Source organism: Bacillus sp. XF8 (assembly GCF_017498755.1).
GTDB lineage: Bacteria > Bacillota > Bacilli > Bacillales > Bacillaceae_G > Bacillus_A > Bacillus_A bingmayongensis.
Genome location: NZ_JAGDQK010000018.1, coordinates 1 through 57,671 on the forward strand (window position 1 = coordinate 1; position 57,671 = coordinate 57,671).

Sequence of the window (57,671 nt, forward strand, 5' to 3'; positions counted from 1 at the left end):
GGATCTGGTTTACTTTGTATTGTCTTCACATAGTTTTCTGTTTCTTGTAATTTGCTACCATCAGCAAATGCTTTTTGTGAACTTGATTTTGCTTGTAAGCCAAGATCATATACTTGGTGAGCATATAAACCTAAGTTTTTCACAAGCATAACGCGGTCAAATGAACGTGTTAATAGTTCTGGACGCTCAGTTTCTGCAAGCCCTAAGTTTGCGAAGAAAATAGCAACCGTTGATACGAAGTATAAAGAACGCATCGGACGTGATACGCGCTCCGTTTTTGCAAAGTTTTTCTTTTTCTTTAATAGAACCGAAAAGATAACAATATCAGCAAATGCAACGATGATTTTGTAATTAAATAGTTCTTTTACACTGGACCCTAACTGTCCAAAGTTGGATGTTTGCCCAAGTACGGGTAAAGTAACGAAGTCATTGTAGAATCCGTAGAACATTACGTTACCAACAAGAACGATTGTTAAAACAAAATCAATTCCAAGTGCTATATAATTACGTTTCTTTCCTTTTGCGAATAATGCAAGACCCACAAGCAGTAATGATGCTGCTAATGGACTAATAAATAAGATAAATTCTTGCATGAAAGATTCAAGTTTCAAATCAAAGCTCGTACGCGTTATGATGTAAGTTTTTAGCCATAAGGCCAAAGCAACGAACAAAGTAAAACGCACATTTTGAAATTGTGATTTTAAAGATTCCTTCATCCATTTCCACCCTTTCTCTATCAGGCTTGGTCGATTTTGGAGCGAAAAATGCTAAAATAAAAAATACATAGTTTTCTAGGCCATGAGTAGAGTTTCCTATATCACCCATATACGACTTTAACTATGCATACCCATTTGGTTTCCTGCCGTTTCTTTTGTTGATCCATAAGCATAACGTCATTTCTGTATTATACAACAAAATTCAATTCTTAGAAACACTATAACGTTTTACAGTTTTTGTATTTTTTATTGTTGCTGCCAGAGAAAACTTTAACATTGGTTTATATGCTCGTCAACTAGAAAATATAACAAAGATAAAAGAGAATGTTAAGAGAAATCCGATATTTTATATTGAGAAATATTGATAGAAAATATATAAATCCTTTCTTTTTAGAGAGGAGAGAGCGTCCGCTCAAGCATAGAAGCTGCCCCATGCCGAGTTTAAAACAAAGAGAGAAAATGAGAGCAGGTCTTCTTTTGTTTTCATAGCCGTGATTTATATATGAAAAATCTTATTTTAATTAGAGTAAATAGCGGAAAAGGTGTCGAACACTTGTTCTTTTTGCTGTTGTCTGTTACAATAAGTTTTTATTGATAGGTTATGTGTATATTTCATGAACGTTTAATTGACTAATGGAGCTAGTTCCTTCTTTTTGAAGCACATCTACTTTTTGCGTATAATTAAGAAAAACAAAACATGGGGGCTCTTTATATGGAACGAAAATTTTCAGTCGAAGCGTTTTGGAATAAAGTGAAACATGTAGCGAAACAAGCAGGACAATCGGTTATTTATGCGAGTTTATTGCTGTTTTACGTTATGCAAAGACCGGATGTTCCAAAGCGAGTAAAGGCAACCATTATTGGAGTGCTTGCCTACTTTATTGCTCCAATTGATGCGATTCCAGATTTTATAGCAGGGATTGGCTATACGGATGATTTAGGTGCATTAACAGCTGCACTTTTGCAAGCATCCATGTATGTAAATGAAGATGTAAAAGAAAAAGCACAGATGAAATTAGCCGATTGGTTTGGTTCGGATATAGACACATCGTTTATCGATCAAAGATTAGATCAATAGGTGAGAACTGTCAGAAATGGCAGGGCAAACATAAGCGAGGAAGTGTACTATGCCATCAGGAAAAACACATACGAAAATAAACTTACTTTCTCTCCCGATTGTTTTGTTTATGCTTGTTTCGTATGGACTAACAAATTTTGATTTTTTACTCACTTTTGCGATAGGATTTTTAATCGGCACGTTTTTCTTAACACCAGATTTGGATATTCATAGTAACGCCTATAATAAATGGGGATTACTTCGTATTTTTTGGTATCCGTATCAATGTGTGATGCCGCATCGTTCTTTTTTAACGCATACGATTGTAATCGGTGATCTTATTCGTATACTGTATATGCTTCTTGTCTTTTCTCCATTCCTATACATATTAAATAAAACGGTACTAGACGGAAGATTACTTGAGATTGCAAAGGAACATGATGTTGCTTTAACGACATTTGTAATTGGAGTTATCGCTGCGAGTGCACTCCACATTATAGCGGATCGATTAAATACGCGCCGAAAAAAGCTTATGAGACGAAAGAAAAGAAGCCGAAGAAGAAGGTAGGGCACTTGCAAATTGCGAGTGCTTTTTCTTTTTTTGTATTGTGCTGAACGAGGCATGAGACTTTTAATCAAACGTTTGTTTAAAGTGAAATACGCCAGGGTGACAGCCTTTTCTTTTATTAATCAAACGTTTGTTTAAAATAATGAGGGAAGAATGAAACCGCCTTTTTTCCTATTATAAATTTATCCCGCTATTTGCGGGCAGTAAGACCCCCACTGATTAAAGTTTCACTTTATAAAAAGTGAACGATTTGCCTAAAAAATTAGAAAATTCACCGAAAAATATCTTTTTAAAATAAAAATGATATGGTAAAGTATTAATACAAATGTTTGAAAACGTTTTCTTAAAACGTTTTTTATTTTAGGCTTAAAGGTATGATGACCGGATAGCCTATTGATAGGATTATAGGAATTTTAAAACAGGGGATTACAGAAAGGGAGAGGACAATGGGCACATGGACACAAGTTTACGATCCGTTCGGTAACATTTGGATTTCCGCAGCGGTAGCACTTATTCCAATTATCTTTTTTTTCTTGGCTTTAGCAGTCTTTCGTATGAAGGGGTATGTAGCAGGATTTATTACAGTTGTATTAACAATTTTAGTTGCGCTATTTGCGTATAAAATGCCGTTTACAATGGCGATGGCAGCAACCGGATATGGTTTTGCATATGGGTTATGGCCAATTGCGTGGATTATTGTGATGTCGGTATTTTTATATAAAATTTCTGTCAAAACAGGACAGTTTGATGTGATTCGTGCATCGGTATTATCGATTACGAATGATCATCGTTTACTCGTTATTTTAATTGGTTTTTCATTTGGTGCATTTTTGGAAGGGGCAGCTGGATTTGGTGCACCGGTAGCAATTACGGCAGCGCTTCTTGCTGGTCTTGGTTTAAATCCGTTATATGCAGCTGGACTTTGCTTAATTGCAAATACAGCGCCGGTAGCGTTCGGAGCAATGGGGATTCCGATTACAGTTGCGGGACAAGTAACAGGTATTGATCCACATAAAATTGGACAAATGGCTGGACACCAATTGCCGTTCTTATCATTATTTGTTCCATTCTTTATCGTATTTTTAATGGATGGCTTCAAAGGTATAAAACAAACATGGCCTGCATTACTTGTAGCAGGTAGTTCATTTGCAATTACGCAATTTATTACAGCGACGTTTTTAGGACCAGAACTTCCGGATATTACATCAGCGCTTGTCAGCTTAATATGTTTAGCATTATTCCTAAAAGTATGGCAGCCGAAAGAAATCTATCAATCTAATCAAGCGAATGCTGAAGTGGCAACAACGACAGCTTCATCCATGCCGAAATTAACAGCTGGAAAAGTTGTAAAGGCTTGGTCACCATTTATTATTTTGACAGTGATGGTTGTTATTTGGAGTCAAGGTTTCTTCAAAACGTTATTTGCTCCAGGCGGGGCGTTAGAAAGTCTTGTATTTAAGTTTCAAATTCCGGGTTTGCATAATTTAGTGATGAAGGCAGAACCGATTGTAAATAAACCAACACCTTATGACGCAGTATTAAAGTTTGACGTTTTATCCGCAACAGGAACAGCGATTTTAATTGCATGTATTATTTCTATTATTGTCTTAAAAATGAGTGCAAAACAAGCAGCAGAAACATTTGCAGAAACGTTACAAGAATTAAAAATGCCAATTCTATCTATCGGTTTCGTATTAGGATTTGCATTTATCGCAAACTATTCTGGTTTATCGTCAACACTCGCGCTAGCATTAGCAGGAACAGGTGAATTATTCCCGTTCTTCTCACCATTTCTTGGTTGGATTGGCGTATTCCTAACAGGATCAGATACATCGGCAAATGCACTATTCTCTAATTTGCAAGCTATTACAGCACAGCAAGTTGGTGTAAAAGAAGTATTGCTTGTTGCGGCAAATACAACAGGTGGTGTAACGGGTAAAATGATTTCTCCGCAATCGATTGCTATCGCATGTGCAGCAGTAGGACTCGCTGGAAAAGAATCTGACTTATTCCGCTTTACAGTGAAACATAGTCTATTCTTTGTAATCATTGTTGGTATTATGACATATGTACAAGCTTATTATTTAACGTGGATGATACCGTAATGGGTTTTATGAAATGAAAATACTCAAAAATATTATTATGTAAATGGATGAAATACCAATTGTGGGATAGAAAACAAGAAAACTTAGTTAATTTGAGGGCACTGAAAAAGTTCATTTAAAGAGAAAAAGAAGATGGCCATCTACTGTATATAGATGGTTATCTTCTTTTTGTATATTGATAAAATTTTCATTGCTTACTCAAAATAGGGACTTTTTCGGTAGTCTCATTAATTTAGTTCTCTTTTGTAATAAGGATATCGTCAACATTTCAGGAATGTTGACGATATCCCATTGCCATCAAGCTAATATTTTGAAGGCGAGCTCTCATAATGATTATGAATAGCTAGAGCAGCATCATCTTCTAATGCTAACGATTCTTCAAGATAACTTTTCACTTTTTTTCCGGTTCTTTTAATTGCTCCTTTCCCTCTGGAAAGTAATAATAAATAGAGCCGCGTAGCGCGTTGCTCTCCTTCGTAATCTGACTTAAACTTGTCGCATGATATCCTTGCTTACGAAATAATTTAGAAGCTGCGTTTAACAACTTCTCTTTGGTATTTGTTTGCTCCATTAAAGATTCTCCTTTTAAATTTATCAATGGTTATGTTGAAGTTAAAGGGACGCTGTCTCATGCCATTAGGATAAGATAAATGGATATCTCCATAACTTCTTTTCTATGAATTTTAGAGAGGGAGTATTGTTTTTTTCGTTACGGGGTATTTTATTTTCCTTGGCTTGATGGGTATTTGTCAGGGTTCCCTATAGGTATTTTTTATTCTTTTTTGAAATTTAATTTTAAAGTAAATAAAAATATATTGAAATTATATTTTACAAATGCTATTCTATACCTGTAATAAAGAAAACGCTTTCGAAAGATGCTTTTAGTAAATAATTTCAATAAAAAGGATGATATATATGTTAGAAAATTTAACGACAGAAACTCGTAATGAAAAAACGATGAACTTAGATGAGATGTCAATAATAGAATTTCTTAAAGTAATGAACGAAGAGGATGCCAAAGTAGCAGACAGTGTGAAGCAAGAACTTCCACAAATTGCAAAAGCGGTAGAAGCAATTGTAGAAGCAAAAAGAAAAGGAGGGCGCTTAATCTATATTGGTGCTGGAACAAGTGGTCGCATTGGTTTGCTAGATGCAGTTGAATGTCCACCAACTTTTGGGACAGAACCTGAAGAAGTAGTTGGATTAATTGCTGGCGGCGAGAAAGCTTTTATCAAAGCGGTAGAAGGTGCAGAAGACAGTAAAGAATTAGGAATTCAAGATTTAAAGGACATTCATCTAACAAATACAGACGTTGTAGTTGGAATTGCTGCGAGTGGACGTACTCCATATGTGATTGGCGGTTTAGCATATGCGAATTCTATTGGAGCACAAACAGTAGCAGTAAGTTGTAATAAAGGTTCCGCAATTGGAAAAGAGGCAAATATTGCGATTGAAGTTAATAATGGACCTGAGGTATTAACTGGGTCTACTCGACTGAAATCTGGTACTTCTCAAAAATTAGTTTGTAATATGCTTTCAACAGCATCTATGGTCGGACTAGGAAAAGTATATGGCAATTTAATGGTGGATGTACAATTAACAAACGAAAAGCTTGTAGAACGTGCAAAACGTATTGTAATGGAAGCTACATCTTGTGACTACGAAACAGCTGAATCATATTTAGCAAAGGCTGATAATAAGCCGAAAATTGCAATTGTAATGATCTTAGCAGGTTTTTCAAAAGAAGAAGCTGTGCAACGATTAGAAGAGACTCAAGGTTTTATTCGTCAAGCAATTAAATAAAGTGAAAAAGTTGTTAGTAACCTTGCCTAACTCCGAAGCTTAACTAATGGAATTGCTAAGGAGTTAGGGTCTGGATTTAGATAATAAAAGGAGGAAAGATCATGAGTAAATACCAAAACATGGCAACTGAAATTTTAGATGCTATTGGAGGTAGTGGGAACGTTGCCTCATATACAAATTGTATGACACGTCTTCGTGTGACACCTATCAATCGTAGCGCAATTAATGAAGAAGCATTGAAGAAAATTAACGGAGTTCTTGGCACGGTTGATGATGAAACATATCAAATCATTCTCGGACCAGGCGTTGTTACAAAAGTAGCAGAACAATTTGGTATTGTGCTAGAAGAAGAAAAAGGAAAAGGTAGTACTTCAGGGGCTCCTTCTGCAGAAGAATTAAAAGCAAAAGGCGCAGATATGAAAGCAGAATTAAAGAAAAAGAATAACACACCTTTTAAAAACTTCTTAAGAAAAGTTGGTAGCATCTTTATTCCTCTTATTCCAGCATTCGTTGGAGCAGGGTTAATTGCAGGTATTGCATCAATTTTGTCAAATAATATTACTGCTGGAAACTTAGATGGAGATACTTGGAATCAATATGTAACGATACTAAATGTTATTAAAAACGCAATTTTTGCATATCTAGTAATTTATGTAGGTATTAATGCAGCGAAAGAATTTGAGGCAACTCCAGCTCTTGGTGGGGTAATCGGTGGAACGACGCTATTGACAGGAATGTCACCAGACAATCCAATTCATAATATCTTTACTGGTGAACCTTTATCAGCAGGGCAAGGTGGAGTAATTGGAGTATTATTAGCTGTATGGATTTTAGCATTAGTGGAAAAGCAATTACGTAAAGTGATTCCTGATGCAATTGATATCATTGTGACACCTACCATTGCATTATTAGTAGTAGGTCTTGTAACAATTTTCTTAATTATGCCTTTTGCAGGTTTTATTTCAGATAACTTAATCGGTTCGATTAACTGGGTATTAGCCCGTGGCGGTGCATTTTCAGGATTTGTTCTTGGTGCAGCATTCTTACCACTTGTTATGTTAGGATTGCATCAAGTATTAACACCAATTCATATTGAGATGATTAATTCAACAGGTGCAACACAATTACTTCCAATTCTTGCAATGGCAGGAGCAGGACAAGTTGGAGCAGCAATCGCAATATGGATTCGTTGCCGCAAAAATAAATCTCTAACAAATATGATTAAAGGTGCACTGCCAGTTGGTATTCTTGGAATCGGTGAACCATTAATTTACGGTGTAACATTACCGTTAGGAAAACCATTTATCACAGCATGTATTGGCGGTGGTATTGGAGGAGCAGTTATTGGGTTGCTTGGCCATGTCGGTGCGATTGCTATTGGACCATCAGGTATGGCATTAATTCCGCTAATTGCTGATGGATTATGGCTTAACTATATCATTGGCTTACTAGCAGGATATGCCGCTGGATTTATTCTCACATATTTCTTCGGTATACCAAAAGAAGCAATGATGGAACAAGAGTAATAAAGTGAAACTTTAAATGGAAGTTTCACTTTATAGAACGACGAAACGTTAACTCATTTTAGGAGAGATACTCATGTTAGGATATTCAATTTACTTTTCACAACTAGATATGTCCTTTGTTCAAAAGATGGATCAAAGAGGAGTAAAGACAATTTTCACTTCCTTCCATATCCCTGAAGAACAAATGACTCATCAAATAATCCAAGATTTTTTGGAAGATTCAAAGGAAAACAATAGAGATGTTGTTATTGATATTTCACCTAATACTCTTCAAGTCATTGGTGTTAATGATTACCTTGAAATGAAAGACCTTGGAGTAAAGACAGTTCGTATTGACTTTGGAATTAGCGATGAGGAAATTGTGGAACTGCAAAAGCATTTTCGGATTGTATTAAATGCTAGTACTCTCGATGAACAAAAAATTTGCGAATTACAGGGCAAAGGATTAAATCTGGGGCATGTAGTAGCCATGCATAACTTTTATCCAAGGGAGTATACAGGAATATCAATGGAGTTCTTTTCTAATAAAAACCGCATATTCCAAAAATACGGCATTCAGGTTTGGGCGTTTATTCCAGGAGATAAAGTGTTACGAGGTCCAATTTTTGCAGGTTTACCAACTGTTGAAAAACATCGAAATCAATCCCCTTATGTAAGTTATGTGGAATTATCACAGGGTATTGATGGGATTTTTATTGGTGATCCTCAAATAGATGATGATACATTGGATTTGATAAATAGATTTGAAAAAGAAGGAATTATTACTTTACCTACAAGTGAATTGTCTCCGTACATTCCAAAAGACATTATCTATAACAATCGTCCTGATGAATCAGAAGCTGTTATAAGAATTGAACAAGGAAGAGAGTTATTTTCTAAGAAAGAAGAATTGTACACTACTACAAAACCTGGCAAAAGATTGATTGGAACGATTACCGTAGATAATGCTGAATACTTACGATATATTGGTGAAACTCAAATCATGAAACAACAGTTGCCAGAGGATCCACGAGTAAATAGTGTTGGAAAAATACACGATGAATATCTAAGCCTTTTAGATTATGTGAAAGCAGGAACTAAAATTAAGTTTCAATAACGAAGGGAATGATACCTATGTACTAGGGAAAAACGACTAGTCATAGGTATTTTTATCCCGCATTAACGGGCAGTAAGACCCTCACCTCAAAATTCAGCGAAAGCAAAGAAGTTAGGTGGGGGATGAAGAAAACCCCCCACTGATTAAAGTTTCACTTTATCAGGAAGCAAAACGCTGGAGTTAAATAGAAAAAGTATAAATGGAAAGAAGCTGAAATAATTGGCGGTAAATAGTATCCGAACACAAATAGAATTAGTCTTAGGTGAGTTACCTGACTCAGAGAGAAAGATAGCAGAATATATTCTTTCTCATACAAAAGAAGTAACACAGATGACAATACATCAATTAGCAAAAGAAGCAGAAGCAAGTAGTGCGGCCGTTGTTCGCTTTTGTCGATCATTAGGAGTAACTGGTTTTCCAGATTTGAAAGCACGTCTATATGCTGAAGTAGAGCATATACAACATGTAGGATATTTTGATATTGAACCTAATGAAAAAGTGCAGTCCATTATTGATAAAACGTTATCTAATACAGTACAAACGCTTCATGATACAGTGGGTCAATTAGAAACGAAATCTATTGAAGAAGCAGTTAATTTCCTAAGAGATACAGACGTTATTTATATTTATGGAGTGGGGGCATCTTTTCTTATTGCAGAGGATGTAGCGCAGAAATGGATCCGTTTAGGTAAAAAGGCTTATGCAATTTCAGATCGTCATTTGTTAGCGGTAGCGATGGCTACTCAATCAGAAAATGCCTTATTTTGGGGAATCTCGTATAGTGGAGAAACGAGAGACGTAATAGAGCTAATGAAAACAGCAAAAGAGCTTAAGTTAAAGACAATTAGCCTTTCTCGTTTAGGAAACAGTAAGATTTCTGAGCTAGCAGATGTATCTTTATTTACAGCGCGTGCACCTGAAGCCAAAATTCGTAGTGCAGCTACAAGCTCTCGATTTGCTCAACTATTAGTAGTCGATGTCGTTTTCTTTGTATACTCGTCTTCTCAATATGAGTTCACAGTAAAGCAATTAGAAAAGACAAAACATGCTATACAGAATCTGCGTGAATAAAGCTTTTCTGTTATAAAGTTGAAAAAATAAGTAGTTATGTGATCATTGGAGTAGCAAGTGATAGGCAGGGAGGAATCTTTAAGAATACCTTTGCATTTTTCTGATTATCGTGTATGATGAGAAAGTATTGGAAATTAAATCAGTGATAAACTAGGGGTGCCCAAGAGAAGCTTGGGCTGAGAGAGAAGTGCGAGAACTTCTTAACCCTCTGGACCTGATCTGGCTCGTACCAGCGTAGGGAAGTTAACGGCTTTACATAACTATGTCTTTATGAGCCAGGTCCTTGTTTTACTATGGACCTGGCTCTTTTTATTTTGGCATGCGCTGGCCACTAGTTCTCGTCCTTGTCACACGTAAGTAAGGCGGAAGCGGCTTGATCAGAATGGAAGAAGCGAAGCCATCGACCATTCTAGCCACTGAAGCTGGATTCAGAGTCAAGATAATCAAAGTTGCTTGGAAGATGGTTGGAGATTTCAAGCAAGGAAGGTTTCTTGAAACGATAAAGGGGAGGAAACACAAATTATGAAGCAATCTGTTTCAGCTGAGCAAATTGAATTGAAGTCGAGTTTACCTGGGAGTAAGAAAGTCTATGTTGATGGCCCGCGTGAAGGAATGAAAGTACCGATGCGTGAGATCGAACAAAGTGATACAAACGGTGTGCCAAACCCACCGATTCGCGTGTATGATACGAGCGGACCTTATACAGATCCAGAATACAAAGTGGAACTTGAACAAGGAATTCCAACGCCTCGTCATGGCTGGATTGTTGAGCGCGGAGATGTGGAAGAGTATGAAGGGCGTGAAATCAAACCGGAAGATGATGGTGTGAAGGCTGCATCCGAGCATACACCTGTGTTCCCACAAATGGATCGTAAGCCACTTCGCGCAAAAAAAGGGGCAAATGTAACGCAAATGCACTATGCTCGTAACGGCATCATTACATCTGAAATGGAATATGTTGCGATTCGTGAAGGCGTAGAGCCAGAGTTTGTTCGTAAAGAGATTGCAGAAGGACGCGCTATTTTACCAGCAAACATAAACCACCCAGAAGCAGAACCAATGATTATCGGCCGCAATTTCCATGTGAAAGTAAATGCGAATATTGGGAACTCTGCGGTATCTTCTTCCATTGCAGAAGAAGTAGAGAAGATGACATGGGCAACGCGCTGGGGCGCAGATACAATTATGGATCTATCAACAGGAAAAAATATTCATACAACTCGTGAATGGATTATCCGTAATGCTCCGGTACCAGTTGGAACAGTGCCGATTTATCAAGCGCTAGAAAAAGTAAATGGTATTGCTGAAGACTTAACTTGGGAAGTATATCGTGACACGTTAATTGAACAAGCGGAGCAAGGTGTGGATTACTTTACAATTCATGCAGGTGTACTACTTCGTTACATTCCAATTACAGCAAAGCGTACAACAGGAATTGTTTCACGCGGTGGTTCGATTATGGCGCAGTGGTGTTTATATCATCATAAAGAAAACTTCCTATACACACACTTTGAAGAAATTTGTGAAATTATGAAACAATATGATGTTTCCTTCTCTTTAGGAGATGGATTACGTCCAGGTTCGATTGCGGATGCAAATGATGAAGCGCAATTCTCTGAGCTGGAAACGCTTGGTGAGTTAACGAAAATTGCTTGGAAGCATGATGTGCAAGTAATGATTGAAGGACCAGGGCATGTACCAATGCATTTAATTAAAGAAAATATGGATAAAGAACTTGATATTTGCCAAGGTGCACCGTTCTATACACTCGGACCGTTAACAACGGATATTGCACCAGGTTATGATCATATTACATCGGCGATTGGCGCAGCGATGATCGGCTGGTTTGGTACAGCGATGCTTTGCTATGTAACACCGAAAGAGCATTTAGGATTGCCAAACAAAGATGACGTTCGTGAAGGGGTTATTACGTATAAAATTGCAGCGCATGCAGCGGACCTTGCGAAAGGACATAAAACAGCCCAGCAACGTGATGATGCACTTTCAAAAGCTCGTTTTGAATTCCGCTGGCGCGATCAATTTAACTTATCTTTAGATCCTGAACGCGCAATGGATTTCCACGATGAAACGTTGCCAGCAGAAGGTGCAAAAACAGCCCATTTCTGCTCAATGTGTGGCCCGAAATTCTGTAGTATGAGAATTTCACATGATATTCGTGAATATGCAAAAGAGAATGATTTAGAAACAACAGAAGCAATTGAGCAAGGTATGAAAGAGAAGGCAGAAGAATTTAAAGAAGCTGGTAGTCATTTATATCAATAATACGGGATGTACCATTCCGAACACCTTTTTACTTGATTGATCACATGTACTTAACTTAAATATAGAAGCCCCCTTTGCTAAGACGGTAGCAGAGGGGGCTATTATTATTTTTCCTTTAGGAACGTTCGATCCTTTAAGAATAAATTCCAGAAGAAGATAAAGCCTGGAAGTAAGATCGCAATGCCGATTGCATAGAGAATGAGTAAGGCATAGAATGTTTCCTTCGTTGTAAAGCTTGTGAATACAGTAACGTCTGGATAAATGATATACGGTAAATGCGCGACGCCGTAAGCGTAGCTTGCAAATGCATATTGCGCAACAACCGCTAAAACGGCGATCCGTGGCCAACCGAGCGTACTATGCTTTTTATTTGTCCACCAAAGAGAAGAATATCCAATTACAAATAAAATAATAGATACTGTGAACCATGGGAATTGTTTAATTAACCCTTGCATGAGCCAATGTGTTTCGGGTTCCATGACAACAAGGGCGATGATGGCTGTAACAAGTGTTGCCGGACCGAGTACGATGGCATTGCGTCTATAAAGGCGATACGTATCCTCTGAGCCTTGTTCTCTTGCAAAGTCAGCTAGAAAAAGAGAGGACAGGAATAGCTCAGAAGTTAATCCGAATAGCATATAGCAATAAATTACAGGGCTTGATAAAAGTTTTCCGTATAATAGGACTTCTTTACCTCCAGAAGTCGTAATATAAGCACCTTCTGTCACGGGTAAAACCGTAATTAATAAGGCAGGAATTAAGAGCCCCGTAATACCAGAAATGAAACGCAAGGTATGTTCATATTTTGGTACAGAATAAGCGAACACCATAAATGTACTACGAATAGCGACGAGAACTAAAATTAATGTCACCGGTACGAACATGACTGTTGCAAGGGTAAAAGTCGCTTTCGGAAAGAAGCCAAGAAATGCAACAACAACAAAAACGAGGAAAGTATTTGTGACCTCCCAAGTTGGTGATAAGTATCGATTGGCAAGCTTTGCAGCAAGTGTTGGGTGTTTGGCATATACCATGCCCCAAAATCCAGCTCCGAAATCAATGGAGCCTAAAATGCTGTATACGAAGATAAGGGCCCATAAAATGATAATCGCAATACTCGCCTCATGCACGAGAATCTCCTCCTTGCTGCCTTAAATCATTTTTTAGCGGATGTCTTCTAAAGAAAGTCCGTAGTACGAAAATCGTTAAAGCGCCAAGCCCGATATATAAAATGATGAATAAAATAAATAAGGGCCCGACGAAATCAGCGCGCGTAGCAGCATCCATTGTGCGCTGCATCCCATAAATCGTCCAAGGCTGACGGCCACTACAACTGAAAATCCATCCGAATTCAATGCCGAGCATCATAATCGGCCCGCATGCAGCAGTGGCCCATAGAAGCCATTTTGGCAACTCTGCTCCTTTTTTTCTATAAATAAAGTACCAATATAAAAGAGCAATTGCTGCGACGGCAAAAGTGAATACAGCTGTACCAACCATTAAATTAAAGAACGTATGGGTATAAAATGGCGGCCACGTTTCTTGTGGAAATTCATTTAACCCTTTTACGACAGTGTTAGGGTTCAATCCAACTAGCAAACTTAACATATTAGGAATTTCAAGCCCGTATTGTAGTTCATGAGTTGCCGGATCGACAAATCCGCCAATTGCAAGAGGAGCATGTGATGTTGTATCAAATAATGCTTCTGCTGCGGCTAATTTTTCCGGAGAATGTTCATGTAAGGCAATTGCCGATTCATGCCCAGAAAGCCACATGATTGCGCCGGTAATAAATGTAACGACAAGGCCTAAAAATAGCCCTTTTTTATGATAAGCAATTTCACGTGCACCCAGATTTCGCTTTAATAATTTAAATCCGGCGATGGAAGCAATGACTGCCGCTCCCGTTGCATAAGCAGTAATGACAACGTGAAAAGAACTTGTGAAAAAGCTAGGATTAAAGAATGCTTTCCACGGGTCAACGTTAAAAACAGAGCCATCAGGATTCATAGAAAAGCCTGCTGGTGTATTCATCCATGTGTTTGCTGAGGTAATTAATACGGCGGATGCAGTAGCACCAAGCATGACAAAAAAAAGTGAGATTAATCTCATAAATGGTGGTAATTTATCTGCTGCATATACGTAAATGGACATAAATAAAGCCTCTAAGAAGAAGGCGAAAATCTCAATCTGGAACGGAACAGAAATCACTTGACCGACAATTTTGGCGAACCCGGGCCAAAGAAGTGAAATTTGTACACCGACGATTGTTCCAGTTGGAATTGCTACACCAAGAAGAATGGCGAAAGCCTTTGTCCACCTTTTTGCCATAACAGCGTAATCTGAATCCTTCTTCCAGTGATATAATACTTCGCTTATAAAAATCATTAAAGATAGTCCGATTCCAAGGGTTGCAAAAATAATGTGGAATGCTAGTGATGACCCAAAGAAAGCCCGTGACAATGTAACAGTATCCATAATTCTACTCCTCTTCATTTTTGCCATTATTTTCTGATTGAACTGGAAAATCTATTCAAAAAAATGTAAAAAAATACATATGTATTTTAAAAAGTTAATATGATATTATAATTTTGAAATCTTCAGAAAAATAAGAGAGTTAAAGAGAAAAATATTTCATTTGTGTTTTAGAACAAAATCTTTTATAATGCTTATGCGAACGTTAGTTCTGTTTGGGGGTTCATTTGTAGAAGGACAAGCTGGAAGGTCATGTGAAACGGAGGGGATGTTTGTATGTATCCTGAAGTCATTAGAAAAATGGCGTTTTCGAAAGAGCATAAAGATTTGTTATTAAAGTTATACAATAAAGAAATTACACGGCGTGAATATGATCACCTTGTGCAATCACTGTATCGCAGGGCGAAAGAGGCTAATTAACGTGTGTAAAGGATAGAAAGTGAGGGGCAATCTAAAGGATTGTCATTTTAATGTTTCCGTATGTTCTACTAAGGTTACGGTTAGCCTTATTATAGAGGTGAAAAAATGTGCGGAAACGTTTGTATATATGGATTGCGTTAACTTTATTTGTGATTTTAGGTGGAATTGTTTTTTGGACTGCACTACAAGGGAATCGGACAGAATATTTTATTTTGAGACATATGCTCAATGATAATGGTACGCTCGCAACATATCGAATAGCTGATCCAAATGTAGGAACGAGCGAGGCAGCCGGTCGTGAAGCATTATCAGAATCAGCAGGGTTATGGCTACAATATACGCTTGATATGGACAATCAATCATTATTTGATGAACAAGTAAAGGTAATCCAAAATTATTTTATACATCCTGTCCATATTGTTTTATGGAAGATTTCTGAAACAGGAGAAAGACAGTCTGCCACGAATGCCCTCATTGATGATCTTCGTATTATCGAACAGCTATATCGTGCCTATGAAATGTATAAAGAAGAGCGCTATAGAGATCTTGCTGATCAAGTGAGTGATGCTGTGCTTCGTTATAATAAGAAAGGGAAACAGTATGTTGATTATTATGACGCAGATAAGGGTATGCAAAATAACATATTAACGACATCTTACATAAATCCAAGTGCATTCTCTTATATGAAAAAGTACGGAAAAATCTCAGAAACGCAGTATCAGGAAGTGATTCAATTTTTAGCGGATTATCCAAGGCGTGGCTGGGCATTCCCGAAAGAATATAAAGAGGATGGTACATTTGCATTTGAAAACCAGGTGAATTTGATTGATCAATCGTATGTTGCCTATCATCGCAGTTTAGGCGGAATTTCCTCTAAAGCATATTTAGATTTTATTAAAAAGGCATTTCGTAAAGATGGGAAGCTATACGGTCGCTATGATTTAGAAACAGGAAAACCAGTAGTAGATTTTGAATCCCCAGCAGCGTATGGGCTGACAATTCTATATGTGTTACAAACGGGAGATATAAAGTTTGCTAAGGAATTGTACGAGCGTATGAGTGAATTCCGGAATGACAACGTATTCAGCAGATTTTATGGCGGATATGTAACTGGAAAAGAGGGCAACACGCATATTTTTGATAATGTGTTGCCGCTGTTAGCTGAGACGAAATTGAAAATGGATAAGGAATAGAAATGCCATTCTAGAAAGGGTATAAGCTTCTTCTTATTTTTTACCTCTTAATAACGGTAAGGTAGGTATGAGTGCTGGCCATTTTAATATTGGAGTAGGAGAAGGTCCTGTAATCCATGTATGGAATGGAAGAACACTACATATAACCATTGTGATGATAGAGAATGTTGCCGTCATAAGAAAAAGGAATAGACTATATAGAATTGTATTGGTTTGTACTGTAAATAGAGATAGTAATTTCGTGCTTAGCTGTAAGAAGAAAAAGTGTGCTAAATAAGCTCCGTATGTGTAGTTTCCAATAAAACGCAATGTTTTATATAATGTTCCTCGCCGCTGAACAATCATGATAGATAATACGTAAAGTATGAGTATTTCACATACAATGTATAAAAACATGGAGGGCTTTAAGTATGTAGATACAGTGAGATGAATTGAATCTACACCATAGAAGCTAAACATTTCATAATTAATGAATAAGAAGAAAATAAAAAACAAAATTGTCACAAGCGGTATGTGCTTCATGACAAATAAACGCCAAGCTCGCAGTGCTACCGCTGCAATTCCGCCCATAACAAAGTAGAATGAATAGAAGAAGAAGGAACGGTCTGTATAATGTAAGATGGTTGAACGAGTTAACACTTCGCCGTTAAAAATATAATGGGAAGAGAACCACATTAAGAGAAAATATAGGATGGCAAAAGCAACCATGAATCTATATATGTCTTGCTGATTATGTGTTCGTTTTTGAAACCAATAAAATAAAGTACATAGTAAGGGGAATAGCAAATGAATTTGAAACATCATGATGACATACCAAAGATGAGGCGCCGCTGTTCCAAGTAATAAGCTCTTTATTCCGCTTTGCATCGTAACGAATTGGGTTGTTGTAAATAAGTAAATGATAGACCAGAATAAGTAAGGTGCAAGTAGATGTGCAGTTTTTTCGTATATGTATTCTTTATATACCATTTGTTTTGTATACTGCCGAATTAAATGAAATCCAACGATAAAGATGAATGCTGGTGCTGAAAATTTTGCGAGGTTGAATAGCATTCCAATAATGAGAGATTGTTCTAATGCGATATTTCCTTGATTCATTGTATATAGTAAAGAACTTTGTAAAACAACAGCAAGAAACGCGATGCTTTGCAAAACCTTAAATTCTGGGGCATTTTGTGTCATGATTTCCATCTCCTTTTCCATACATGATTATAGTACGAAGAAGAGGGAAGGGCTGTGGAAAATTTGTGAAAGTTATAACAAATTTGTGATTAAAGAAAAAAAGAGCGTTAGTTTTATGAAAAACAACGCTCTTTTTTCTTATGCAAATTTATTCTTAACCCAGTCTTTCCCTTCAACAAGACGAGCTGTCATTACGGCACAAACATTATCACCTGTTACGTTTAACATCGTTGCTGGTGGGTCGATGATTGTACTAATAGCTGCGATAATTGGCAACGCTTCTGGTGGGAAGCCGTATAGAGAAACGATTAACATTTCACCAATCATACCACCGCCTGGAATAGCACCCATTACTGTTCCTACTAATAGGGAAACAACAAGAGCGATTGCTAATGTTTTTGGACTTGAGAATTCCATATTGAAAATCCCGAATAAGAAAGCAATTTTAATTACGCCACCTAAAACAGATCCGTCTTTATGAAGTGTAGAACCAAGAAGAACAACTGTTTCACGAATGTCAGAAGAAATACCCATTTTTTTAGTTGCTTCTAAGTTTGCTGGAATACTCGCGGCACTACTACAAGTTGCAAGTGATGTAACTGTAGGAGAGACCATGTTTCTCCAAAAAATTTGTACACCTTGTTTGCGCCCTGCAAGGTAAGCATAAAATGTAAAGGCAACAAAGAAGTATAAGATAGAAGCCGGATAGTATACCATTGCAGCTCGGAAATACGTTCCAAGAAGCTGTGGACCGAATTCTCCAACTAAAGCTGCGAAGTAGGCAGCTAGTCCAATTGGAGCATAGTACATAATGAATGATACAACTTTCATTGAGATCTCTGCGCCAGATTGTAAGAAGCTAGCGAATGGCTTTCCTTTTTCTCCAACTGCTGAAGTTGCTACCCCCATTAAAATAGAGAAGAAAATAAGCGCTAGCATATTTTCACGAGATAATAACTTCGAAAATTCTGATACGGTGAAAATGCCCACGATTTGATCAGCCACGCTAATATTTTCAACTTTATCAGGCTTTGTTAGTTCTAATACAACACCTTGCGCTGGTGGGAATACTTTCACAACAATAATCATAAAAATTGCAGCAATAATACTTGTAAATAAGAAAGTCCCAGCCATGCTAGACATAATTTTTCCGAAACGTTTTAATCCATCCATATTGGCAATAGATGAAGCAATGCTAAAGAACACAAGAGGCACAACAATCGTAAACATTAAGTTTAAGAAAATGTCACCAAGCGGTTTTAAAGCAACTGCATCGGTACCCATGAAATAACCAATGAAACCACCAATTAGGATGGAAGATAATAAAATAAGTGGAAAGCGATAAGCTTTCATATATATACCCTCCAATCTATTTATCCCGCATTAACGGGCAGTAAGACCCCCACCTCAAAGTTCAGCGAAAGCAAAGAAGTTAGGTGGGGGATCAACGGCCCGTAAAAGCCCGATTCGTAAAGGCTAATAATCAGAAGGGGATGAAGAAAACCCCCTCTGATTAAAGTCTCACTTTATAAAAAATCATACTGAATCATTATAACCAGTTGTGAGGCTGTTTACTAGGAGAATACACATAGATGGAATAGCGTGAAAACAGAGAAATTTTTGTTTTTATGCTCGTCATATGAAAAATAATCTAGACATATATATTGGTAATCTAGTAGCGGATTTGAAGAGCAACGTTGATATGATTCCAGCATGATTAAAAATAAGGGGGGGAGTTTGATGAACATTTTACTTTGCTGTGCAGCAGGAATGTCTACCAGTTTACTTGTAACGAAAATGGAGAAAGCAGCACAAGCAAAAGGGTTAGAAGTAAAAATCTGGGCTGTATCGGGTTCGGAAATACGGAATCATATTGATGAAGCGGATGTGCTCTTGCTTGGACCACAAGTGCGTTATTTATTACCGAAGATGAAGGAAATGTGTGGAGAAAAAGGGATACCTGTTGATATTATTCACTCTGTACATTATGGCCTTTGTAACGGAGAGGCCGTATTGGAAGCAGCATTGTCAATGAAAGCATGAGGAGAGTGGAGTAGATGGTCCGATTTTTAGAGAAATATGTGATGCCAATAGCGGGGAGAATTGCACAGCAGCGGCATTTACAAGCAATTCGTGATGGCATTATTTTAACGATGCCTTTCTTAATTATTGGTTCATTTTTCCTTATTATTAGTGCTTTGCCAATACCTGGCTACAATGATTTTATGGAAGGTTTATTTGGAGGGAATTGGCAGAAGGCGTTAGGGTATCCAGTTAGCGCAACATTTAATATAATGTCTTTAATAGCCACTTTTGGAATCGCTTACAGACTAGGGGAGCAATATAAAGTGGATGCATTAGCAGCAGGGGCATTGTCACTTGTATCATTCTTACTTGCAACTCCATTTCAAGTGACGCATATCATACCTAGTACGAAAGAGAGTGTACTTGTAGATGGAGTTATACCTGCTGCACTGATGGGAAGTCAAGGATTATTCGTGGCGATGATTATAGCACTTATATCTACTGAAATTTACAGGTTTATTATCCAAAGAAAGTTGATTATTAAAATGCCAGAAACGGTCCCACCAGCTGTAACACGTTCATTTGCAGCACTTGTTCCAGGATTTATTGTTGTGACGGTTATTTGGATTCTACGTTTAATTTTGGAAAACACTTCTTTCGGTAGTATTCATAATATTGTAGGGCAGCTCTTGCAAGCTCCGCTTAGTGTACTTGGCGCCAGCCTTTTTGGCGCGGTGGCAGCGGTTATTGTTGTCCATGTGCTTTGGGCATGTGGAATTCACGGTGCTGCAATTGTAGGCGGTGTTATGAGCCCGGTTTGGTTATCATTAATGGATCAAAACCGCATTGCTTTTCAGGCGGGGCAAGACGTCCCAAACACAATAACAGCACAATTCTTTGATTTGTGGATCTACACAGGTGGATCTGGTGCAACGCTTGCACTTGTTGTAGCGATGTTATTATTTGCACGGAGTCAGCAATTAAAAAGTTTAGGGCGGTTATCAATTGCACCAGGCATTTTTAATATTAATGAGATGGTCACGTTTGGGATGCCAATTGTGTTAAATCCGCTTCTTCTTATTCCATTTATACTTGCTCCAGTTGTTTTAACAGTTGTATCGTATTTCGCAATGGAATGGGGGCTTGTTGCTCGGCCAAGTGGAGCGGCTGTACCATGGACTACACCGATTCTTTTCAGTGGGTATTTAGGATCAGGAGGTAAAATTTCAGGTGTTGTATTGCAGTTAATTAACTTTGTGCTTGCTTTTCTTATTTATTTTCCATTCTTGAAAATGTGGGATAAACAAAAGGTAGCCGAAGAAAAGGGGGAGTAGAAAGTTAAAATGGATACGTTAGAGACGCAGGCTTTTCATTTGATTTTACATGGAGGAAATGCGAGAAGCAGTGCGATGGAAGCAATTGATTGTGCGAAGCGTGGGGAATTTACAGAAGCGGAGACGAAATTGCAAGAAGCCTTGCAAGAGCTGCAAGAGGCACATCGTTTGCAAACAGATTTAATACAAAGAGAAGCTGGTGGGGAAAAAACAGAAATTAGGCTTCTAATGGTTCATGCACAAGATCATTTAATGAACGCCATAACAGTGAAGGAATTAGCGAGTGAATTTGTAGAGTTATATAGGAAAATGTTAGCGAAAGAATGAAGCCTTGCTTATGCAAGGTTTTTTTATGTACGAAAAAGTGTCAGTCATGATGGAGGCGATACCATTTATGTACAAATCTATTTTATTTTTCCAAATATATGTAACAATAAAAGTGTAAGGGAGGTGGAAAGTAGTGAAAATTCACCTTGAATTAGATCCATCACAAGATGAAATAGAGATTATTGTAAAGACAAAAGAAGTAACAGATGAAATTCACCATCTTTTAAAAAGGATAGAAGGTGGGAGTGTAAAACAAATTGTTGGAATTTTGGATCAGCAATATTATTTGTTAGAGCCAAAGGAAATTTATTGGTTTTATGCAGAGAATCGAAAAGTAATGGCTCAAACATCGAAAGGAAGTCTTGAAGTGAAATCCCGTTTGTATGAACTAGAAACAAAATTACAGGGTGATCGATTTGTACGGTTTTCAAAGTCTACATTAGCGAACCTACAGCATGTAACAAGCTTTGAAATGTCTTTTAGCGGCAGTATGTGTGCCCATTTTTCAAATGGAATGAAAGAGTATGTTTCAAGAAAGTATGTACCGCTTATTAAAGAAGCTCTGAATATGGGAGGAGGCTAGAATGATGGTTACTTTGTTTGATAGAGTATGTGCTAAGGTTATTGCAGGAATGGCGATGGCGATGGTTTATAGCTTATTGTTTTTAGGAATTGGTTATGCAAATGGAATGGATGTATTAGAGACAAAGACATTGCTTGCACACCTTGTAACAGCAAATATTGTGGGGATGATTTTCTCATTTGCTTCCTTTGTGTTTGAGAGAGAAGAATGGAGCATTTTAACACAAACAATCGTTCACTTTATCATTTTACTAGGAACATTCTTACCGATTGCAATCTGGATTGGCTGGGTTCCAAATCGCCCTGTTCCGATTCTTATTTGCATGGGTAGCTTTATCGTTATTTACTTCATTATATGGTTTGCGATGACAATATATTGGAAGAAGAAAATTGAGGGACTGAATAATGGGTTGAAATGAATATTATAAAAGGCTGTTATTAGCGTTGCGGTTTGAAGTGAGTACTTTAGTCAAAAGCTACGGAGATCATGTTGTTTTGGATGAAATTCATTTTTCTATAAAAAGTTCAATCTAGTTCATAGTAAAAGCATAGCCATCCGTAGCGGCCTATTTTGCTGATGCGGATGGCTATGTTTTTGTTCTTCTACATATTCCAAAATATCGCCAGGCGGACACTCTAGGTTTTTACAGATTGCTTCTAATGTAGAAAAGCGAATGGTTTTATAATAAATTTTATTGTTTTTTAATAAAAAGTAAAATTTCTTTATAAAAATATTTTATTTTCTTGTTTCAAATACAACTAGACAACTAAACACTAATCTATTTTCATACAGATATGTGTTACAAGCGTGTTGTTTTATAACACACTATCTATATTTTGGGTAACACACAATTTGAAAGCGGCAACACACAATAAAAACACTTGAAAAAATGTTAATTTTAAAGGGATTTAAAAAGTTGGCACGGCAATTGCATTAATAAAAGGCGTAAAGAAAAATAAATAACAAAAATCGTTTACATGCATAGGGGGACTTATTAATGAATATTTTACTTTGTTGTTCAGCAGGAATGTCTACAAGTTTACTAGTTACAAAAATGGAAGCAGCTGCAAAAGCTCGGGGACTAGAAGGAAAGATTTGGGCTGTGTCTGGGGATGCAGTGAAAAACAACATAGATGAGGCAGACGTATTATTACTAGGACCACAAGTTCGTTATATGCTGTCTTCAATGAAAGCGCTTGCTGACGAGAAGAACGTTGGTATCGATGTTATTAATCCAATGCATTACGGCATGATGAATGGAGAGGCAGTTTTGGATCACGCATTAACACTTAAAAAATAATTAGGGGGGAAAGAGAATGCAAAAGTTTATTGCATTTATGGAGAAATATATTGTTCCAGTCGCTGGTAAAATCGGGTCACAACGTCATTTAGCTGCGATCCGTGATGGCTTTATTGCAGTTATGCCGCTTATTTTAGTTGGTGCCTTTGCATCACTGATTAATGGTTTTCCATCTGAAGCTTTCCAAAACTTCATGAAAGGTACATTCGGAGAAGTTTGGAAAGACGTCGGCGGTGGAATGTGGACAGGTTCTTTCGCAATTTTAGCATTAATCATCGCATTTACAACAAGTTATAATTTAGCAAAATCTTACGGTGTTGATGGATTGTCAGCAGGTATTATTTCATTTGGTGCGTTAATTATTCTTACACCAACAACACCGAAAGAGGGCGGATTGAACTTAGCTTGGACAGGAGCACAAGGCTTATTCGTAGCAATCATTGTGGCACTTCTTGTTACTGAAGCATTCCGTTTCTTTGTACAAAGAGAAATTACTTTCAAAATGCCAGACGGAGTACCACCAGCAGTTTTAAGATCATTTGCGGCATTAGTTCCAGCATTTGTTATTTTAACAGTAGTTGCAGGTATTCAATTAGCAGTGAAATTAGCAGGTACAAGCGTTCATGAATTTATCTTTAATACAATTCAATTACCACTACAAGGTTTAGCAGGTACATTACCAAGTGCGATTGTAATTGTCATTCTTGTTCATGTCCTTTGGTTCTTTGGTTTACACGGTCCAAACATTGTTGGTGGGATTATTGAGCCATTATACTTACCAGCATTAGAAAAAAATATCAAGATGTTCCAAGATGGTGTGTCTTCATTTGATGTGCCAAACATTATTACAAAACCATTCTTTGATACTTTCGTATATCTTGGTGGTTCTGGTGCAACATTAGCATTCTTAGTCGTTGTATTAATTGTAGCAAGAAGTGCTCAATTGCGCGGGGTATCCCGATTATCAATTGGACCTGGTGCATTTAACATTAACGAACCAGTAATCTTTGGTACACCGATTATTTTAAACCCAATTTTATTCGTTCCGTTTATTGTGGCACCAGTTGTACTAGTAATTACTTCTTATACAGCTATATCTCTTGGATTTGTGCCAAAAACAGTTGCGATGATTCCATGGGCAACACCACCAATCATTAGTGGTTACCTTGTAACAGGAGGACACATTTCTGGTGCAATTCTGCAGTTATTAAACTTTGTAATTGCAATGGTAATTTACTATCCATTCGTTGTGTTATGTGACCGTTCTATCGTTAAAACTGAAAAAGCAGCAGCACAAGGAAATAATCAATCTGTACCTATGTAATATATGATTGTTCTCACAGGTGAAACGAGCCCGTGAGAACAATCACTTTTATATCCTGTTCAGACAGATGGCATACATCTAGAAGAACACCAAAATGAGATTACTAAAACAATAGTTTAATAGACACGTTCAAACTGAAGGGGTATTTCAATCGGTTGAACTATATAGAGAGGGCGGTAAATTATGATGACTACAGTAGAACAAATCCCATTCCAATTAATTTTACACAGCGGTAACGCAAGAAGCTATGCGATGGAAGCACTGCAATATGCAAAACAGGGGAAATTAGGGGAAGCAGATGAAGCGATGGCAAAAGCGAAAGAAGCAATCAATGAAGCACATCATTTCCAAACAGAGCTCATACAATCAGAAGCAAGGGGAGAAAAAACAGAAATTAGTGTTCTTTTAATTCATGCACAAGATCATTTAATGAATTCAATGACTGTAAAAGAATTAGCAGCGGAATTTATTGATCTTTATAAAAAGCTTGATGCGAAAGGGGAATAAAGTATGAGCGGAATTAAAATTGCTACAATCGGCGGTGGATCTAGTTATACACCAGAGTTAATTGAAGGATTTATTAAACGTTATGATGAACTTCCAGTTCGTGAAATTTGGTTAGTAGATATTGAAGCGGGAAAAGAAAAGTTAGAAATCGTTGGTAACTTAGCAAAACGCATGGTGAAAAAAGCTGGTTTACCAATTGATATTCACCTAACACTTGATCGCCGCGCAGCATTAAAAGATGCTGACTTTGTAACAACACAGCTTCGCGTAGGTTTATTAGAGGCACGTGCAAAAGATGAAGCAATTCCATTAAAATATGATGTGATCGGTCAGGAAACGAATGGTCCTGGTGGTTTATTCAAGGCGCTGAGAACGATTCCTGTTATTTTGGATATTTGTAAAGATATGGAGGAACTTTGCCCGAACGCTTGGCTCATTAACTTTGCGAACCCTGCTGGTATGGTAACAGAGGCTGTGCTTCGTTATACAAGTATTCAAAAAGTAGTCGGATTATGTAATGTTCCGATTGGTATTCGTATGGGACTTGCAAAATTGCTTGAAGTAGATGCAAGCCGCGTACACGTTGACTTTGCTGGTTTAAATCACATGGTTTATGGATTAGATGTATATTTAGATGGAGTTAGTGTAATGGATCGTGTGCTAGATCTTGTAACAGATCCTGAAAAGCAAATTACGATGGAAAACATTGCAGCATTGAATTGGGAACCAGATTTCATTCGCGGGCTTCGTGCCATTCCATGTCCATATCATCGTTACTACTATAAAACACGTGAAATGTTAGAAGAAGAAAAACAAGCTTCTATTGAAAAAGGTACACGTGCAGAAGTTGTGAAAAAATTAGAAGAAGACTTATTTGAATTATATAAAGATCCGAATTTAAATATTAAGCCACCGCAATTAGAAAAACGAGGCGGAGCTTATTACAGTGATGCAGCATGTAGTTTAATTACATCTATTTATAATAACAAAGGTGATATTCAGCCTGTTAATACAAGAAATAACGGTACAATTGCAAGCTTGCCGCATGATTCAGCTGTTGAAGTAAATTGTGTAATTACAAAAGAAGGTCCAAAGCCGATTGTGGTGGGTGACTTACCAGTTCCTGTTCGCGGTTTAGTTCAGCAAATTAAATCATTCGAGCGCACATCAATTGAAGCTGCTGTTACAGGTGATTATCATAAAGCGCTGCTTGCTATGACAATTAATCCACTTGTACCATCAGATAAAGTAGCAAAACAAATTTTAGATGAAATGTTGGAAGCTCATAAAGAATATCTTCCGCAGTTCTTTAAAAAAGTAGAGAAATAAAAGCGGCGCTTATAAAGCCCGCTTTTTTTCATTCAACAGGAGGGGAAATCATGATTCGATTAATCGTAAATGCAGATGACTTTGGTCTTACAGAAGGTACGAACTACGGAATTATTGAAGGACATGTAAAGGGGATTGTGAATTCTACGACAATGATGATGAACATGCCAGGGACAGAGCATGCTGTCCTTTTAGCGAAAGAATATAAGTCATTAGGAGTAGGGGTGCATCTCGTTTTAACTGCGGGAAAACCGCTTCTTACAGATGTTCCGTCTCTTGTAAGTAAAGATGGTTTCTTTCATAAGCAAAGTACTGTAAGAGAAGGAAATATAAATCCTACAGATGTTGAAAGAGAGTGGACTGCTCAAATTGAAAAGTTTTTATCTTCTGGATTAACACCAACGCATTTAGATAGTCATCATCATGTGCATAGCTTGCCAATTTTACACGATGTCCTTGAAAGATTAGCAGAAAAATATAATGTGCCAATTCGTCGCTGCGAGCAAGAGAGGGCAGTGCGTCCGTTTTCTGATGTGTTTTATAGTGACTTCTATAGCGATGGTGTGCAGGAGGATTACTTTGTTAAATTAAAAGAGCGTGTGCAGGACGGAAAAACAGTAGAGGTTATGGCGCACCCTGCTTACATTGATCCAGAGCTTGTGAAGCGTTCTTCCTATGTAATGGACCGCGTGAAGGAACTGCGAATTTTAACGGAAAGTGATTTGCCAGAAGGTATGGAGCTTGTGAAATTTTAAAAAGCATAAAACCTTTCTCTTTAGGTGGGAGAGAGCATTCGATCATGCATAGAAGCGGTCAGATCCTTTTCCTGCCCCATACCAAGTGAAAACAGAAGGATAAAACGAGTGTAAGTCACTTTTTGTTTTTTATAGATGCGACTTATACGCTTGAAAATCAAAATGAATTTATATAGTAAAAAACGGTTTATCAAGGGGGTTCACCACCTACTGTATACAGGCGATGAACTCCTTTTTATTTTCTGCATATAGATAAAATACACGTTATTTTTTCAAAGTAATCACTTTTTCAGTGCCCTCTGTTAAGTGCGTCTTTTTGTATGGCTAGATAATGGAAAGGATATAACCACTTAAAGCACCAAGGAATCCTCCACGCGATAAACCGATATCAATTCCAACTTGGTTGCTTGCAGGACCGGGAAGAAATTGACAGAGTACTACTAAATCCCCATAGCTTCGCTCATCCATCCATTTTCGTTTTTGTAAATATTTGCGAAGAGGAATAAGCCCTCTATAACAGTCGCTTCTGAAAGAGTCATAATTAATGGTGTCCCAGCAATAAATTAGTTAAAGAGATACCAGCTATTCAAATTGAAATTTATATAAGGAGAATGTTGCTAGTATGACAAAACATTTCGTTGCTAAGCTAAAAGGAGGTAATGAATTACCTCCTGTAAAAACAAAGGCTTATGGGGTAGCAGAACTTATTTTTAATAGAGATTTTACAAAACTACATTATAGGATCATAGTGAAAAATATTGAGAAAGTAACATCTTGCCAAATTCATTTAGGGAAAGGGAATCAGAGCGGGCCAGTGGTTTTGTTTTTATATGGACCTGTGAAGCATGGAATTAGCGTGAATGAAGGGACGGTAACGGGTGTGGTGTCTGCTGAAGATTTAGAAGGACCGTTGCAAGGAAAGATGTTTGAGGATCTTGTGCAGGCAATTGACGAAGTGAATGCATATGTAAATGTTCATACAAGGTCATATACAAGGGGAGAAATTCGTGGGGAGGTAAAGGAGTATAGTCGATCGATGAGTCGGTAAATAAACATGCCCGTGAATATTAACATTCACGGGCATGTTTATTTTACTCTTTTTTTTCTGGTTGATTCTTTATGAAGAAGTCCATTACATAAAAAACTTCATCACCTGGAATCTGCACGTCAAACGTGTTTTCAATTGGTTGCAATGATTTTTTTACTTTCATGTACATCCAATATTCATCTTGTCTACGTGCTTCTTTGTCAGGATAAGGGAGGAGCTTTTCTCCCTTTTGAAGCCGGTCAATCATACAGCTCATATGCAAAATAACTCCCATTAAACTATCAGGGTTTAACTGTAAGGAGATAAGCTCTTGGATTGTATTAAGCGCGTACCGTATTGTTTTAATCATGAGTGCTCCATCATTGCGCTGCATTTGTTGCCCGAGAATATCAGCCATTTTTGCATATGTTTCTTCATACGTAATTAATTCTTGGATTGGCTGAATGGCTTTATAGTTTACAATGTCTTGGAAATGATACGTTAAACATGGTACTTGTACATCAAAGTTTGTGACAATACAAATCATATTGCGTTCTTTCTTTATGTTTTCAATCATTTTTGTTAAATCTTTTTCATGAACGATACTAATTGGAATAATTTCTATTAAATCTTTATCGAATCGCAAATAGTTTTCAAGCATTTTTTGAATAGCTAGCGCGCTTCCTTCTCCTGTTAAACAAGCTGTTAAAATGACTGATTTCATTGGAGCGAGCGGCTTTTTCTTTTCTTCTTGTACGTTCAGGTAAAACGGTGTTAAGTTTTTCACCGTTTCATATAACGCATCTAATGAGTACCCGAGCTGAGCTTTTCTTGCTGCTTCTAGTACGTGCGGCGTACTTGTCATAGAGAGAACGCGTACAGGAATATGAAATTCTGTCTCTAGTATATCCCCGATATAAGCAAGTGAACCCATATCAACGAGTAAGAGAAGACCATTTATATGTCCTAGCGTTTTCATGTACATTTTTACTCGTTCTAAGAAATCTTTCGGTGATTCATGAAGCGGCATATCAATTCCTGTTACTTCATCAATACCGAGCAATTCATTGGCGACATTTGCCATTTCTGTTGCGATACCATTGCCGTGAGCTAAAATTAATACTTTTACTTCTGTTTGGGAAGCAGGAATGGGATCAACGACGAAAAACATCGTTAAAAATCCAGCTTCATCAATTGGCATTGTGATTTGCAGTTCTTCTTCCAAAAGTTGAATACACTGCATAGCAACCGAGAAGGCTTCTTTATATTTCGTGCGAATTTGGTTCAACTGTGGGTGATGAATTTGTTTCCCACTTTGTAGTCGTTGTAAAGTTGTCTGTACATGTAAACTTAAAGCGAGAAAAACTTTTTCATCGAATGTCTTAGCTAAATGTTTTTCGGCTAGTTCAGCGATTTTTTCGCACACGGAAACAATATTACGATCGACAATTTTAAAGACATTTTCATGATTTGTCTTTTTTGACATTTGATTAAAATAATGAACGAAAAAGCTTTGGATATCATTGTCTATTAATAACTCTAATTCTTCTTCTTCAATCCCGCGTGCTTGTAGTTCTTCATATTTATGATCAATGTAATCATAAATGGAAGAACGTGTATCTTCTGTTTTATGTCTACTCCATCCTTCGTCACTCGTAAATACAAATGTTTCGTTTGGCACTTGATACAGATGGCGGCTTTTTCTTTCGATAAATAAGCCTTCCTTCATGTACCATGGCAAATCAGTGCTAGAAACGCGGACATAGTCTCTTTTCTTTGTTACGAAGTCAGAATAGGCTTTCGCACAGGCAATTTGTACATCTGTTTTTAATTGTCCAATGTTATTTGGACATTGATAAAAGACGAATGCGCGCATTGTATTCGGACTGACATGAATGTCTTTTCGCAGACGAATCGCTTCATTTGTAAAAAAGAGTTGCAGCAAGGCGAAGCGTTCCTGATGCGTTCTCTCACGAAGTGGTGGAAGCGTTACGGTCATCGGAATTCGTCTTGTAAATGTTTTGAGTAAAAAAGAGTTTGGTTCTTCTGTTGTTGCAGTAATAATTAATACTTGTGCTCGGCGCTCGTTCTCTGTCTCTCCAAGGCGACGATATACACCGCGATCAATAAATGTGAATAGCATTTCTTGACCTTCTGGAGGAAGGCGGTGCACTTCATCCAGAAAGAGAATTCCTTCATGGGCTTTTTCGATTAATCCTTTTTGGTCACTCGCACCAGTGTAAGCACCCTTTTTGATCCCGAAAAGTTGTCCAAGCAGAAGCTGTGGATTATTTGCGTAATCTGCGCAGTTAAAAACGATAAACGGTGCATCTTTTGGGAGTTGATTGACTTCAATCGCGTATTCGTGCATTAAAGAGGCAAACATAGATTTCCCGACACCTGTTTCTCCAAGTAGTAATGTATGCATACCATTTGGAGGATAGAGTACAGCAGCCTTTGCTTTTTCAATCGCAATTTTGAGGCTTGTGTTTTCTCTCGCAAAGACATCGAGTGAAGTGCTATTTTGTGAATGCGTTTCCATAGGAGGATTAGCTCCTAAATAGAAACGGACAGGTCGTGTTCCTGTTTTAGATAAACGACCATCTTTCACAAGTTTATTTAAATCGCTGCTTACATTTGCACGATCTAGCTGTAGAAGTGTAGCGAGTTCAGATGCTGTTACACCTTCTGAGTAATTTCCCTTTTGCATTGCATTATAAATGAGGTCCATTCGTTTCATTTTTCTTCACCTCGAAACTTCATCACTATTTAAAATTTTACACAAAAATGGGAAGTGTGGGAAGAGAAAAAGAATAAACAGCCCCAGTATTATACTAAAGCTGTTACAATCTTGTGTCCTTCCAGAAGTTTACTTCTAAATGGGAGGAAGGATTATAAGGAAGAAGTGTGTATCCTTTTTCCTTCAGGTAGTCAATTACCTTTGGAAGAATTTTCACTGTGACGCTAGACTCATGCATTAAAATAACTTCAACTTGTTCGTCGCTTTGGTTCATAACTCGCTCTAGTATAGCAGAAGGATTATGATAACTTTTCCAGTCATATGTATCGATTGTCCAATCCCACATTTTGTACCGAGCAGAAACAAGTGCATCACGATAATTCTTTTTTAAATAAGGCATACTACCATATGGAACGCGAACTAGGTGTGTATTCAAATTTGTTGTACGGAGGACAATTGAACGGGTTTGTTCCATTTCGGTAATTAAAGCGGAGGGATCACCAGTATATAGACGTTTCACGTCATGAGACATACTATGCAGCCCAATATAATGGCCCTCTCTAATTAAACGTTTCATTGTTTGTGGGTAATGTGAAGCTTTGCCACCAATTACAAAGAAGGTTGCCTTTCCTTGTTTTTGTTTTAAAATGTTTAAAATTTGTGATGTGTATTTGTTTGGTCCATCATCAAATGTTAAGTATGCAATTTTTTGCGGAAGAGCCGCGTCTTGAATCATAGAGTCATGTATAAGTGGGGAGTTAGCGGCTGCTTCAGTATAAGATATCGAACATGTAGTAATACTCAAGCATATAATAATACATTGAAACATTTGCTTTATCATAATACTCACCCTCAGTCTAACAGTCATGAAGAAGGAATTAAGATCGTTTTCTCCTTATCCTCTTTAATATTTATATCTTTCTCCAATAGAAGAACTCTCAAACAAACTATATTCTGGAAATAAAAAATAGCACCCTTTCTAAAAAGAAAGAGTGCTATTTGAATATTTTTTGCTAGTGAAGGCTATACTACAGTTATTCTTCGCGTTTTTTCACTTTTTTATAGAAGGAAATAATTGGTTTGTAACGTTCGTGCACAAGACCAATTACTTCTGCTACGATTTCAGTAAAGAAAATTAAAGCAAACAGAAGGATAATGGATAACCACAATGTTGCACTAGAGAAAATAATTGCATTTACGCTAAAGAAAATACCAAATGCGTAAATGATAAGTACCGTCGTGCGATGAGAGAAGCCCATTGCTAATAGACGATGATGTAAGTGAGATTTATCTGGTGCAGAAATTGGTTTTTTATTCACGATTCGTCTGATAATCGCAAATGTTGTATCGAAGACCGGTACACCTAAAATGATAATTGGAACAATAAAGCTGAATAACGTTACGCTTTTGTATAATCCAAGTAACGATATAACAGAAATACAATATCCTAAGAATAATGCTCCTGTATCACCCATGAAAATTTTGGCTGGATGGAAGTTATAGAATAAAAATCCAAGTGTACTTGCAAGTGCAATTAGAGCAAGCGGTAGAATAATGACAGCACCAGTACCAATCGGACTAGTAAAGGCCATATATGCTAACGTTGCAAGGACAATGGATGAAATTCCTGCAGAAAGTCCATCTAATCCATCAATTAAGTTAATCGCATTTGTAATACCTACAATCCAGAATATTGTAATTGGATATGCAAGCATTCCCAGTTCAGTATCTCCTAAGAATGGAATATACAGCACTTGTACTAATAATTGACTCTTTGCGATGAGTGCAGCAACTACTAGTTGTCCACCGAATTTTACTCTTGCTGATAATTCATACATGTCATCTAAAATACCGATAATGACAATGATGACAGCACCTAAACTAATTGATAGCATCCTTTGTTCATATAATCCACTAACAAAGAATCCAACAGCTACACCAATAAAAATTGCCAGTCCACCTAGACGAGGCATGATTTTTTGGTGTACTTTACGTGCGTTTGGCTTATCAGTCGCTCCGATCTTAAATGCTAATTTGATGACGAAAGGAGTAACGACTAATACGGTAATGAAAGATGCCAAAACGGCATAAATCACTTGTGAGTCCATTAATACCCCACCTTTTATATTTTAACGTAGTTTTTAAAGAGTTTATCTGAAAATTATGATGTTTGTTTACAGGCTCATAACATATGGTATCACAAAAAGATTAGAATTCAATCTTTTTTTCTATTCACTGTAATTGGAAAGAGATAAAATATATGACAAATCTATAATAAATACGATGTCGTACAAGAAGGTTATAATATATCTTATCATTAACTTGTATCGCATAGTTCTTAAACTGTGGTACAAATTTATGACATTTACATATAAGTCTTTTCCTAGTAGGGATGGTAGGATGTGACCGATTTTCTTTACTATAAGTGTTGCACGTTAAAATACGTACGTTTCGCGTTAAAATATGGAAACATGAAATGCGCCAGTAATAAAGCGGTTTGTAAAGAAAAATGTTCAAATGAAGAGCGTTATTTTACAAAATCTTAAAAAAAGAGAGAGCAGACGTCTCATATAATAGGGAGTAAGAGCTCAAATGATATCTCATTTAGCAAATTCATGTTTTAATATGGAAAAAAGAGTACGTGAAAGACATTGCCTTATATTCATTTTTAGTATGAAAGGGGGAAGCACAGGAGGGTTTTCAATTACAAAAGATGTACATTTCTTGTCTTTCTACTTTCATACAATATTCTTATAAAAATTTAAAGTATCCTGTGCGGAAAATCTAATGAAAATTACGGTGATAGGTACTGGATATGTTGGCTTAATTACTGGGGTGGGATTAGCGACATTAGGTCATTATGTTACTTGTTTTGATATAGATCAAGAGAAAATTGCGCGAATGAAGCAAGGGGAAATGCCGATTTATGAACCTGGTCTAGGGCAATTAGTAGATGCAGCAATCCAAGAAAGGCTGCTAGCATTTACATCAAGTCAAACAGAGGCATTTAAACATGTAGATTTCATATTTGTTGCGGTAGGAACACCATCTTTACCGGATGGAACGGCAGATTTAACATATATTCGCAATACTTGTTATGACATTGGTATATATACAAATTCAGATGTAATTGTGATTACAAAAAGTACGGTTCCTGTAGGCACGAACGATCAAATGAAAGAATGGATTCAGGAGAAGCTGCAAGGGCGACATATTATACATATGGTAGCCAATCCAGAATTTTTACGGGAAGGTTCTGGTATACATGATTTTTTCCATGGTGATCGCATCGTTATAGGAGCGGAGACAGAAGAAATTGCACAAAAGGTAGAGAAGTTATACAGTAAGTTGCTAATTGAGACGTTTGTTACAGACATCCGCAGTGCTGAAATGATTAAATATGCTTCAAATGCTTTTTTAGCTACGAAAATTAGTTTCATAAATGAAATTTCTAACATATGTGAGAAAGTGGGCGCAGATGTGTTAGAAGTAGCAAGTGGCATGGGAATGGATCGGCGAATCGGTTCTCACTTCTTACAGGCGGGTATTGGTTATGAAGGATCATGCTTCCCAAAAGATACAAATGCTCTCGTCCAAATTGCAGGTAATGTTGCACATGATTTTAGGTTGTTAAAAGCAGTAATTGAAGTAAATAACAAACAACAAATGTTGCTTCTTCGGAAAGCGAGAAGCGTAATGGATATGAGAGATAAGCAGGTTGCGGTGTTAGGAACGGCCTTTAAGCCAAATACAGATGATATTAGGGAAGCTCCGTCTCTTCCTATTATAAAAGAGTTAGTAGAGATGGGGGCAAATGTAATTGCATATGATCCACAGGCTATTTTGCATGTGCAGCAGTTGTTTAGAGATGACATAAAATATACAACGAATTTAGACGAGGCAGTCACGGGGGCAGAAGCAGTTTTTATTGTAACCGACTGGGAATGTATACGAACGTATCCATTAGACAGGTATGTGAAACTTATGCGTGAACCTATTTTATTTGATGGGAGAAATTGTTATACTGGGAAGGATGTTGAGAAACACAGAATGGATTACTATTCTGTTGGGAGAAAAAGCGTTCGTAATAGGAAATGTTCTACCGTTTATTAAGAAAGCTTTCTTTTGTCCTTTTGTATTCTCATATATAATGGTGAGTGCAACAATACTATATAAATCTATGTTGATTTGCTTGCATATAAATCGTGGTTATGAAAACAAAAAGAAATCTCCACTCGTTTTCTCCTTTTGTTTTCACTTGGCATGGAGCTAAAAAAGGGTCTGACCGCTTCTATGCATGGCTGGACGATCTTTCCCACCTAAAAAGGGTTTATGTCGATTTTTCAACTTGTATTTATATAGCAGATATTGTAACTAGTGAAAGAAAAGAGGCAGTGAAATGACTGAACGTTTAAAAGTAATGACGATTTTTGGAACACGTCCAGAAGCGATTAAAATGGCACCTCTTGTGTTAGAGTTGCAAAAACATCCTGAGCAAATTGAATCAATTGTGACAGTGACAGCGCAGCATCGTCAAATGCTAGATCAAGTATTGGATATCTTTGGTATTACGCCAGATTTTGATTTGAATATCATGAAAGACCGTCAAACATTAATTGATATTACAACACGTGGTTTAGAGGGTTTAGATAAAGTAATGAAGGAAGCAAAGCCACATATCGTTCTTGTACATGGTGATACAACAACTACTTTTATTGCGAGCCTTGCTGCTTTCTATAATCAAATTCCAATCGGTCATGTTGAAGCTGGACTTCGTACATGGGATAAATATTCTCCATATCCGGAGGAAATGAACCGTCAATTAACAGGTGTAATGGCAGATCTTCATTTCTCTCCTACAGCAAAATCAGCAACGAACTTGCAACAAGAAAATAAAGATGAATCTCGTATTTTCGTAACAGGAAACACAGCAATTGATGCCCTGAAAACGACAGTAAAAGAAGAGTATAGTCATCCAGTACTAGAGAAGCTTGGAAATGACCGACTTGTACTTATGACAGCACATCGCCGTGAAAATTTAGGTGAACCAATGCGCAATATGTTCCGTGCAATTAAACGCCTTGTTGAAAAGTACGAAGATGTACAAGTTGTATATCCAGTTCACATGAATCCTGTTGTACGTGAAACAGCTAACGATATTTTGGGAGATCATAACCGCATTCATTTAATTGAACCGCTAGATGTAATTGATTTCCATAATGTCGCAGCACGTTCATACTTAATGCTAACAGATTCTGGTGGTGTACAAGAGGAAGCGCCTTCTCTTGGTGTACCGGTTCTTGTTCTTCGTGATACGACAGAGCGTCCAGAAGGTATTGAAGCAGGTACGTTAAAATTAGCAGGTACAGACGAAGAAACAATCTTTACACTTGCAGATGAATTGTTATCTAACAAAGAAGCGCATGACAAAATGGCGCAAGCATCTAATCCTTACGGTGACGGTCTTGCTTCAGAGCGTATTGTAGAAGCAATTTTACAATATTTTAATAAAAAGTAAGTAAAAAAGAGCCGCTCCTCATATCTGTTGAATAGAGGGAGTGGCTCTTTTCTTTTCAGTCTTTAATTTTGCTGATGATTTCGCATTAACCATTCCGCGTTCGCGTCCGTAGACGGAAGTTCCTCTTCTTTATTCTTAGAGGATGAATTTGTTGAATTCGTATCAGAATTAGAATTTGTATCTGTATTGGTTGTAGAATCCGTGTTTGTTGTTTCTTGTCCTAAGTTTTTCAAAATTTCATTACGAACAGTTTGGACGTTCACTTCATCTGGAATAAAGTAATAAATACCGTTTAGTTTTTTATCTTCACCTTCTAATTTAAGCGTTTGTATGTTAGAAGGGTCGAATCCAGATAACTTATTATATAAGGCAAGCCCATCAGAGACAGGTATATCAGTTTTTACATATTTTCCAACGACCTCTGCTAAGTCTTTAATCTTAAAGACTGTGGAAGTGGAATTTAGTTTGTGGGCGACTGCAGCAAGTACTTGTCGTTGTCTTGTAGCGCGGCCGTAATCTCCATTTGGATCTTGTTTTCGCATACGAACATAAGCTAGTGCTTCTTCACCATTTAATTCTTGTCTTCCTTGTTTAAATTGAATCAGCTTGTAGTAATCTATATCAGATCGTTCCTCGAAATCGAAAGGAACATCAACTGTAATGCCACCAACGGCATCAACAATGCCTTTAAAGCCCTTGAAATCAATTTTAATATAATGGTCAACAGGAACGTGTAAAAAACTCTCGACTGTTTCTAATGCCATTTTTTCTCCGCCATAAGCATGTGCTGCGTTAATCTTGTCTTTTTTATTTTTTCCAGCAATCGTAACACGTGAATCACGTGGAATACTCATGAGTGAAACATTTTTTGTTTTTGGGTTAATTGTTGCGAACATAAGTGAATCTGTTCGTCCATTTTGTCCATCGGTTGCATAATCTTCAATTCCCATAATAAGGACGCTGAAAGGTTCTTTTGTAATTTCTACATCTTCCGTGCGTAAATTTGATTTATCACGAGTAAAGCCACTATACATCTCCATGAGAGAAGAGTAGGAGGTAAACATGAAGAGTCCTACGCTACTGATTAGGCCTATAACAATGAGATAGACGAAAAATCTACGTCGACGCTTCTTTTTAATTCTTCTCTTCTGGAGATGATGATAACGCTCTTCCATACATAATCTCCTTTTAAATTATATGTTATTGTTGCGAAATGTCTTGTTCTAAGTACAGCATATTGTCTTCTTGTATTGTACATTTCCCATTTGTTAATTCAATCATCCAGTCGGTAAAAATTTGTTTTTGATTTTCTTCTACATAAGTATCGAATGTCACATTTTCTAGGTAATGTATATCTTTAATCGCGTAGGCTGAGTGACGTAATTCATTTTCAACTTTACCAAGCAGCGTATAATCAACTTCTGTCTTTATAATGCGCATTAGTTTTCGTTCTACAATACCCACATGGTTAAGCCCTTCGCTTGTGCATTTTCCATATGCGCGAATTAAACCGCCAGCACCAAGTTTGATACCACCAAAATAACGTGTGACGACAACGACTGTATCTTTTAGACCGCGTTTTTTTAATACTTCTAAAATAGGAACACCAGCAGTTCCGCTCGGTTCACCGTCATCATTTGCCTTTTGAATCTGATCGCGTTCACCAATTAAATAGGCAGAGCAGTTATGCGTTGCATTCCAGTGTTGTTTTTTTATTTTTTGAATAAATTCCTGAGCTTCTTCTTCTGTTTTCGCTCGGCTCACGTAACAAATAAAACGTGACTTTTGAATGACAATTTCGTGCTCACCGTAGCCTTTGATTGTTAAATATTGTAATAGCAATGGTATACGCCCCTATCTTTCAAAATAACTAGTACTTTTTATTGTAAAAGGGCTAGTTTTCAGATTCAAACATTTTTTGTAGAAATATAAAAAATTATATTATAAATATAACGTTTTTGTTGTAAATTGCCCAAGTGTTGATTATAATCTTAAACCGGCATTTTTCATACATTAATGCACCTTTTCCTATTTTCGTGTAAAATTAGGAAATAAAAACTTTTTTATAAGGCAGGTACGAAAATGAGAACAGCTATTGTTACGGACAGTACAGCATATATACCGAAGCATATTCGTGAAGAACTCAATATACATATGATTCCATTAAATGTGATTTTTGGGACGAACTCTTATCAAGAAGAAGCAGAAATTACAGCGGATGATTTTTATGTGAAAGTACGTGAACATGAAGAACTTCCAAAGACTTCTCAACCAGCAATTGGAAAATTCGTGGAGCTATTTGAAGAATTATCAAAAGAGTACGATGCGGTTATTAGTATCCACCTTTCAAGTGGAATTAGTGGCACGTATCAAACGGCAACGACAGCAGGACAAATGGTCGAAGGGATCGACGTATATACGTATGATTCTGAAATTAGTTGTGAAGTACAAGGTTTTTATGTGCGTGAAGGTGCAAAAATGGTGAGCGAAGGAAAAGCGCCAGAAGAAATTTTAGCTAGATTTGATGAAATGAAACAAACAATAGATGCTTATTTTGTTGTGGATGACTTGCATCATTTGCAACGTGGTGGCCGTTTAAATAGCGCGCAAGCATTTATCGGTAGCTTATTACAAGTAAAGCCGGTTTTATATTTTAGAGATAAAGTTATTATTCCGTTTGAAAAAATTCGCACGCGCAAAAAGGCGCTAAAGCGTATCGTTGAAATTTTCGATGAACAAGCGAGTAAAGGTATGCCAATGGAAGCTGTTATTATTCATGCAAATCGTGAAGAAGAAGCGAAAGAGTGGCAGCAAGAGTTAGAGGAAAAGTATCCCCATGTTACAATCCGCATCAGTTATTTTGGTGCTGTAATTGGAACGCATTTAGGAGAGGGATCATTAGGACTAGGTTGGTATACAAAATAATAAAAGTGTAAAAGCTCTCTTTTTGTAGAGAGTTTTTTTACGGATATATGTATGCCTATTTGACAAGTTAATATTTAGGAGTGGTAAAATTTAACTTATATAAATACGGATTGAAAGACCGACATAAAACCATTCCTTTTAGGTGGGAGAGAGGATCCACTCGTGGATAGAAGCGGTTTTAGCCCTATGCTATGTGAAAACAGAAGGAGAAAATGAGTGGAAATTTCCTTCTGTTCTTCATAGCCACAATTTATATGTTGGGAAATCAAAATGGATTTATAAAAAAATAAGGAAAGTTTTATTGCTTACTTTTTATAAGAAACTATTTTATAATAAAGGAGAGGTGAAACATATGGAGCATAATTCTTGTTTATGTCCAAAGTTTGAGTCGGCTTTTACACTGCTTAGTAAAAAGTGGACGGGTTTAATTATTAAATCTTTGTTAGAAGAGCCAAAACGATTTAGAGAAATTGCGGATATTATCCCAAATATGAGTGATCGTATGTTGTCAGAGCGTTTAAAGGAATTAGAGAGTGAAGGTGTAGTTGTACGTAATGTTTATCCAGAAGTACCTGTTAGAATCGAATACGGATTAACAGACAAAGGAAAAGCATTAGAAAGTGTTATGAATGAAGTCCAAAACTGGGCTGAAAAATGGGTGAAATAATAGAGGATTCTATGAAAAGCGCAGGGAAGTTTCCTTGTGCTTTTTTTATAACAAGTGTATGACAATTGTACAAATAAATAGTGTGATTTTCTTAAGATTCTACAAGAAAATACAGGATTAGAAAAATAATGGCAGGAAATTACAAACGTAATATTACATTTATTTTACAAAAGCGTAACATCGATAAAATATCTCCCGAAATATGGTATAAATTTTAATAGATTAAATACGGAAAAAGAAAAAAAGAAAGCGGTGTAAAAAACAAAATGAAAAAGCTAAAAATGGCGTCTTGCGCATTGGCTGCAGGATTTATGATGTTTTCGGTAGTAACACCAAATGTATTTGCAGAAAAGATTGAGGACGTAAAAACAGAAATTAACGCACAAAATGACACTTTACATAAACAACAACAAGAACGTGATGAGCTTCAAAAACAAATGAATGACTTAAATAAAACGGTTGAAGGTTTAGATAAGTCTGTTCAAGAAAATGCAGCAAAGCTTGATGAAACAACAAAACAAGTTGAAGAAACACAGGCGTTAATCGAGAAGAAAAATCAAAACATCGCAGATTTACAAACAAAAATTGCAAAACGTGAAGATTTATTAAGAAAACGTTTAGTAGCGCTTCAAGAGCAACCAAATACAAACGTTGTAACAGAAGTTGTTGTAAACTCTAAAAACATTGCTGATTTAGTAGATCGTTTAACTTCTGTTTCTAAAATTCTTGAATCTGATGAAGATATCATGAAAACACAACAAGAAGATCAAGCAACTGTGAAAAAAGATGTTGAAACGGTAAAAGAAAAACAAAAAGAATTAAAAGAAGCACAGGCAAAAATCGAAACTGCAAAGCAAGAACTTGACGCTGAAAAAGCGAAAAAACAAGAAGCAGTAACTGATTTAAGCGGTAAAATGGATACAGTTGTAAACAGCATGACAAGCACAGAAGATCAATTAAAAGAGCTTGAGCTGCAAGCGTTACAATTACAACGTATAGCTGAACAAGAAGCACAAGAAAAAGCAGCGCAAGAAGCTGCTGCGAAGAAACAAGCAGAAGAAGCTCAAAAACAACAAGCTGAACAAGAAAAAGCAGCACCGGCACAAGAAGCTCCGCAACAAGCTGCTGAACCAGCAAAAACTGAAGAGCCTAAAAAAGAAGAAGTTAAGAAAGAAGAGCCTAAAAAAGAAGAACCTAAAAAAGAGGAACCTAAAAAAGAAGAAAAACCAGATGAGTCAGCACCAGCTTCAAATGCAGGTGGCGTAATCGGTAAGGCACAAAAATATCTTGGTATGCCATATGTTTGGGGAAGTGCATCTCCATCAAACGGCGGTTTTGACTGCAGTGGTTTCATTTCTTACATTTATGGTGTAGGTCGTCAAGATGTTGCTGGTTACTGGAACTCAGTTTCTAAAGTAAGTAGCCCACAACCTGGTGATTTAGTATTCTTCCAAAACACATATAAAGCAGGTCCATCTCATATCGGTATTTACGTTGGTAATGGACAAATGATTCACGCTGGTGACAAAGGTATTGCATACTCTAGCTTAAGTAGCAGTTATAACCAATCTCATTTCTTAGGTTACGGTAGATTATAAGATTTTTAACTCTATAAAACATGTGTATAAAGTCGATAGCTTACTATTTTAAAAGTAGGTTATCGGCTTTTTTGAGTTTTTACGAGATAGAGAGAAAGGCTTATAGTAAGTCTAGGGGGCTTTACTATGCTAGCAGGAAGGCAAATGCTACTAGAAGAACTTTCGTTATCAAAGGATGAACTGGAGTTTTTAGAAAAACGAGGAGATATTTCTTTAGTAAAAGGTGTAATCAAGAAATCTTCACGCTATGTATGCCAGCGCTGTGGAAATATAGAGCAACGGTTATTTGCTGCGTTCTCATGTAAACGATGCAACCAAATGTGTACGTATTGCCGAAAATGCATCAAGATGGGGAGAGTGGGAGAATGTACAGTCATTGTTCGGGGAATCGGTGCTGTAGAAAGGAAGTCATTTTCGCGTTCTCTACGGTGGAATGGGAAGTTATCGTCTGGACAGGAAATGGCAGCAAGTGGTGTAACGGAAGCGGTGCGACGAAAAGAATCATTTTTTGTATGGGCAGTATGCGGAGCTGGTAAGACAGAAATGCTTTTTAATGGTATTGAAGAGGCACTCGAAAAAGGAGAGCGGGTTTGTATTGCAACGCCGCGGACCGATGTAGTGTTAGAGTTAGCGCCTCGTTTACAAACTGTTTTTCCAGATGTACCGATTGCTGCGCTTTACGGTGGTAGTTTGGACCGTGAAAAGGAAGCGAGACTCATCGTGTCCACAACGCACCAGTTGCTTCGTTATTATAGAGCATTTGATGTCATGATTGTGGATGAAATTGATGCCTTTCCGTATGTAATGGACAAGATGCTGCATTATGCAGTAGAGCAGGCGAGTAAAGATAATGCAGCACAAATTTATTTAACTGCAACTCCGGCAGAAACATGGAAACGTAAGTTATGGAGTGGAAAACAAAAGGGTGTAATCATTTCAGGGCGTTATCATCGTCACCCTTTACCGGTCCCAAGGTTCCGGTGGTGCGGTAATTGGAAAAAGGCACTAGGGCGTAAAAAAATTCCCCATGTTGTTTTTGAATGGCTAAAGTATCATCTTCTCAAACAATCTCCTATTTTTCTATTTGTTCCCCATGTGCGCTATATTGATGAAGTAAGTGCATTGCTAAAAGAATTAGATAATCGAATTGAAGGTGTTCATGCGGAGGATCCTTTTCGAAAAGAAAAGGTGGCTGCTTTTCGAAAAGGAAAAATCCCACTATTGGTAACGACAACGATTTTGGAGCGCGGCGTGACGGTAGAAAATTTGCAAGTCGCTGTGTTAGGGGCGGAAGAGGTTATTTTTTCGGAAAGTGCACTTGTACAAATTGCTGGCAGGGCCGGCAGAAGTCATCGTAAACCAGAAGGTGATATTTTTTATTTCCATTATGGAAAAACAGAAGCAATGATACGCGCGAAAAAGCATATTCAATCTATGAATAAAAGAGCAAAGCAAGAAGGGTTGATAGATTAATGCATTGTTTACTTTGTGATGATTTTATTTCAGAGAGCGTTAGCTGGTATTCTTTTTTTATTCAGTCTGACAGGCGGTGTATATGTGAGAGATGTGAACAAAAACTTTCCTATATTATAGGAGAAATTTGTGAGGATTGCGGCAGGCCTTTTGCGTCTCTTGCAGAGGAGTATAGAGAAGGTAACTTTTGCAAAGATTGTGTAAGGTGGAAGGAAGAGATGAAGTTTCTACCTATAAAAAATCGATCTGTGTACGTCTATAACAATTGGATGAGGGAAGTGTTAGCTCGGTTTAAATTTCGAGGGGATGCTGAGCTTGTTCAAGTTTTTCGTGCGAACTTTATAGCTGTATTTCACAAGTATTTTTCAGATTGTCAAGCGGTTATTCCGATTCCACTTAGTAAGGAGCGAGAATATGAACGTGGTTTTAATCAAGCAGAATTGTTAGCATCTTGTTTACCATGCGGTGTTCTACAAACATCTTTCAGGAGAAAAGATACGGAAAAGCAAAGTAAAAAGAAACGTATAGAGAGGCTTTCAGTAGAGAATCCTTTTTACTTTCGAAAGGAAGAAACGTTTGCTGGGCAGCATATTTTGCTCGTTGATGATGTATATACGACAGGGATTACGGTTAGACAAGTTGCAGAGTGTTTGTATGATGCAGGTGCTCAAATCGTTTCTAGTCTTACTCTTTGCCGCGGGTAATATTATACATGTCGAAAGATACAATAAAAAGACGACAAGACTTCTTTGACTTGATATGTTGTCATTCGTTATAGTCAAATTATGGGGCAAATGCCCTTATTTTTAGAGTGAAGGGAATGGAACGAACATGCAAGGAAGAGTGAAATGGTTTAATGCAGAAAAAGGATTTGGGTTTATCGAGCGTGAAGATGGTGAGGATGTTTTTGTTCATTTTTCTGCAATTCAACAGGATGGATATAAGTCGTTAGAAGAGGGACAAAAAGTCGAATTTGACATTGTAGATGGTGCGCGTGGACCACAAGCAGCGAATGTTGTGAAATTATAATTGTGAATGAATAGTTTTGTGAGAAACATAGAGCTGCGGTTGTGGCAACGTTATATATAAATACAAATTGAACCGACATTAAACCTTTCTTTTTAGGTGGGAGAGAGCATCCGCCCATGCATAGAAGCAATCAGATCCTTTTACAGCTCCATGCGAAGTGAAAACAAAGAGAGAAAGTGAGAGTAAGTCGCCTTTGGTTCTTCATAGCAACGACTTGTATGTTGAAAAATCAAAATGGATTTATATAGTTTGAAACCCTTGTGCTTATACAGGGGTTTTTATTATTAAGAAAGAGTTGTCAAAAAGTTGTTTCTTTTCTGTAACGAATTGTCCATACTTATATTCGTTATTTACGATGCAAATAGGGTAAAATGTAAATAGAAACGATGCATCTTTTCTTTTCAGCAAAAAACGATAAAAAATTTCAATTTCGCTAACTTTTTTAAAAGTTAGCAGGAGTTTTTAAGCCGGTGTCGAAATTGTATACATAGGCTTGAAAGGAGGAATTCATCTATGAAATTCAACATTCGTGGTGAAAATATTGAAGTAACTCCAGCATTAAAGGAATATGTAGAGAAAAAACTTAGCAAATTAGAGCGTTATTTTGATACATTTCCAGAGATTAAAGTTAATTTAAAAGTATACTCTGACAAGCAACGTGTCGAGGTAACAATTCCATTTACAGATTTATTACTTCGTGCAGAAGAAACTCATAGCGATATGTACGCTGCAATTGACTTAGTAGTTGATAAAATTGAGCGACAAATTCGTAAACATAAAACAAAAGTAAATCGTAAATTACGTGAAAAGGGTTCTCCGAAAACTGCACTCATCCTTACAGAACCAGCGGCAACTCTGGAAGAAGTAAAAGAGGATGAACTAGAACTTGTACGTACAAAACGATTTGACTTAAAACCAATGGACGTTGAAGAAGCCATTTTACAAATGGATATGTTAGGACATAACTTCTTCGTCTTTACAAATGCTGATACAAATGAAACTAATGTTGTATATGGCCGTAAAGATGGAAAATATGGATTAATTGAAACAAAATAATAAGTAGAAAACGCAGCTGTAAAAGGCTGCGTTTTTTTATGTGTATGAAGTGTTTTACCCCGCTATTCGTGAGGGCTAATAATCAGTGGGGATAAAGAACTCCTCCTACTGATTAAAGTTTCATTTTATGTGTAGACCGATGAAATATGTGAAATTCCCTAATGTTTCACTCTGTTATTTTGGGAAAGAGGTACCTCTATCTTATAATTGAACAGAAAGTAAAACTCCTATTGATCAAAGTTTCAGCTAATTTAGACTATGCATTTGGTCGATTGTTGTCATAGCTATAAAACAAGTGTTACAATTATCATTAGGTTTATACTTTTTTGTTTTTTAATTAGGAGAAAAAATAGCAGAAAATAAATTAGCGTTTTATAACGACTGATTAGTGAGCTGTAATATAGAGCACGATCGGAAGTTTTATTTTAATAAAAGAGGAGCGTATTTCCTATGATCGGTATTTTAAAAAAGGTGTTTGATGTAAACCAGCGCCAAATTAAACGTATGCAGAAAATTGTGGATCAAATAGAAGCGTTAGAATCGTCGATTCAACCGTTAACTGACGAGCAATTAAAAGGGAAAACAATTGAATTTAAAGAGCGTCTTACAAAAGGCGAGACAGTAGACGATCTATTACCAGAGGCTTTTGCGGTTGTTCGTGAAGCAGCGACACGCGTTCTTGGTATGCGCCCTTATCCTGTGCAATTAATGGGTGGTATTGCCTTACATGAAGGGAATATCTCGGAGATGAAAACAGGGGAAGGTAAAACATTAACTTCTACTTTACCGGTTTATTTGAATGCTTTAACAGGTAAAGGTGTTCATGTTGTTACAGTCAATGAATACTTAGCACAGCGTGACGCGGGTGAAATGGGACAACTACATGAGTTCCTTGGCTTAACAGTAGGAATTAACTTAAATAGTATGTCACGTGAGGAAAAGCAAGCTGCTTACGCTGCTGATATTACATATAGTACAAACAACGAGCTTGGTTTTGACTATTTGCGCGATAACATGGTGCTATATAAGGAGCAACGCGTTCAGCGTCCGCTTCATTTTGCGATTATTGATGAAGTCGATTCCATCTTAGTCGATGAAGCGCGTACGCCGCTTATCATTTCTGGACAAGCACAAAAATCAACAGAGTTATATATGTTTGCAAATGCATTTGTTCGTACGTTAGAAAATGAGAAGGATTATTCATTTGACGTGAAAACGAAAAATGTCATGTTAACAGAAGACGGGATTACGAAGGCAGAGAAAGCTTTCCATATTGAAAACTTATTCGATTTAAAACATGTTGCACTTCTTCACCATATTAATCAGGCACTTCGTGCACACGTTGTTATGCACCGTGATACAGATTATGTTGTGCAAGAAGGCGAAATCGTAATTGTAGACCAATTCACTGGCCGCCTTATGAAAGGTCGCCGTTATAGCGAGGGCTTACACCAAGCGATTGAAGCAAAAGAAGGCGTAGAAATTCAAAATGAAAGTATGACGCTAGCGACAATTACGTTCCAAAACTACTTCCGTATGTACGAAAAATTATCAGGTATGACTGGTACTGCGAAAACGGAAGAAGAGGAATTCCGTAACATTTATAATATGAATGTTATTGTAATCCCGACAAACAGACCGATTGTTCGTGATGACCGTGCGGATTTAATTTTTAAAACGATGGAAGGTAAGTTCAATGCAGTTGTTGAGGATATTGTAAAACGCCATAAAAAAGGGCAACCAGTTCTTGTTGGTACAGTTGCAATTGAAACATCTGAACTTATTTCAAACATGTTAACACGTAAAGGTGTACGTCATAACGTCCTGAATGCGAAAAACCATGCACGTGAAGCAGATATTATTACAGAAGCAGGATTTAAAGGTTCTGTAACGATTGCGACAAACATGGCTGGTCGTGGTACAGACATTAAACTAGGCGAAGGAGTAAAAGAAGCTGGTGGCCTAGCAGTTATTGGTACAGAACGTCATGAAAGCCGTCGTATTGATAATCAGTTACGCGGTCGTTCTGGTCGTCAAGGAGACCCTGGTGTAACGCAGTTTTACTTATCAATGGAAGATGAACTAATGCGCCGCTTTGGTTCTGATAATATGAAAGCAATGATGGATCGCCTTGGTATGGATGATTCACAACCAATCGAAAGTAAAATGGTTTCTCGTGCTGTAGAATCTGCACAAAAACGCGTAGAAGGAAATAACTACGATGCACGTAAACAACTTCTGCAATATGACGATGTACTTCGTCAACAACGTGAAGTAATTTATAAACAGCGTCAAGAGGTAATGGAATCTGAAAACTTACGTGGCATTATCGAAGGTATGATGAAATCTACTGTAGAACGTGCTGTTGCCCTTCATACACAAGAGGAAATTGAAGAAGATTGGAACATTAAAGGTCTAATGGACTACTTAAATACAAACCTTCTTGAAGAAGGAGATGTAAAAGAAGAGGAATTACGTCGTCTTGCGCCAGAGGAAATGAGCGAACCAATCATTGCGAAGTTAATGGAGCGCTATGATGAGAGAGAAAAACTTCTACCTGAAGAACAAATGCGTGAATTTGAAAAGGTTGTTGTATTCCGCGTTGTAGATACGAAATGGATGGATCATATCGATGCGATGGATCATCTTCGCGAAGGTATTCATTTACGTGCTTACGGTCAAATTGACCCACTTCGTGAATACCAAATGGAAGGATTCGCAATGTTTGAATCAATGATTGCTGCCATTGAAGAAGAAATTTCTCGTTACATTATGAAGGCAGAAATCGAACAAAACTTAGAGCGCCAAGAAGTAGCTCAAGGTGAAGCGGTTCATCCAAAAGATGACGGTGAAGAAGCGAAAAAGAAACCAGTCGTAAAAGGTGACCAAATCGGACGTAACGACCTATGCAAATGTGGCAGTGGTAAAAAATATAAAAACTGCTGTGGTATTGGGAAATAAAGAAAAGCGGAAACAGCTCGTTTAGAATGTGAGGGGGATGGAGCTCCTGACAGAGAGGTGTTTTTTGCCTCGGAGGGCGCGAAGCCACCGATCATTCTAGCTGCTGGAGCTGGACAAAAAAGAAAAGTGGAGCCGACTGTTCAACCAGTAAAGTTTCACTTCCAAAATGGAAAATTTTCAGGAATATTCATATAATAAGAAGGAACAAACTCTCTCTGTAACAAGCGGAGGGAGTTTCCCTTGTTTTATATAAAATCGAAAGCAATTACATAGAGGTGAAGAGCATGGAATTAGTGGAAATTAGGCAAGAATTAGAGAAAATGGCTAAGAGATTAGCGGCTTTTAGGGGGTCTCTTTGACCTCCCTGCAAAGGAAAAACGCATTGCAGAGTTAGAAGAAACAATGATGGGTGCAGGTTTTTGGGATGACCAACAAGGTGCGCAAACAGTAATTAACGAAGCGAATGCGTTAAAGGAAATGGTTGGGAAGTTTCGTCAGTTAGATGAAACATTTGAAAATTTAGAAGTGACACATGAACTTTTAAAAGAAGAATATGATGAGGATTTACATGAGGAATTAGAATCTGAAGTAAAATCTTTAATTAAAGAAATGAATGAGTATGAGCTTCAGCTATTACTAAGCGATCCTTATGATAAAAATAATGCGATTTTAGAACTGCATCCAGGTGCTGGTGGAACGGAATCACAAGACTGGGGTTCTATGCTATTACGTATGTATACACGCTGGGCTGAAAAGCGCGGGTTTAAAGTAGATACAGTCGATTATTTACCAGGCGATGAAGCTGGAATCAAAAGTGTAACATTATTAATTAAAGGTCATAACGCTTACGGTTACTTGAAAGCAGAGAAAGGTGTACATCGTCTTGTACGTATTTCACCGTTCGATTCTTCAGGTCGTCGTCACACATCGTTCGTATCTTGTGAAGTTGTACCTGAATTTAATGATGATGTCGAGATTGAAGTACGTACGGAAGATTTAAAAATAGATACGTACCGTGCAAGTGGTGCAGGTGGACAGCACGTTAATACGACGGATTCAGCAGTTCGTATTACACATACTCCAACAAATACGGTTGTAACATGTCAATCAGAGCGTTCACAAATTAAAAACCGTGAACATGCGATGAAAATGTTAAAGGCGAAATTATATCAAAAGAAATTAGAAGAACAGCAAGCAGAGTTAGATGAAATCCGTGGTGAACAAAAAGAAATTGGCTGGGGTAGTCAAATTCGTTCTTACGTATTCCATCCATACTCTCTAGTGAAAGACCATCGTACAAATACGGAAGTTGGTAATGTACAAGCGGTTATGGATGGAGAAATTGATCCATTTATTGATGCGTATTTACGCTCTCGTATTTCTTAAGAAAAAAAGCCAACGGACTGTTGGCCTATCGGTGAGGAAATAGAGGGTATAAAGAGGTATACCTTGTCTGTATTGAGAAGAGAAGGAGGAAGAGAAGTTGGGTGACAACTTCTCTTTTTGATGAGCTTGGTTTTATGATACAAGGTCGTATATTGTTTTGTAAAAAGAAGAAAATATAAGAAGTAAGCTATAAATGATAAGGAAACCCGATAGGCTTTTTTCTTTTTTGTTTTGTAAAAAAAGTATCTTTATAGTAATTTACATTTGTTCACAGAATTGAAACAATTGATGAAAGCTTTATATGAGTAGGGTTCCCATCTCTTTTGTAAAAAATATCCTATGAAGGTTGGTTTTTCTATAAGGGGATAATTATTATAATGGCAAGTGAGAGCTGTGTGAAAGTATAGCTATATCGATAATAAGAAGGATATCAACAATGGGGAGCGATATAAGTGAAAAAGAAATTGTTGGCTATTGCATTAGGAACATCATTAGCTCTTACTGTAGGAGCATGCGGAAAGAAAGAAGAAAGCAAGTCTTCTGATCAATCTGCAAGTACAGATAGTGCAGAGCAAATTTTCAAAAAAAGTTGTGCAGGTTGTCATGCTAACGATTTATCTGGTGCAACTGGACCTGATTTACGAAAAGTAGGCGGTAAATACGACGCGGCGGATATTGAAGATATTATCAAAAAAGGTCGCGGTACAATGGCACCAGGACTTATCCAAGGTGAGGATGCCAAAAAAGTATCAGAATGGTTAGCAGAACATAAGTAAGAAAAGCGGAAGCGGCTCATTCAGAATGTGAGGGGGATGGAGCTTCAGACGAAGAGGCGTAGTTTGCCTCGTAGGAAGAAGCGAAGCCACCGAGCATTCTAGCCGCTGGAGCTAGACAAAAGAAAAGCGGAAGCGGCTCATTCAGAATGTGAGGGGGATGGAGCTTCAGACGAAGAGGCGTAGTTTGCTTCGCAGGAAGAAGCGAAGCCGATTGTTTAGCCTCGTTGACTAAGGTTCTTTCGCACAGAAAGTGATTTGTACTTTCTTGTGCGAAAGGGTTTTTTGATTCATTTTATGAAAAGCTAGATTATAAGATGATTTATATTTTAATAGAAAATATCTATAAAGTATTATAGATTAGTATATAGTAGTTAGAGATTATAGAGATGAACCTTTCATTGATGAAAGAGAGTTCTAGATAGCTGCTTTTTCGTGTTTCTTTTTATGCTGTAACATAACTGTAACAAAATTGTATCCGAATTGGAAACCGAATGATGTTACAATGTAGTTTGTAGAATTTTGCTGAAACATGTACATAAGCAGCAGTGATAGGCTGGAAATGTTCTCACTGTTCTTTGAAACAACAGAAATACATCTATAGATTTGTAGTACAACAGAGTGTAAGTAAGAGTGAAAGCTTTTGCTTTCATGTTCAGATAGACAGAGAAAGTATGTCGAAAAAAATCATTAAGTATTGGGTGATAAATAATGATAAAAATGACGAATGTTTATAAGGAGTACCCAAATGGTATGAAAGCCATCGATGGGCTCACAGTTAACATTAAGCAGGGTGAATTTGTATACGTAGTTGGACCGAGTGGAGCCGGAAAATCTACATTTATTAAGATGATGTATCGTGAAGAAAAGCCAACAACAGGATCTATCAATGTGAATGGACTTATAATTGAAACGTTAGCAGAGCGAGATGTACCATATTTTCGTCGTCAGTTAGGCGTAATTTTCCAAGACTTTAAATTGCTACCTAAATTAACGGTATATGAGAATGTAGCGTTTGCTTTAGAAGTAATTGAAGAAGAACCTGATGCAATTCGTGAGCGTGTTACTGAAGTATTAGGTCTTGTAGGTCTTGAAGATCGTGCAGATGCACTTCCAACTGAACTTTCTGGTGGGGAGCAACAGCGTGTAGCGATTGCAAGGGCGATTGTAAACAAGCCAAAAGTTGTAATTGCCGATGAGCCGACAGGGAACTTAGATATTGAGACAGCGCTTGATATTATGAGTATTTTTAAACGCATTAATGAACGTGGTACAACGATTGTTATGGCAACACATAATGCAGATATCGTAAATACAATTCGTCATCGTGTAATTGCGATTGAAGGCGGAAAAATTGTTCGAGATGAGATTGAGGGAGGATACGGATATGAAGACTAAAACCCTTAGTCGACATTTACGAGAAGGTGTAAAAAATCTATCCCGTAACGGATGGATGACGTTTGCTTCTGTAAGTGCAGTAACAGTTACATTATTACTTGTAGGTGTCTTTTTAACAGCGATTATGAATATGAACCACTTCGCAACGAAAGTGGAGCAAGATGTAGAAATTCGTGTACACATTGATCCAGCAGCGAAAGAAGAGGATCAAAAGAAATTGGAAGAAGATCTTAGCAAAATTGCAAAAGTAGAGTCTGTTAAATATTCTTCTAAAGAAGAAGAGTTAAAACGTTTGATTAAAAGTTTAGGTGACAGCGGAAAAACGTTTGAGTTATTTGAGCAAGATAACCCACTTAAAAACGTATTTATTGTAAAAGCGAAAGAACCAACAGATACAGCGACAATTGCGAAAAAAGTTGAAAAAATGCAGTTTGTAAGTACAGTTCAATATGGTAAAGGCCAAGTTGAAAAATTATTTGATACAGTTAAAACAGGTCGTAATATTGGGATTGTGTTAATTGCTGGTCTTTTATTCACAGCAATGTTCTTAATCTCTAATACAATCAAAATTACAATTTATGCGCGAAGCACAGAGATTGAAATTATGAAACTTGTTGGAGCGACAAACTGGTTTATTCGTTGGCCGTTCTTATTAGAAGGTTTATTCTTGGGTGTACTCGGTTCGATTCTCCCAATTATCGTGATTTTATCTATTTATAATTCACTTCAAGATATGTTTAATCAGAAGCTTGGTGGAACGATTTTCGAGCTTCTTCCATATAGCCCGTTTGTATTCCAATTGTCCGGTTTATTAGTATTAATCGGTGCATTAATCGGTATGTGGGGAAGTGTAATGTCAATTCGTCGCTTCTTAAAAGTATAAAAAGTTGCAAACATAATTCGTACAAGCTTATCATATAGTAGAAATAGGTAAAGGCATCGCACAATGTGTGATGCCTTTTGTTACACCACCTGTGTGTTTTGGAAAGGGGAATTCCGCATTGAAACGTAGAGTTGCGATTATTGGAATGGTTGTTGCATTTTTAATTGGTGCTGGCGGAATGTTTGCAGGTATGTATATGTTTGGAATCAATCCATCGTATATGGCGCAAACAATTTCAAATGATAGTACCGGCACGAAGCAAGGGGATTTAGCTAAAATTAATGAAGCGTATGCATTGATTGATTCGCGTTATGTGGAAGACGTGAAGGACGGCAAGCTTGTTGAGGGTGCGATACAAGGAATGTTGTCTACGCTGAAGGACCCTTATTCCACGTATATGGATAAAGAAACGGCGAAGCAATTTGAACAATCGCTTGATCCGGAGCTCGAAGGTATTGGTGCTGAGGTGAACAAAACGGATGGAAAACTGATCATTGTCTCTCCAATTAAAGGATCACCAGCAGAAAAAGTAGGCATTAAGCCAAATGATCAAATTTTATCAGTAGATGGAAACAGTGTAAAAGATTTATCGCGTGAAGAAGCAGTTTTAAAGATTCGTGGTAAGAAAGGAACGACCGTTGCAATTGAAATAAAACGACCTGGTGTAACGGATCCAATCGAATTTAAAATTAAACGTGAAAAGATTCCGATTTTCACTGTATTTAGTTCTGTAAAGGAAGAGAAAGGGAAAAATATTGGTTATATACAAATTACATCTTTCTCTGAAAATACAGCGAAAGAATTTAAAGATCAATTAAAAGAACTTGAAAAGAAAGATATAACAGGCCTTGTCATTGATGTACGTGGTAATCCAGGAGGTTACTTAAATAGCGTACAAGATATTTTAGAATTAATCATGACAGACAAAAAGCCAATGATGCAAGTTGAACAACGAAATGGTGAGAAAAAGAAATTCTCAACTACATTAAAAGAGAGAAAACCATATCCGATTTCCGTATTAATTGATAAAGGAAGTGCCTCGGCCTCAGAAATTTTAGCAGGTGCATTAAAAGAAGGAGAAGGATATGATTTAGTTGGTGAAAAAACATTTGGAAAAGGCACTGTGCAGCAAGCCGTTCCGTTTAAAGATGGCAGCAATATTAAACTGACAATGTTTAAATGGCTTACACCGGATGGCAATTGGATTCATAAGAAAGGAATTGCTCCAACAGTGGAAGTGAAGCAACCAGATTACTATCATGCAACGCCAATTCAAATTGAGAAAACACTTTCTTATAATGCAAATGATGTACAAGTGAAGCATGCACAAGAAATGCTGAAAAGTTTGGGATATGTACCTGGACGTGAAGATGGATACTTCAGTAAGGAAACTGAATCAGCGCTAAAAGCATTTCAAAATGCAAATGAAATGGAAGTAACAGGTCAGCTTGATAAAAAGACAGCTGAAGCGATTCAAAATAAAATTATTGAAAAGATTCGCTCTGGTGAAAATGATCTACAATTACAGGCTGCATTAAAATTAATGGCGAAATAATAAGAAATACAGGCAGTAACATGCCTGTATTTTTTTTGTACGTGTTAAACAAACGTTTGTTTAGTTGTGATAAGATAAAAAGAAATGATTATATAAATGGTGGTGAATCGGTTCGTGGAGGCGTGGTCTTTTGAGATAATGCGAGCAGTTGGGCGTTTTTTCTTACACCCTGCTGTCTATGTATTTTTGATAAGTAGCATTTTTGTTGGATACTTACGTATATTACGAGAACGAAAAGATTTTTCTTTTAAAGTATATGATGTTTTGTTTGAATTACGAACATCCCTATTTGCAGGAGTTGGATATGGATTCATTGTATCTATCATAACAGTTGGAGTCGGACTAGTTCTGTCGCAAGCGAGTATATGGATGATTTTAATCTGGACACTAGTATTTGGACTAGCTGCTGGGTATAGATATTTATCTGCCGCTTACACATTTGGGATAGCGATTGTAGCAGCTTTATTATCTTCTAAACTTCCAATCTCTTTCTTACAGTTTGGAGAAGGAGAAGAAAGTACAATTGCATCACTTGCAGTTTTACTTGGCTTAATGTTAGTAGTAGAAGGATTATTAATTTCGAAAAATGCAGTGCGATATTCAACGCCAAAAATGCGCAAAGGGAAGCGCGGTTTGAATATTGGATTGCATGAATCAAAGCGTTTATGGCTCGTTCCGATTTTTATTCTTGTGCCGGGAGATGCTGTTACACAATTTGTTTCGTGGTGGCCAGTCGTTTCTGTTGGTTCACAAACGTACTCCTTATTCCTTGTTCCGTTTTTACTTGGTTTTATGCGAACAATTAGAAGTGAGGAGCCGACGACAGCATTATTATTTACAGGAAGACGCATATTTGGATTAGCGGCTCTTGTTCTTATTTTAGGTGTAGTCAGTTATTGGTGGTCTGTTTTAGCAATTATTGCGATGGGAGTTGCAATGCTTGGTCGTTTTACTATTGCGATCAGAGAACGGATAGCTGATGAAACGCGTCCGGCGTACTTTGCAGCGCGCGATGATGGAATGGTTGTGTTAGGTACAATTCCGAATACAGTCGGTGCAGAAATGAATTTGAAGCCTGGAGAGGTAATTACGAAAGTAAATGGTGTGATTCCGAGGAGTACAGAAGAGTTTTATAAAGCATTGCAGTCTAAGACGACAGGGGCATTTTGCAAATTAGAAGTACTGGATACAAAAGGTGAGCTTCGTCTCGTTCAGAATGCACTGTACGCAGGGGGACATCATGAATTAGGAATTGTGTTTGTTCAGCAGGAACATCATTGGGATACGGAAGCGATTTAAATAGATATTAGAAAAGCATCCCCTATTTTTATCTGTTGTTACGCAGATAAAAGAAAGGGGGTGTTTTTTTTTGGAATGTAGGTATAGAAGAAAATAAATGCCTTATTGAATACTGAATAATAAATGTAATCGAAATATAACAAGAATGAAAAAGGATAACAATGATAGACCAGAATTTGTTATAATGTATAGGTTGTGGAAAGTAATGATGGTTTAATAAGTAAGGTTTTTAGAAAGGAGAAAAGGTATGAAAAAGATAACAATTCTCGTTCCTGCTTATAATGAACAAGAAGTGCTTGACCAGCTTTATAATAGATTAAATAAAGTGATGAACTCAATTCCAAATTATGAATTTGAGATTTTATTTGTCAATGACGGAAGTCGTGACAATACAGTACAGATTATTAAATCTTTACGCGCATTTGATGAGCGTATTTCTTATGTAGATTTATCTAGAAACTTCGGTAAGGAAACTGCTATGATTGCAGGTTTAGATTATGCACAAGGTGATGCGGTTATTATTCTTGATGCAGATTTGCAAGACCCTCCTGAATTAATCCCAGAAATGATTAAATATTGGGAAGAGGGTTATGACGATGTTTTTGCAAGACGTCGTAGTCGATCAGGAGAAACATGGTTTAAAAAGTGGACTGCCAATACATTTTATAAAATCCTACAAAAAACAACTAAAATTCAAATTCAAAAAAATACCGGAGATTTTAGGTTGTTAGATAGAAGATGCGTTGAAGCTTTAAAACAATTACGTGAGACACAAAGATATACAAAAGGAATGTTTAGCTGGATTGGGTATCAGAAAAAAGAGATTTTGTTTGATCGAGACCCAAGAGCGGCTGGAGAAACAAAGTGGAATTATTTAAAGTTATTTGATTTAGCAATAGAAGGAATTACTTCATTTACAACAGCACCTTTAAGAATATCTGCATTTTTTGGTTGTGTGATTTCGGTGTTTGCATTCATTTATATGATTTGGATCATTACGAAAACATTAGTATTTGGTGAATCTGTTCAAGGGTATCCATCACTTATGACAGCTATCCTGTTTTTAGGTGGTATTCAGTTAATTTCATTAGGAATCATTGGAGAATATTTAGGAAGAATTTTCAATGAGACGAAAAAGCGTCCTTTATACTTTGTGAATGAATATAATAATGAAAAAGTACAGAATGAAGTAGAGCGAGTAGTATTCCAAAAAAGAGGAGTATAAGTTATGAAGAAAAAAGAACTGATTAACTATCTTGTTTTTGGTGTTCTTACTACACTTGTTAATATTGGATGTTATGCTTTTCTTACAAAGGCTTTTCAAATGGATTATAAAATGGCAACAACAATTGCTTGGATTGTTTCTGTCATCTTTGCTTTTATCACGAATAAATTATATGTTTTTAATAGCAAACAAAAAGGTGCAATTTCTATAATAAAAGAATTTACATCTTTTACATTCTTCCGTGGACTTTCATATGTGATTGATATTGTGAGTATGATTGTTTTAATTGAATGGTTAGGTTGGAATGATTTAATCGCTAAAATTATTGCAAATGGTATTGTCATTGTGATGAATTATTTTGCAAGTAAATATATTGTATTTCAAACAAGTAATTCTAAACAAGCATAGTGTAAATAACAAAAAGCGTACAGCACTCGTATAGAGTCTGTGCGTTTTTTGTTATTTTATTTAGCTATTCGTAGGTAAGAGTACTTCACTGATCGAATAACTAGCTGTTTGCTTAAAGAGCAGTATCGTGGACAGATAACGTGAACGTTGTTATGATGTAATTGATAATATTTATCAATTGTTAGGACTTTGTTATTATGCAAAGTTCTTTTATTTTGAATGAAGGAGGAACTTTATGCTGCGTCGATTTTTTTCTTACTATAAGCCATATAAAGGCTTATTTGTGCTCGATTTTTCCTGTGCTGTAATTGCGGGGTTACTCGAACTTGGGTTTCCGCTTATTGTGAATCAGTTTATTGATAAATTATTGCCAGGACAAGATTGGGCACTTATTTTATGGGCTTGTATAGGTCTATTAGCAATCTATGTGTTAAACGCAGGACTGCAATATGTTGTTACATATTGGGGCCATATGCTTGGTGTTAATATTGAAACAGATATGCGTCAAAAGTTATTTGATCATATTCAAAAGCTATCATTTCGATTTTTTGATAATAACAAGACAGGTCATTTAATTTCACGTCTTACAAATGATTTAATGGAAATTGGTGAAATTGCCCATCATGGACCAGAGGACTTATTTATTGCGATTATGACTTTAATTGGGGCCTTTTCATTTATGATGATCATTAACTGGAAGTTAGCACTTCTTACGTTCTTAGTTATTCCATTCTTACTTTGGTTAGCACTTTATTTCAATCGTAAGATGAC

At 37.0% G+C, this 57,671-nt stretch carries 49 protein-coding genes, 4 pseudogenes and 1 riboswitch (1 of these 54 running past the window's edge); of the genes and pseudogenes, 40 read left to right on the forward strand and 13 right to left on the reverse strand.

Annotated elements, in window-relative coordinates:
- The coding region (locus tag J4P91_RS11185; RefSeq protein WP_483862144.1) for an LTA synthase family protein at positions 1 to 716 on the reverse strand (716 nt) is incomplete at its 3' end.
- 712 nt (positions 717 to 1,428) lie between these two features.
- Here J4P91_RS11185 and J4P91_RS11190 point away from each other — a divergent pair.
- The 3 genes from J4P91_RS11190 to lldP all read left to right on the forward strand — a co-directional run bounded on the left by J4P91_RS11190 (position 1,429) and on the right by lldP (position 4,446).
- Positions 1,429 to 1,794, forward strand: coding sequence for a YkvA family protein (locus tag J4P91_RS11190; protein ID WP_207994192.1), 366 nt, complete (start codon positions 1,429 to 1,431; stop codon positions 1,792 to 1,794).
- Positions 1,795 to 1,843: 49 nt separating this feature from the next.
- Positions 1,844 to 2,341, forward strand: coding sequence for a metal-binding protein (locus tag J4P91_RS11195; protein ID WP_017153475.1), 498 nt, complete (start codon positions 1,844 to 1,846; stop codon positions 2,339 to 2,341).
- A 446-nt stretch (positions 2,342 to 2,787) separates the two neighbouring features.
- Entirely contained in the window at positions 2,788 to 4,446 is a 1,659-nt protein-coding gene (gene lldP, locus J4P91_RS11200; protein WP_207994193.1) for an L-lactate permease, read from the forward strand.
- A 412-nt stretch (positions 4,447 to 4,858) separates the two neighbouring features.
- On the opposite strand, the pseudogene J4P91_RS11205 reads toward lldP, so the two are convergent.
- Positions 4,859 to 5,017, reverse strand: a pseudogene (locus tag J4P91_RS11205) (TetR/AcrR family transcriptional regulator); the annotation flags it as partial.
- Between the two features lie 335 nt (positions 5,018 to 5,352).
- Here J4P91_RS11205 and murQ point away from each other — a divergent pair.
- The 5 genes from murQ (at position 5,353) to thiC (ending at position 12,225) form a co-directional block, all read left to right on the forward strand.
- Positions 5,353 to 6,249 carry an N-acetylmuramic acid 6-phosphate etherase gene (gene murQ, locus J4P91_RS11210; RefSeq protein ID WP_279538596.1) on the forward strand — a complete coding sequence of 299 codons (897 nt, stop codon included), beginning with the start codon at positions 5,353 to 5,355 and terminating at the stop codon, positions 6,247 to 6,249.
- A gap of 101 nt (positions 6,250 to 6,350) precedes the next feature.
- Complete coding sequence (locus J4P91_RS11215) at positions 6,351 to 7,775, forward strand: PTS transporter subunit EIIC (protein WP_207994195.1); 1,425 nt, start codon at positions 6,351 to 6,353, stop codon at positions 7,773 to 7,775.
- A 73-nt stretch (positions 7,776 to 7,848) separates the two neighbouring features.
- A complete protein-coding gene (locus J4P91_RS11220; RefSeq protein ID WP_207994196.1) occupies positions 7,849 to 8,871 on the forward strand; it encodes a MupG family TIM beta-alpha barrel fold protein in 1,023 nt (340 codons plus the stop codon).
- A 219-nt stretch (positions 8,872 to 9,090) separates the two neighbouring features.
- A complete protein-coding gene (locus J4P91_RS11225; RefSeq protein WP_207994197.1) occupies positions 9,091 to 9,942 on the forward strand; it encodes a MurR/RpiR family transcriptional regulator in 852 nt (283 codons plus the stop codon).
- 142 nt (positions 9,943 to 10,084) lie between these two features.
- Positions 10,085 to 10,200, forward strand: a riboswitch (TPP riboswitch).
- 264 nt (positions 10,201 to 10,464) lie between these two features.
- Positions 10,465 to 12,225: a phosphomethylpyrimidine synthase ThiC gene (gene thiC / locus J4P91_RS11230; protein ID WP_207994198.1), complete on the forward strand. Its 1,761-nt coding sequence runs from the start codon at positions 10,465 to 10,467 to the stop codon at positions 12,223 to 12,225.
- Between the two features lie 104 nt (positions 12,226 to 12,329).
- On the opposite strand, the gene J4P91_RS11235 is transcribed toward thiC, so the two are convergent.
- Entirely contained in the window at positions 12,330 to 13,355 is a 1,026-nt protein-coding gene (locus J4P91_RS11235) for a cytochrome d ubiquinol oxidase subunit II (RefSeq protein ID WP_017153452.1), read from the reverse strand.
- On the reverse strand, positions 13,348 to 14,703 hold the full coding sequence (locus J4P91_RS11240) for a cytochrome ubiquinol oxidase subunit I (protein ID WP_207994199.1): 1,356 nt from the start codon (positions 14,701 to 14,703) through the stop codon (positions 13,348 to 13,350). Before J4P91_RS11240 ends, J4P91_RS11235 begins: the two co-directional genes overlap by 8 nt.
- A gap of 273 nt (positions 14,704 to 14,976) precedes the next feature.
- On the opposite strand from J4P91_RS11240, the gene J4P91_RS11245 reads away from it, so the two are divergent.
- A complete protein-coding gene (locus J4P91_RS11245; RefSeq protein WP_017153450.1) occupies positions 14,977 to 15,120 on the forward strand; it encodes a hypothetical protein in 144 nt (47 codons plus the stop codon).
- Positions 15,121 to 15,227: 107 nt separating this feature from the next.
- Positions 15,228 to 16,313 (forward strand): transcriptional regulator, encoded by a 1,086-nt coding sequence (locus J4P91_RS11250; protein ID WP_207994200.1) that lies wholly within the window; start codon positions 15,228 to 15,230, stop codon positions 16,311 to 16,313.
- A 33-nt stretch (positions 16,314 to 16,346) separates the two neighbouring features.
- Here J4P91_RS11250 and J4P91_RS11255 read toward each other — a convergent pair whose 3' ends face one another.
- Positions 16,347 to 17,516: an acyltransferase family protein gene (locus J4P91_RS11255; RefSeq protein ID WP_207994201.1), complete on the reverse strand. Its 1,170-nt coding sequence runs from the start codon at positions 17,514 to 17,516 to the stop codon at positions 16,347 to 16,349.
- Between the two features lie 117 nt (positions 17,517 to 17,633).
- Positions 17,634 to 18,848, reverse strand: a complete 1,215-nt coding sequence (locus tag J4P91_RS11260) for a dicarboxylate/amino acid:cation symporter (protein ID WP_207994202.1) — start codon at positions 18,846 to 18,848, stop codon at positions 17,634 to 17,636.
- A gap of 387 nt (positions 18,849 to 19,235) precedes the next feature.
- On the opposite strand from J4P91_RS11260, the gene J4P91_RS11265 reads away from it, so the two are divergent.
- The 5 genes from J4P91_RS11265 to J4P91_RS11285 all read left to right on the forward strand — a co-directional run bounded on the left by J4P91_RS11265 (position 19,236) and on the right by J4P91_RS11285 (position 22,182).
- Positions 19,236 to 19,538, forward strand: coding sequence for a PTS sugar transporter subunit IIB (locus J4P91_RS11265; protein WP_207994203.1), 303 nt, complete (start codon positions 19,236 to 19,238; stop codon positions 19,536 to 19,538).
- Positions 19,539 to 19,552: 14 nt separating this feature from the next.
- Positions 19,553 to 20,854, forward strand: a complete 1,302-nt coding sequence (gene celB, locus J4P91_RS11270; protein ID WP_207994204.1) for a PTS cellobiose transporter subunit IIC — start codon at positions 19,553 to 19,555, stop codon at positions 20,852 to 20,854.
- 9 nt (positions 20,855 to 20,863) lie between these two features.
- Positions 20,864 to 21,181: a PTS sugar transporter subunit IIA gene (locus J4P91_RS11275; RefSeq protein WP_207994205.1), complete on the forward strand. Its 318-nt coding sequence runs from the start codon at positions 20,864 to 20,866 to the stop codon at positions 21,179 to 21,181.
- 133 nt (positions 21,182 to 21,314) lie between these two features.
- Complete coding sequence (locus tag J4P91_RS11280) at positions 21,315 to 21,764, forward strand: LytTR family DNA-binding domain-containing protein (protein ID WP_207994206.1); 450 nt, start codon at positions 21,315 to 21,317, stop codon at positions 21,762 to 21,764.
- 4 nt (positions 21,765 to 21,768) lie between these two features.
- On the forward strand, positions 21,769 to 22,182 hold the full coding sequence (locus tag J4P91_RS11285) for a DUF3021 domain-containing protein (protein ID WP_207994207.1): 414 nt from the start codon (positions 21,769 to 21,771) through the stop codon (positions 22,180 to 22,182).
- Between the two features lie 116 nt (positions 22,183 to 22,298).
- Here J4P91_RS11285 and J4P91_RS11290 read toward each other — a convergent pair.
- Positions 22,299 to 22,472, reverse strand: a pseudogene (locus J4P91_RS11290) (helix-turn-helix domain-containing protein); the annotation flags it as partial.
- Positions 22,473 to 22,761: 289 nt separating this feature from the next.
- On the opposite strand from J4P91_RS11290, the gene J4P91_RS11295 reads away from it, so the two are divergent.
- The 5 genes from J4P91_RS11295 to chbG all read left to right on the forward strand — a co-directional run bounded on the left by J4P91_RS11295 (position 22,762) and on the right by chbG (position 26,979).
- Entirely contained in the window at positions 22,762 to 23,064 is a 303-nt protein-coding gene (locus J4P91_RS11295; protein ID WP_042980912.1) for a PTS sugar transporter subunit IIB, read from the forward strand.
- Positions 23,065 to 23,080: 16 nt separating this feature from the next.
- On the forward strand, positions 23,081 to 24,388 hold the full coding sequence (gene celB, locus J4P91_RS11300; protein WP_017153440.1) for a PTS cellobiose transporter subunit IIC: 1,308 nt from the start codon (positions 23,081 to 23,083) through the stop codon (positions 24,386 to 24,388).
- A 183-nt stretch (positions 24,389 to 24,571) separates the two neighbouring features.
- The gene (locus tag J4P91_RS11305; RefSeq protein ID WP_207994208.1) at positions 24,572 to 24,895 is read left to right on the forward strand and encodes a PTS lactose/cellobiose transporter subunit IIA; all 324 of its coding nucleotides are present in this window, start codon (positions 24,572 to 24,574) and stop codon (positions 24,893 to 24,895) included.
- 3 nt (positions 24,896 to 24,898) lie between these two features.
- Positions 24,899 to 26,224 (forward strand): 6-phospho-beta-glucosidase, encoded by a 1,326-nt coding sequence (celF, locus tag J4P91_RS11310; RefSeq protein WP_207994209.1) that lies wholly within the window; start codon positions 24,899 to 24,901, stop codon positions 26,222 to 26,224.
- Between the two features lie 50 nt (positions 26,225 to 26,274).
- Positions 26,275 to 26,979 carry a chitin disaccharide deacetylase gene (gene chbG, locus J4P91_RS11315; protein WP_207994210.1) on the forward strand — a complete coding sequence of 235 codons (705 nt, stop codon included), beginning with the start codon at positions 26,275 to 26,277 and terminating at the stop codon, positions 26,977 to 26,979.
- A gap of 339 nt (positions 26,980 to 27,318) precedes the next feature.
- On the opposite strand, the pseudogene J4P91_RS11320 reads toward chbG, so the two are convergent.
- Positions 27,319 to 27,471 (reverse strand): annotated as a pseudogene (locus J4P91_RS11320) (chromate transporter); the annotation flags it as partial.
- 130 nt (positions 27,472 to 27,601) lie between these two features.
- Here J4P91_RS11320 and J4P91_RS11325 point away from each other — a divergent pair.
- A complete protein-coding gene (locus J4P91_RS11325; RefSeq protein ID WP_207994211.1) occupies positions 27,602 to 28,027 on the forward strand; it encodes a CHRD domain-containing protein in 426 nt (141 codons plus the stop codon).
- A gap of 43 nt (positions 28,028 to 28,070) precedes the next feature.
- Here J4P91_RS11325 and J4P91_RS11330 read toward each other — a convergent pair whose 3' ends face one another.
- From J4P91_RS11330 to J4P91_RS11340, 3 genes are all read right to left on the reverse strand, one after another.
- Positions 28,071 to 30,746 carry a sigma-54-dependent transcriptional regulator gene (locus J4P91_RS11330; RefSeq protein ID WP_207994212.1) on the reverse strand — a complete coding sequence of 892 codons (2,676 nt, stop codon included), beginning with the start codon at positions 30,744 to 30,746 and terminating at the stop codon, positions 28,071 to 28,073.
- 103 nt (positions 30,747 to 30,849) lie between these two features.
- Positions 30,850 to 31,587 carry a polysaccharide deacetylase family protein gene (locus J4P91_RS11335; RefSeq protein WP_207994213.1) on the reverse strand — a complete coding sequence of 246 codons (738 nt, stop codon included), beginning with the start codon at positions 31,585 to 31,587 and terminating at the stop codon, positions 30,850 to 30,852.
- Between the two features lie 193 nt (positions 31,588 to 31,780).
- Complete coding sequence (locus J4P91_RS11340) at positions 31,781 to 32,854, reverse strand: glycosyltransferase family 4 protein (RefSeq protein ID WP_207994214.1); 1,074 nt, start codon at positions 32,852 to 32,854, stop codon at positions 31,781 to 31,783.
- Between the two features lie 679 nt (positions 32,855 to 33,533).
- On the opposite strand from J4P91_RS11340, the gene J4P91_RS11345 reads away from it, so the two are divergent.
- Together J4P91_RS11345 and wecB are read left to right on the forward strand one after the other, a co-directional pair.
- A complete protein-coding gene (locus J4P91_RS11345) occupies positions 33,534 to 34,859 on the forward strand; it encodes a UDP-glucose dehydrogenase family protein (protein WP_207994215.1) in 1,326 nt (441 codons plus the stop codon).
- 286 nt (positions 34,860 to 35,145) lie between these two features.
- Entirely contained in the window at positions 35,146 to 36,264 is a 1,119-nt protein-coding gene (gene wecB, locus J4P91_RS11350; protein ID WP_017153430.1) for a non-hydrolyzing UDP-N-acetylglucosamine 2-epimerase, read from the forward strand.
- 62 nt (positions 36,265 to 36,326) lie between these two features.
- On the opposite strand, the gene J4P91_RS11355 is transcribed toward wecB, so the two are convergent.
- Both J4P91_RS11355 and J4P91_RS11360 read right to left on the reverse strand, forming a co-directional pair.
- Complete coding sequence (locus tag J4P91_RS11355; RefSeq protein ID WP_207994216.1) at positions 36,327 to 37,439, reverse strand: LCP family protein; 1,113 nt, start codon at positions 37,437 to 37,439, stop codon at positions 36,327 to 36,329.
- A 25-nt stretch (positions 37,440 to 37,464) separates the two neighbouring features.
- On the reverse strand, positions 37,465 to 38,106 hold the full coding sequence (locus J4P91_RS11360) for a YigZ family protein (RefSeq protein ID WP_207994217.1): 642 nt from the start codon (positions 38,104 to 38,106) through the stop codon (positions 37,465 to 37,467).
- Positions 38,107 to 38,346: 240 nt separating this feature from the next.
- Here J4P91_RS11360 and J4P91_RS11365 point away from each other — a divergent pair, with 240 nt between their 5' ends.
- The 17 genes and pseudogenes from J4P91_RS11365 to J4P91_RS11445 form a co-directional block, all read left to right on the forward strand.
- On the forward strand, positions 38,347 to 39,189 hold the full coding sequence (locus J4P91_RS11365) for a DegV family protein (RefSeq protein ID WP_207994218.1): 843 nt from the start codon (positions 38,347 to 38,349) through the stop codon (positions 39,187 to 39,189).
- 352 nt (positions 39,190 to 39,541) lie between these two features.
- The gene (locus tag J4P91_RS11370) at positions 39,542 to 39,856 is read left to right on the forward strand and encodes a winged helix-turn-helix transcriptional regulator (RefSeq protein WP_016112543.1); all 315 of its coding nucleotides are present in this window, start codon (positions 39,542 to 39,544) and stop codon (positions 39,854 to 39,856) included.
- A gap of 138 nt (positions 39,857 to 39,994) precedes the next feature.
- Positions 39,995 to 41,454, forward strand: a pseudogene (locus J4P91_RS11375) (C40 family peptidase).
- Positions 41,455 to 41,580: 126 nt separating this feature from the next.
- Positions 41,581 to 42,927, forward strand: coding sequence for an ATP-dependent helicase ComFA (locus J4P91_RS11380; RefSeq protein WP_207994220.1), 1,347 nt, complete (start codon positions 41,581 to 41,583; stop codon positions 42,925 to 42,927).
- The gene (locus tag J4P91_RS11385; protein WP_207994221.1) at positions 42,927 to 43,631 is read left to right on the forward strand and encodes a ComFC family protein; all 705 of its coding nucleotides are present in this window, start codon (positions 42,927 to 42,929) and stop codon (positions 43,629 to 43,631) included. The genes J4P91_RS11380 and J4P91_RS11385 overlap by 1 nt, the downstream gene beginning before the upstream one ends.
- 127 nt (positions 43,632 to 43,758) lie before the next feature.
- Positions 43,759 to 43,956, forward strand: coding sequence for a cold shock protein CspC (cspC, locus tag J4P91_RS11390; protein WP_017153422.1), 198 nt, complete (start codon positions 43,759 to 43,761; stop codon positions 43,954 to 43,956).
- Positions 43,957 to 44,469: 513 nt separating this feature from the next.
- Positions 44,470 to 45,012 (forward strand): ribosome hibernation-promoting factor, HPF/YfiA family, encoded by a 543-nt coding sequence (gene hpf / locus J4P91_RS11395; protein WP_017153421.1) that lies wholly within the window; start codon positions 44,470 to 44,472, stop codon positions 45,010 to 45,012.
- A 450-nt stretch (positions 45,013 to 45,462) separates the two neighbouring features.
- Complete coding sequence (secA, locus tag J4P91_RS11400; protein ID WP_207994222.1) at positions 45,463 to 47,973, forward strand: preprotein translocase subunit SecA; 2,511 nt, start codon at positions 45,463 to 45,465, stop codon at positions 47,971 to 47,973.
- A gap of 284 nt (positions 47,974 to 48,257) precedes the next feature.
- Positions 48,258 to 49,359 (forward strand): peptide chain release factor 2 gene (prfB, locus tag J4P91_RS11405; RefSeq protein ID WP_207994223.1). Its coding sequence is split into 2 segments (ribosomal slippage): positions 48,258 to 48,329 and positions 48,331 to 49,359, totalling 1,101 coding nucleotides; the frame shifts between segments, so codons are not numbered across the junction.
- A 452-nt stretch (positions 49,360 to 49,811) separates the two neighbouring features.
- Complete coding sequence (gene cccB, locus J4P91_RS11410; RefSeq protein ID WP_017153418.1) at positions 49,812 to 50,135, forward strand: cytochrome c551; 324 nt, start codon at positions 49,812 to 49,814, stop codon at positions 50,133 to 50,135.
- Between the two features lie 708 nt (positions 50,136 to 50,843).
- Entirely contained in the window at positions 50,844 to 51,530 is a 687-nt protein-coding gene (ftsE, locus tag J4P91_RS11415; protein WP_207994224.1) for a cell division ATP-binding protein FtsE, read from the forward strand.
- Positions 51,520 to 52,413: a permease-like cell division protein FtsX gene (gene ftsX / locus J4P91_RS11420; protein WP_207994225.1), complete on the forward strand. Its 894-nt coding sequence runs from the start codon at positions 51,520 to 51,522 to the stop codon at positions 52,411 to 52,413. Before ftsE ends, ftsX begins: the two co-directional genes overlap by 11 nt.
- 118 nt (positions 52,414 to 52,531) lie before the next feature.
- Positions 52,532 to 53,968, forward strand: coding sequence for a S41 family peptidase (locus J4P91_RS11425; protein ID WP_483862145.1), 1,437 nt, complete (start codon positions 52,532 to 52,534; stop codon positions 53,966 to 53,968).
- 96 nt (positions 53,969 to 54,064) lie between these two features.
- The gene (locus J4P91_RS11430) at positions 54,065 to 55,267 is read left to right on the forward strand and encodes a PDZ domain-containing protein (RefSeq protein WP_207994226.1); all 1,203 of its coding nucleotides are present in this window, start codon (positions 54,065 to 54,067) and stop codon (positions 55,265 to 55,267) included.
- A gap of 247 nt (positions 55,268 to 55,514) precedes the next feature.
- Entirely contained in the window at positions 55,515 to 56,492 is a 978-nt protein-coding gene (locus J4P91_RS11435; RefSeq protein ID WP_207994227.1) for a glycosyltransferase family 2 protein, read from the forward strand.
- Positions 56,493 to 56,495: 3 nt separating this feature from the next.
- Positions 56,496 to 56,900, forward strand: coding sequence for a GtrA family protein (locus J4P91_RS11440; protein ID WP_017153412.1), 405 nt, complete (start codon positions 56,496 to 56,498; stop codon positions 56,898 to 56,900).
- Between the two features lie 235 nt (positions 56,901 to 57,135).
- Positions 57,136 to 57,671 carry the 5' end (the start) of an ABC transporter ATP-binding protein gene (locus J4P91_RS11445; protein ID WP_207994228.1) on the forward strand. 1,180 nt of this gene lie beyond the right edge of the window, so the window shows 536 of its 1,716 coding nt (coding positions 1-536); it begins with the start codon at positions 57,136 to 57,138; its stop codon lies off the right edge, out of view.

Excerpts from the sequence above, each read along its gene's own strand:
- celB (WP_017153440.1), top strand. The coding sequence starts at position 23,081 with ATGCAAAAGTTTATTGCATTTATGGAGAAATATATTGTTCCAGTCGCT.
- J4P91_RS11260 (WP_207994202.1), bottom strand. The coding sequence starts at position 18,848 with ATGAAAGCTTATCGCTTTCCACTTATTTTATTATCTTCCATCCTAATT.
- ftsE (WP_207994224.1), top strand. The coding sequence starts at position 50,844 with ATGATAAAAATGACGAATGTTTATAAGGAGTACCCAAATGGTATGAAA.
- cspC (WP_017153422.1), top strand. The coding sequence starts at position 43,759 with ATGCAAGGAAGAGTGAAATGGTTTAATGCAGAAAAAGGATTTGGGTTT.
- wecB (WP_017153430.1), top strand. The coding sequence starts at position 35,146 with ATGACTGAACGTTTAAAAGTAATGACGATTTTTGGAACACGTCCAGAA.
- J4P91_RS11355 (WP_207994216.1), bottom strand. The coding sequence starts at position 37,439 with ATGGAAGAGCGTTATCATCATCTCCAGAAGAGAAGAATTAAAAAGAAG.
- J4P91_RS11190 (WP_207994192.1), top strand. The coding sequence starts at position 1,429 with ATGGAACGAAAATTTTCAGTCGAAGCGTTTTGGAATAAAGTGAAACAT.
- murQ (WP_279538596.1), top strand. The coding sequence starts at position 5,353 with ATGATATATATGTTAGAAAATTTAACGACAGAAACTCGTAATGAAAAA.
- J4P91_RS11325 (WP_207994211.1), top strand. The coding sequence starts at position 27,602 with ATGACAAAACATTTCGTTGCTAAGCTAAAAGGAGGTAATGAATTACCT.
- J4P91_RS11440 (WP_017153412.1), top strand. The coding sequence starts at position 56,496 with ATGAAGAAAAAAGAACTGATTAACTATCTTGTTTTTGGTGTTCTTACT.
- J4P91_RS11285 (WP_207994207.1), top strand. The coding sequence starts at position 21,769 with ATGGTTACTTTGTTTGATAGAGTATGTGCTAAGGTTATTGCAGGAATG.
- secA (WP_207994222.1), top strand. The coding sequence starts at position 45,463 with ATGATCGGTATTTTAAAAAAGGTGTTTGATGTAAACCAGCGCCAAATT.
- J4P91_RS11385 (WP_207994221.1), top strand. The coding sequence starts at position 42,927 with ATGCATTGTTTACTTTGTGATGATTTTATTTCAGAGAGCGTTAGCTGG.
- celB (WP_207994204.1), top strand. The coding sequence starts at position 19,553 with ATGGTCCGATTTTTAGAGAAATATGTGATGCCAATAGCGGGGAGAATT.
- ftsX (WP_207994225.1), top strand. The coding sequence starts at position 51,520 with ATGAAGACTAAAACCCTTAGTCGACATTTACGAGAAGGTGTAAAAAAT.
- J4P91_RS11335 (WP_207994213.1), bottom strand. The coding sequence starts at position 31,587 with ATGATAAAGCAAATGTTTCAATGTATTATTATATGCTTGAGTATTACT.
- J4P91_RS11370 (WP_016112543.1), top strand. The coding sequence starts at position 39,542 with ATGGAGCATAATTCTTGTTTATGTCCAAAGTTTGAGTCGGCTTTTACA.
- J4P91_RS11430 (WP_207994226.1), top strand. The coding sequence starts at position 54,065 with ATGGTGGTGAATCGGTTCGTGGAGGCGTGGTCTTTTGAGATAATGCGA.
- J4P91_RS11220 (WP_207994196.1), top strand. The coding sequence starts at position 7,849 with ATGTTAGGATATTCAATTTACTTTTCACAACTAGATATGTCCTTTGTT.
- J4P91_RS11245 (WP_017153450.1), top strand. The coding sequence starts at position 14,977 with ATGTATCCTGAAGTCATTAGAAAAATGGCGTTTTCGAAAGAGCATAAA.
- J4P91_RS11330 (WP_207994212.1), bottom strand. The coding sequence starts at position 30,746 with ATGAAACGAATGGACCTCATTTATAATGCAATGCAAAAGGGAAATTAC.
- J4P91_RS11340 (WP_207994214.1), bottom strand. The coding sequence starts at position 32,854 with ATGGACTCACAAGTGATTTATGCCGTTTTGGCATCTTTCATTACCGTA.
- J4P91_RS11275 (WP_207994205.1), top strand. The coding sequence starts at position 20,864 with ATGGATACGTTAGAGACGCAGGCTTTTCATTTGATTTTACATGGAGGA.
- J4P91_RS11240 (WP_207994199.1), bottom strand. The coding sequence starts at position 14,703 with ATGGATACTGTTACATTGTCACGGGCTTTCTTTGGGTCATCACTAGCA.
- J4P91_RS11295 (WP_042980912.1), top strand. The coding sequence starts at position 22,762 with ATGAATATTTTACTTTGTTGTTCAGCAGGAATGTCTACAAGTTTACTA.
- J4P91_RS11255 (WP_207994201.1), bottom strand. The coding sequence starts at position 17,516 with ATGGAAAAGGAGATGGAAATCATGACACAAAATGCCCCAGAATTTAAG.
- J4P91_RS11195 (WP_017153475.1), top strand. The coding sequence starts at position 1,844 with ATGCCATCAGGAAAAACACATACGAAAATAAACTTACTTTCTCTCCCG.
- J4P91_RS11435 (WP_207994227.1), top strand. The coding sequence starts at position 55,515 with ATGAAAAAGATAACAATTCTCGTTCCTGCTTATAATGAACAAGAAGTG.
- lldP (WP_207994193.1), top strand. The coding sequence starts at position 2,788 with ATGGGCACATGGACACAAGTTTACGATCCGTTCGGTAACATTTGGATT.
- hpf (WP_017153421.1), top strand. The coding sequence starts at position 44,470 with ATGAAATTCAACATTCGTGGTGAAAATATTGAAGTAACTCCAGCATTA.
- J4P91_RS11365 (WP_207994218.1), top strand. The coding sequence starts at position 38,347 with ATGAGAACAGCTATTGTTACGGACAGTACAGCATATATACCGAAGCAT.
- J4P91_RS11345 (WP_207994215.1), top strand. The coding sequence starts at position 33,534 with ATGAAAATTACGGTGATAGGTACTGGATATGTTGGCTTAATTACTGGG.
- J4P91_RS11380 (WP_207994220.1), top strand. The coding sequence starts at position 41,581 with ATGCTAGCAGGAAGGCAAATGCTACTAGAAGAACTTTCGTTATCAAAG.
- J4P91_RS11265 (WP_207994203.1), top strand. The coding sequence starts at position 19,236 with ATGAACATTTTACTTTGCTGTGCAGCAGGAATGTCTACCAGTTTACTT.
- thiC (WP_207994198.1), top strand. The coding sequence starts at position 10,465 with ATGAAGCAATCTGTTTCAGCTGAGCAAATTGAATTGAAGTCGAGTTTA.
- celF (WP_207994209.1), top strand. The coding sequence starts at position 24,899 with ATGAGCGGAATTAAAATTGCTACAATCGGCGGTGGATCTAGTTATACA.
- chbG (WP_207994210.1), top strand. The coding sequence starts at position 26,275 with ATGATTCGATTAATCGTAAATGCAGATGACTTTGGTCTTACAGAAGGT.
- J4P91_RS11305 (WP_207994208.1), top strand. The coding sequence starts at position 24,572 with ATGATGACTACAGTAGAACAAATCCCATTCCAATTAATTTTACACAGC.
- J4P91_RS11215 (WP_207994195.1), top strand. The coding sequence starts at position 6,351 with ATGAGTAAATACCAAAACATGGCAACTGAAATTTTAGATGCTATTGGA.